The following is a 56,565-nucleotide window of genomic DNA, read 5'->3' as shown; positions in this document are numbered from 1 at the left end:
ACGGCGAGCGGCGGGTCCGCCCGCTGCTCGGGTTCTCCTGGGGGTTCGACATCGACGCGGGCGGCCGCATCGCGCTCCAGCCCGTCCGGGAGTTGTCGGCAGCGGACTGGGACGCGCACCTGCCGTTCCTCGGCGCCTCCCACCCGGGCTGGGCCTTCGACGGATGGAGCTCCTCCCCGAGCGAGGACAGGCCGTAGGTCAGAGGTCGTTCTGAATTTCTGACGAGCCATTGAGGCAGGGCTGGTCCCGCGCCTACACTCGCCCGGCCGTGACCTTGTGTCCCGGAGCCCCCTCGCGTACCCGGTGTCGCACGATCCGGTCCGGGTACCGGCCTTTGTCCCCCAACCCACCCTCGTGGAGGACCACTTGAAGGCTCCAAGCATGCGCCGAATGCTCCTGGCAGGGGTGAGCAGCCTGGCCCTCGCGGCCTCCGGCGCGCTCGCCGTGCCGACGGTCACCAGTGCCGTCGCCGCCGTCGGATACCCGGTGGTGCACCCCGCGGTGGCCGACTACAGCCAGGTGTCGACGGGGACCACTCCCCCCACCCCGGCGCAGTGCGCGTCCGCGGGCCGCCGGTGCTTCAGCCCGCAGGGCATCCGGGCCGCCTACAACCTGGGCCCGCTGTACGCGGACGGCTTCGACGGCAGCGGCCAGACGATCGCGATCTTCGACTCGTACGGCAGCGACACCATGGCGCACGACCTGCACGTCTTCGACCAGGCCTTCGGCGTCAACGCGATGTGCGGCGAGGAGGGCGTGACCTGCCGGCCGGGCATGCCGACCTTCAGCGAACTGCACGTCCAGGGCGACCCGGGCACCACCGCGCCGCCGTCCACCAGCCAGGGCACCGGCCAGGAGAGCAAGGCCGCCTGGGCGCTGGAGGTCGCGCTCGACGTCGAGACCGCGCACGCCATGGCCCCCGGCGCCAACATCCTGCTGGTCAGCACCCCGACCGCCGAGACGCTGGGCGTCCAGGGCATGCCCGCCCTGATGAACGCCGAGCAGTACGTGGTCGACCACCACCTGGCGAACGTGATCTCCCAGTCCTTCGCCTCCGCCGAGGGCGCGTTCGCCAGCAGCCAGTCGATCGAACCGCTGCGGCACGCCTTCAAGTCGGCCGCGCTGAACGGCGTCACGGTGCTCGGCTCCAGCGGTGACAACGGCACGGCCGGCTCCGTGAAGACCCCGGTGAAGTCCGGCGGCTCCACCCTCCCGTACCCGTCCGTGGAGTGGCCCGCCTCCGACCCGCTGGTGACCGCCGTCGGCGGCACCTTCCTGTGCACCGACCCCGGCGCGACCGGCGGCCGGACCACGGACAGCACCGACAACCCGGCCGCCTGCCGGGCCAACGCCGGTGCGGCCGAGGTGGGTTGGAGCGGCTCGGGCGGCGGGTTCAGCCAGGTCTTCGACAAGCCCGCGTACCAGTCGGCGCTGCCCGCCGGCTCCACCGCCATCGGCACCAAGCGTGCCGTCCCGGACGTGGCCCTGCAGGCCTCCCCCGGCACCGGCGCGCTGGTCTACCTGTCCCTGCCGCCGGACGGCGCCTCCGGTCTCAAGTGCGGTAGCACGCCGTGCAGCACGGGCTGGTACGACATCGGCGGAACGTCGCTGTCCTGCCCGCAGTGGGCCGGCCTGGTCTCGATCGCGGACCAGATCAACGGCGGCGGGCTCGGCCAGATCAACCCGGCCCTGTACAAGCTGGCCGCCGACCCGGCCAAGTACGCGGCCGACTTCAACGACGTGACCCTCGGCAACAACACCACGGACCCCACGGTGCCCGGCTACTCGGCCACCACCGGCTGGGACCCGGTCACCGGCCTGGGCACGCCCAACGCGGCGAAGCTGCTGCCCGATCTGGTCGGCGCCGCCCACGCGGGCTGAGCCCGGACCCCTGAGGACGTCGCCCCGCCGAGCCGCTGCCCGGCGGGGCGACGTCGTACCCGGAGGCCGGACCGCGACGGTGGCGGTGCGGCACATGCCGGGGAGACCGAGCGTGGGGGTCCGGTCCATGTCCCCGGCCCGTCCGGGCGCCCCATGCTTCACGGCACGGTCTCCGTCCCCCCACCCATCTTGGAGCCCCGCCATGGACCGACCCGTCCGCAGGCCGCGCAGGCGCAGCCCGATGGCCCGCGCCCTTCTCGCCCTCGTTCTCGGCCTCCCGGTCGCCCTCTTCGCCACCCCGGCCCCGGCCTCAGCCGCCCCCACCGCCACCGCCACGGCCGCCCCCACCGCCACCGCCACCAGCGGCACCTACCAGCAGGTGAGCGACTTCGGCCCGAATCCCGGCAATCTCGCGATGTACACCTACGTCCCGGCCGGCCTGCCGACCGGAGCACCGCTGGTGGTCGCCCTGCACGGCTGCGGCCAGAGCGCGAACGACTACTACGCCGACTCCGGCTGGCCCAAGTACGCGGACGCCTACCGCTTCGCCGTGGTCCTCCCGCAGACCGGTCCGAGCAACAACCCGCTGTCCTGCTTCAGTTGGTTCGACGCGACCAAGGACACCCGCGGCAAGGGCGAGGCCGCGTCCGTCGTGCAGATGGTGAACAGGGCCGAGTCGCTCTACGGCTCCGACCCTCGCCGGGTGTTCGTGACCGGCCTGTCCGCGGGCGGCGGCCTGACCGCCGACCTGCTGGCCGACTACCCCGACGTGTTCGCCGGCGGCGCCGTCGACTCGGGCCTCCCGGCCCAGTGCGCCACCACCCAGGCCGCCGCGTCCGGCTGTCAGAACGGCAGCCAGAACCTCACCCCGGCCCAGTGGGGCGACAAGGTCCGCAGCTCCGATCCGGGCTACGCCGGCCCGTGGCCGCGGGTGGCGATCTGGCAGGGCACCGCCGACTACACCGTCCGGCCGGTCAACGGCACCGAGCTGCGCGACCAGTGGACCGACGTCTGGGGCATCGGCCAGACCCCGTCCGCGACCCGGAGCCTTCCCGGCGGCACCACCCTGACGACGTACGACGACGCCAACGGCAACCCGGCCGTCGAGCTGTACTCCGTCTCCGGCATGGGCCACGGCCTGGCCGTCGCCCCGGGCTCGGGCCCCGACCAGTGCGGCACGGCGGGCGCGTACTTCCTGAACACCATCTGCTCCAGCTACTACACCGCCCAGTTCTGGGGCCTCGCCACTCCGGTGAGCGGCAGCGGGCTCCCGGCGCCGAGCGGGCTCACCGTCACCGGCACCACGGCCGACTCGGTCTCGCTCTCCTGGAACCCCGTCGACGGCGCGGCCTCGTACGAGGTCTACCGGGGCGGCACGAAGGTCAGCTCCGTCACCGGCACCGCCTACACCGACACCGGCCTGACCGCCGGCACCCCGTACGGCTACACCGTCGCCGCCGTCGACTCCTCCGGCACCGTCGGCGCCCGCTCGGCAACGGTCCGGGCCACCACGGCCGGCGGCGGCCCGGCTCCGGCCTGCTACACCACCGACAACTACCACCAGACCCTGGCCGGGCGCGCCCACCAGAACGGCGGCTACACCTACGCCAACGGCTCCGGCCAGAACATGGGCCTGTGGAACCTGCTGACCACCCACACCCTGGAGGAGACCTCCCCCGGCTACTTCGTGATCGCCGACGCGGGCTGCCCGGCGTGAGCGCGTCCCCCGAATGAGACAGCTGCGCGAGAAGTCGGACCGGCCGACTCCTCGCGCAGCCCCGCGCGTCCTCGCGCCGCCCCTCGCGTCCTCCCGGCGTCCCGGCGGCTCGGCGTCAGCGGCCGACTTCGCGCAGGCGGAAGTCCTCCACCGTCTCCCGGCGGATCAGCAGGCGGGCGCGGCCGTCGCGCACCGCCGCCACCGCCGGACGGCCGACCAGGTTGTAGCCCGAGGCCATGGACAGCTGGTAGGCGCCGGCGGCCGGTACGGCCAGCAGGTCGCCGGGGCGCAGGTCGCCGGGCAGCACGGCGTCCCTGACCAGCACGTCCCCGGCCTCGCAGTGGCGGCCGACCACATCGACCCGCGTCGTGCCCGCGTCCGACCGGCGGCCCACCAGCCGCACGCCGTACTCCGACCCGTACAGGGCCGGGCGCGGGTTGTCGCTCATCCCGCCGTCGACGGCGGCGAAGCAGTGGCCGTCGGCGCCGTGCTTGACGGACAGCACCCGGTAGACCGCCACGCCGGCCGGTCCGGCGATCGCGCGGCCGGGCTCGACGATCAGGCGCGGCACTTCCAGGCCCGCCTCGGCGCAGCGCACCGCCAGGCGGTCCGTCACCCGGACGGCGAACTCGGCGAGGTCCAACTCCCGGTCCCCGGGCAGGTAGCGGATCCCGTGCCCGCCGCCGAGGTCCAGCTCGGGCAGGTCGAGGCCGTGCCGCTCGCGCACCTGGGCGAGCAGCCCCACCAGCGCGTCCACCGCCCGCAGGTACGGCTCCAGGTCGGTGATCTGCGAGCCCAAGTGGCAGTGCAGACCGGCCAGTTCGAGCCCGGGCTGGCCGAGCACCCGGGCGATCGCGTCCGCCGCGTCGCCGCCCTCGATCGGGAAGCCGAACTTCTGGCCGCCGACCCCGGTCCGCACCGCCGCGTGGTGCCCGGCGGCGATCCCGGGGACGACCCGGACCAGCACCTTCTGCGGGGTGTCGGCCGCCACCAGCGCCGCCAGCCGGGCGATCTCGGCGGGGCCGTCGATCACGATCCGCCCGACCCGCAGCCGGCGCGCCAGCCGCAGCTCCTCCGGGGACTTGGCGTTGCCGTGCAGCAGGATCCGCTGCGCCGGGAAGCCCGCCGAGACCGCCAGCCAGAGTTCGCCGGAGGAGCAGACGTCCAGGCCGAGCCCCTCCTCCGCGACCCAGTCGGCCATCGCGCTGCACAGGAAGGCCTTGGCCGCGTAGAACACCTCGGCGTGCGGCAGCGCCTGCCGGTAGGCCCGCGCCCGGCTGCGCACCTCGCCCTCGTCCAGCACGTACAGCGGGGTGCCGAACCGCTCGGCCGCCTCGGCCAGCCCCACCCCGCCGACCAGCAGGTCGGCTCCCGGGCCGGGCCGCGCCGAGGACGGCCAGGGACCGCCGAGCGCGTCGGCAGGGGCCGCGACAGGGGCCGCGGCGGGGGCGGCGGCGGGGGCGGCGGCGTCAAAGGGCGCGATGAGCTGGGTCATGGTGGCACTCCTCCGGGTCAGTCTTCGAACTGCATCGCGATGCGGCAGCTCGCCGCACGGCCACGGTCGTGGGCGGGAGCGGAGGCCGGCTCCACGGTCCGTACCGTGGCCTCCGGCCGCTCGGTCGGACGGTGCTCGACGAGCCGGACGACCCGGCGTAGCGGAGGTTCGACGGCGAGGGCGGTGTCGTTCATGACGGGGGTCCCTTCGGACGGTGGGCCGTGCGGCCCGGACTCCTCCAGTGGAAGCCCTCCGCACACCGACCGCACCCGCCATTGACACAGGCCGTACGCCCCGGCTGCCGTCCTTGACGCCCTCCTGACACGCTCCGGAGCGGCCGTTCGTGCCGATCACCCAGGGTGTCAGGGGGCCGTCAAGAAGCGTGTGACCGGCGTCATGGTGGTGTCAGCGCCGGTACGGAGGTGGTGGTTCCGCGGTTCACTGGAGGCATCCGAAGCAAGGAGCACCCGACCGGCAGAACTCGACCGGAGAGAGCTACCGGAGAGACGGAGGCGAACGGCCATGACCGGGACCACCACCGCGAGCATCACCGGGGAGAACAACACAACCGCCCGGGTGATCGTCGGTCTGAGCGGATCACTGAGCAGCCTGGCCGCCCTCTACCACTCCGTCGGCGAGGCGGCCCGGCAGGCGGCCGTGCTGGTGCCCGTCGCCGCCTGGACGCCGAACGACCGGGACGGGCTGCGCCCGCTGTCCGAGCTGGAGCACGCCGCCCGGCGGCGTCTGGACATCGCCTTCGACCAGGCCTACGGCGGCTACCCGACCGGCCTGGTCATCCGCCCGCTGGTGGTGAACTCCGAGCCGGGGCCCGCCCTGGTCGCCGCCGTCACCGGACCGGACGACCTGCTCGTCCTCGGCGCCGCCACCCGGCGCGGCTTCGACCGGCTGCGCGGCACGTCGGTGGCCCGGTACTGCCGGCACCGGGCGGGCTGCCGGGTGGTCGAGGTCTCGCCGTCGGCCCTGCTGACCCGGCTGGAGCTGCCCGCCCGCACGGGGGCACCGCTGCCGCTGCTGGCCCGCTAGGACAGGCCCTGGGCGGAGGTCACGCCGGGTCCGGCAGGTGTGCGCTGAGCCAGCCGAGCGAGGGCGGGATCAGCCGGTCCCAGGTGGTGAAGTTGTGGCCACCGGTGTCCACCGTCGCCTGGGCCACCACCAGCGGCGGCCGGGCCTTCGCCGCGAAGGCGGAGGACGCGGCGTACGTGCCGCCGTCCTGCTTGCTGTCGGCGAGCAGTACGGCGAGCGCGGGCACCGGGAGGTGGGCCAGGCGCCAGTTCAGGTCGGCCTCGTTCCGGCGCTGCTGGCTGCCGCCGAAGAGGTCGCCGGTGGTCACGTCCTCCGCGGCCTTGAAGTAGCCGGAGAGCGAGACCGCGGCCGGGAAGGTGCCCGGGTGCACCATGCCGAGCTTGACGGCGCAGTAGCCGCCGGTGGAGTCGCCCATGACGCCGAGGCTGCCCGCGCCGCCCAGCACCCGGTAGGTGGCGCGCAGGTCGGCGGGCACGTCGGTGGTGAAGTAGCTCTGCGCCTGCGGGCCGTGCGGGACGTCCTCGCACTCGCTGTCCCGGGGCATGCTGGGCGAGGGACGCATCAGGACCAGGACGGTCGGCTTCATCGTGCCCTTGCCCAGCAGGTCGAGTTCGGTGGCCGGGTAGCGCAGCTTGGTGACCAGGTTGGCGGCGTCCCCGGGGAAGCCGGTCATCACCAGGACGGCCGGGAAGTGCCTGCCCTCGTTGCCGGGCTGGAAGTACTGCGGCGGCAGGTAGACGTAACCGTCGGTGCTCAGGCCGGTGGTGGGGCCGGGCAGCCGGACCTTGTCGAGCCGGCCGATCCTGGCCGGGTCCCGGCTGATCGATCCGGCGCCGGTGATCTCGGCGGTGCCGAGCACCTGTACCCCGGGCGGTCCGCCGGTCGGCCCGGGGCTCCCGGGGCTCCCGGGGCTCCCAGAGCTCCCGGGGCTCCCGGGGCTCCCGGGGCTCCCGGGGCTCCCGGGGCTCCCGGGAGCCCGCCCGGCGCCCTGGACGACGCCGACGCCGTGCTCGCGCCCGAGCAGGTCGGACCAGCTGCTGTAGAAGACGAAGTAGTCGTTGACGGCGAGCCCGAGCACCGCGAGCAGCGAGAGCTGGGTGACGGCGATGGTGCCGAGCCGCAGGAACACCGCGGGCCAGCTGCGGACGGCGAGCTTCGGCCAGACCCAGAGCGTGCCGAGCACCGTGAACACCGCGAGCAGCGCCGTCAGCGCCAGCAGCTTGTGACTGGTGAGTCCCATCGGTTCCGGCCTCCCCTACCACTGTGGACCACCGGCCGGGGAAGGGACTCACCTCACTCACGGTAGCCGCCGCCGTTCGGCCAGCGCCTGCCACACCTGGTCGCGCAGGAACGGCGGGTCGGTGAAACGGATGCCGGTGGCGTCGCGCAGCGCGTTGGCGAAGGCGGGGGCGACCGGGTTGAACGGGCTCTCGCTCATCGACTTGGCGCCGAGCGGGCCGATCGCGTCCGACGTGGCGCTGAAGTGCACCTCGGTGCGCGGCACGTCGGCGTACGCCGGGAGCCGGTAGCGGCGGAAGGCGGCGGTGGTGACCTCGCCCCGCTCGTCCAGCAGCACGCGTTCGAACAGTGTCGCGCCGAGCGCCTGGGCGACCCCGCCCTCGACCTGGCCGCGGCACTGCATCGGGTTCATCACCCGCCCGGCGTCGGCGCCGTGGACGCTGCGCAGGATGCGGATCTCCCCCGTGTCGGGGTCGACGGCGATCCGGAACCACTGCGAGTTGAAGGCCACCGAGCGCGGCGAGCCGCCCCAGTGCCCGGCGGCGGAGAGTTCCACCCCGCGCTCGCGCGCGGCCTCGTGGAGTTCCTTCAGCGGGATGCTCCGCCCCTCGCACTCCACCGTCTCCGCGCCGAGCCGCACCAGGGCGCGCGGGCTGCGGGCGTGGTCGGCCGCGAAGGCGGTCAGCCGCTCGGCCAGGGCGTCGGCGGCCCGCAGCACCGCCTTGCCGGCGACCACGGTGCCCGCCGAACCGAAGGCGCCGGTGTCGTGCCGGACCACGTCGGTGTCGGACTGCCGGACGGTGATCCGGTCGACGGTCGTGCCGAGCGCCCCGGCCGCGATCTGCCGGTGCACGGTGGTGGTGCCGTTGCCGAACTCGGCGGTGCCCACGGCCAGGTCGTAGCCGCCGTCGGCGAGCAGGCTGACGGTGGCGTCGGCGAAGTGCCCGCCGGGCGGGCCGGTGGCGATCATCGCCATCGCGAAGCCCTGGCCGACCAGCCAGCCCTCGGGGGCGTCCTCGGAGCTGCGGTCGTCGGCGAGGGCGTCGCGCACCACCTGGAGGCACTGGTCCAGGCCGTAGCTGGCGATGTGCAGGTCCTCCTCCTCGCCGCCGGGGCTGTGCATCGGCTCGCCGGGGCCGATCACGTTCCGCTCCCGGAACTCCAGCGGGTCGACGCCGAGCCGGCGGGCCAGCTCGTCCATCGCGGACTCGACGGCGAAGGTCACCTGCCCGAGCCCGTAGCCCCGGAAGGCGCCGGCCGGGACGGCGTTGGTGTACACCGAGTACGCGTCGACCTTCTTGTGCGGCACCCGGTAGACGCCCATCGACTCTCCGACGCTGTGGAACATCACCGCCGGGCCGTGGTTGCCGTACGCGCCGGTGTTCGCCACCACCCGGAACTGCAGGGCGGTCAGCGTGCCGTCCGCCTTGGCGCCGGCCTTGACGGTGACGGTGAACGGGTGCCGGGTGGTGGCGCCGTGGAACTGCTCGGCCCGGGTGAACTCCAGCTTCACCGGGCGGCGCAGGCGCAGCGCGGCGAGCACCGCGATGTCCTCGGTGAGCATCTCCTGCTTGCCGCCGAAGCCGCCGCCGACCCGGCCGGCCACCACCCGGACCTTCTCCTCCGGCAGGTCGTACAGGGCGCACAGGGCGCGCCGGGTGAGGAAGGGCACCTGGGTGCTGGAGCGGACGACCAGCCGGTCGCCGTCGTCTCCGGACTCCTCGAAGTACACCACGCAGCCGTGGGTCTCCAGGCTGGCGTGCTGGACCCGCTGGGTGCGGAAGGTCTCCTCGTACACCACGTCCGCCTCGGCGAACCCCTGTTCCACGCTGCCGAGTTCGCCGTGCACCTCGCCGCAGACGTTGGACTCCGGGCGGGCGATCCGCGACTGCGGGCCCTTGGGGTGCAGCACGGGCGCGCCGGGGGCCATCGCCTCCTCCGGGTCGAGCACGTACGGGAGTTGCTGGTACTCGACGACGATCCGCCGGCAGCCCTCCTCGGCGGCGGCCTCGCTGTCGGCGACCACGGCGGCGACCCGCTGGCCGACGAAGCGGACCACGTCGTCCAGCACCCGGGTGTCGTCCGGGTCCTCGGTCGGGTGCTCGTGCCGGGCGGAGGAGTAGAGCCGCTCGGGTGCGTCCCGGTGGGTGAGGACGGCGTGCACGCCGGGGACGCGCAGGGCGGCCGTGGTGTCGACGGCGAGTATCCGGGCGTGCGGGTGCGGAGAGCGCAGCAGCTTCATGTGCAGCAGGCCGGGCACGTCCAGGTCGAAGGTGTAGCGGGCGGTGCCGGTGACGACCTGCGGGCCGGCCGGGGCGCCGAGGTTGCGGCCGACGGCGTGGCCGGGGTCGGGCTCCTCGGTGTGGCGCACGCCCCTGATCGCGTCCTCGATCGCCCGGTAGCCGGTGCAGCGGCACAGGTTGCCCTTCAGCGCCCGCGGCAGATCGGCGAGTTGGTCCTCGTCGAGGGCGCCGGCGGTCATCAGGAAGCCGGCCGTGCAGAAGCCGCACTGGAAGCCCTGGGCGTCCAGGAAGCGCTGCTGCACCGGGTGGAGTTCGCCGTCCGGGCCGGCCAGGCCCTCCACCGTGGTGACGGACCGGCCGTCGGCGCGGGCCGCCGGGTAGAGGCAGCTGTGCACCGGGCTGCCGTCGACCTGCACGGTGCAGGCGCCGCAGTCGCCCGCGTCGCAGCCCTTCTTCACGCCGAACCAGCCGCGTTCGCGCAGGTAGGTGCGCAGGCACTGGCCGGGGCGGGGCTCGGCGTCGGTGGGCCTGCCGTTGACGTGCGTCGCGAAGCTCATCGCGCTGCCTCCTGCTCCATGGGGTCCGGGGTGCTCAGTTCGCGGCGGATCTGTTCGGCGAAGCGGAGGGTGAGGTGCCGCCGCCACGCGGGCAGTCCGTGGATGTCGTCGAAGTACTCCTCCGGCCGGATGCCGTCCCGGATCGCTTCCTCGACGGCCGCCGCGTTCGGCTCCGGCGGGAACCAGAACCGGAACGGGCGGACGGTCGAGGCGGTGACGGTGAGGGTGAGCGAGCCGTCCGCCGGGTCCAGGGTGCCGATCAGCAGGGCGGCGGAGCGGCCCAGCCCGTACAGCGAGGCCTGACGGAAGGCGGTACGGCGGGCCAGGGCGCGGGCCGGCAGGGTGATCGAGCGCAGCAGTTCGCCGGGCGCCAGGTCCTTGCGCCCGGCGCCGGTGACGAACTGCGCTACGGGGACGCGGCGTTGCCCGCCGGAGGGCGCGCGCAGCAGGCAGACGCCGTCCAGGGCCGTGGTGAGCGAGATCATCGGACCGGCGGGCAGCGCGTTGCACAGGTTGCCGCCGACGGTGGCCGTGTTCCAGACCTTCCAGGAGGCCAGGAAGGCCCGGCAGCACTGCTCTACCAGCGGCGCGGCCGTCCGGTCGAAGGTCCGGGCGTGGCGGGAGAGCTGGGCGATGGTGCAGGTCGCGGCGATCTCCAGGCCGCCGTCGGGTGTGGGGGCGAGCGGCTCCCAGCCCATCCGGCCGAGGTCGATCAGCCGGCGGATGTGCGGCTGCGGTTCGGAGAAGAGGTACGTCCCTCCGCCGAGCCAGGCGTCGCCGGGCCGCCAGGTGCCGCCGAGGCGGGCGTCCCGTATCTCGGCCACCGTGTTCAGGTCCATGTCGCCCCACCGTCCCCGGCCGGTCTCGTTCGTTCGGTACGGCGATTGAAGCTTCCGGCGGGCGGGCGTCACGAGTGGCTCCGGGCACCATTCGCACCGCCCGGGTGCTGGTTGATCCTCCAGGACGTCCATGGACCCGAACCCTCCGCAGACAAACTTCGACACGGGTGTCGAAGTTGACATGACCGGGTTATGCTGTCGGCGGCCCAAAAGGTGGAATTCGGCCCCCGTTAACAGAACTCCCGCACTCGGTTGAGTTTTTGACGGCTCGTCAACCCTGTGCACGAGCTTTCACCGTCCGGCCCGTCCCAGCGTGCCCCTGTCCGCCCGCCGCCGTTGTACGGAAAGTGAGTCGCCGCGCCCGCCCCCGCCCCCCGGTATCCCCGCCGAGGAAGAGGTTTCCCATGACGACGTCCCGGCTCTTCCCTCGCCCCGGCCGGGCGGCGGTGCTGCTCGCCGCCCTCGGCCTGCTCGTCCTGGAGGAGATCGCCCTCGGCCTCGCCGAGGAGGAGGACCGCCCGGTCATCGGCGGCGCCCTGATCGGCGTCTCCTGTTCCGGACTGCTGGTCGTCGGGGCGGTCCTGCTCAGCAGGTGGCTCGACGCCCGCCGCCCGCTCCCGCTGCCGCCGCCCGGCCCGAACGGGCGGGAGTACAGCGCCCGCGCGCTGGAAGGCTTCCCGATGGAGGCCGTCCGCCCGCTGCTTCTCGCCGAACACGCGCCACAGCTGGGGCAGTTGTACTCGGCCTGGATGCTGGCCAGGGCCGGCCGCCCGGCCGCCTGGATCGCCCGTCGGCTCGACCTCCCGCTCGATGCCGTCCAACTGCTGGTCGACGCCGCCGGTTGAGCGCCGACACCCGGTAGTCGGTGGAACGGCTCCGGCCCCGGAACCGCTACGCGCGGTTCCGGGGCCGGAGTTCGGGTGCCGGGTCAGCTCTCGCGGGCCGAGGCGTCGTCGATCAGGAACGCGGTGCCCGGAGTCGTCCCGGTCTCGTGCGAGACCAGCTTGAGGCCGATGGTGGTCCCCCAGCCGACCTGCCCGATGAACGGGGAGAGGTCCACCGACTGGTACTGGTAGCCACCGGTGGCGTTCTGGCTGGACCAGGTCCGCACCGTGCCGAGCGGCTGACCGGTGTACTGGTCGATCGCCACCAGCGACAGCGTGTCGGGCGCGGCGGCCGAGGTGTTGGTCGACTCGGTGTCGAGCCAGAAGGAGAAGGTCGCCCGCCCGTAGCCCGGGTAGGTGTTCAGGTAGGTGGTGATGGAGTCGTCCGTCCCGGTGTTCTGGCCGAGCCAGGCGTACCAGGAGCCGGAGTGCGGAGCGTGCAGGCTGGACGGGGTGATGATGTTGTACCCCGACGGGCCCCAGGAGTCCGTCATCACCGTGTGGTTGACGTCCGCCGAGCCGTTCTCGAAGCCGGGGTCGATGAGCTGCTCGATCGCACCGCAGCCCGTTCCGCCGCCCGCGCCGACGCTCTCCCAGAAGCCGGTGGACGCCGACCTGCCCGCCGGGTCCGTCGCCGTCACGTTGATCCGCTGGTAGCCGTTGGTCGCGGCCGCCGTGCCGGAGATCACCCCGCTCCTCGCGTCGATCGACAGCCCCTGCGGCAGCCCGGTGGCGCTGTAGCTGAGGGCCGAACCGGTGCTGGAGACGCCCACCGCCGGGATCGACAACGGCTGCCCGGCCTTGTCGGTCCGGTCGCACATCGTGCTCACCGACACCGGCGGGTCGGCCACCACCGGGTCGGAGGCCATGCACAGGTGGTCGGCGTTGGACCACAGGGTCTGCAGCGGGAAGCTGCCCGTCGCCAGGTCCTCGAAGAACAGCCCGCCGTTGGCACCCTTGGGGATCCAGGCGCACTTGTCGCCGATCTCCTGGCCGGTGGCGTCCGTCCAGCCGCCCGGGGTGTTCGGGTCGCTCACCGTCTCCGCGTACTCGTGGCCGCCGATGATGCCGTAGCCGTCCAGCCGGCCCCTCGGGGTGTTCTCACCGAACCAGTTGGTGCCGCAGCCGGCCACGTCCGTCAGGTACGGCATGTTGGTGTAGGCGAGCTGGCCGTACGGCGAGCGCTGGAAGTCGTGCCAGGCGCAGTAGCCCAGTTCCTTCCACTTGTCCGGGTCGGTGCCCTGCGGTGAGTCGATGACGTACTGGACGTTGCGGTTCTGCGCCTCGGTCAGGTTGCCGAAGTGCTTGGCGGCGGCCAGCGCCTCGGCGCCGAGCTGCGGCTCGGTCGCGGCCTGCGGTGCGGGGGCACTGTTGTCCACCCAGACGCCCGCGAGCACACTGCCCTGCCGCGGGTACGGGATGTGCGCGGACCCGGCCGGGCACTGGACGGAACCGGTGGCTATGCCCTCGCAGTACTGGGTCAGGACGGCGCTCCACCCGTCGCCGGAGCTGCCGAGGCCCTTGAAGAAGTCCTGCTGGTAGGGGGCGGCCTGGTCCGGGTCGCCGGTCACCACGGTGTCGCCGGACGCGTTGGTCGACGCGGTGCCCCACTGGGAGCCCCAGAGCACCAGGTAGACCTTGGGTGCGCCGATCACCACGCCGGTCGACTCCTGGCCGCCCTTGTAGGTGACCTGGAGGTCGTACTGGTTCGCGACGTTGCCGTCGCCGTCCTTGCCGCCGGTGCCCGGGTCGGCGCCGTCCACCAGCTGGGGCGTCTTCTTGACACCGCCGTTCGCGGCACCGCCGTTCGCGCCGCCGCCGTTCGCGGTGGCGACCGGGCCGGTCCTGGCCGCCGCGGCCCGGCGCGGGCCGGACTTCTGCGGGGCCGCGGTGGCGCCCTTCGGCGTGCCCGGCTGGACCGCGACGGTCGTCGCCCGCGGCGCGTGGGAGTCGGCCATCGCGGACAGCGGACTGCTGAGCGCGGCGCCGGCCAGGGCCGCGGAGAGCGCCACCAGCGCGGTGCGCGGGGCGCGTCGGCCGGGTGGGGAGGTGCGGGATCGGAATCTGAACACGGGTCGGGTTCCGTCTCTCGTGACATGGGGGAAGGGTGCACGGATTGCGGTACGTGTACGGAGCTGACAGCTCGTCAACCGGATGCGGCGGGGGATGGGAACCGGATCTCGCCCGGACCGCTGTGCAATGCGCCATATGATATTTCACTGACTGGCGCACACAAGCCCCAACCATCCGCGGAGGCACGGATTTTAACTGCGCCTTACCGGAGCCGACCGCACCTTGACCCGACCGGGCCTTGACGCTCCCGCCGCCGTCAGACCCGCCGGCCGGCGTTCGCCTGCGCCACCAGGAACGGCACCAGTCCGCGCTCCGCGAGCGCCGACCGCCAGGCCTCCCGGGCCCGCACCAACTCCCCCGGCCCGTCCGCCTCCCCCTCGGCCGGCCCCTCCCCCCGGGCCGCGGCCCCCAACAGGCCCGCCCCGCCCACCAGCAGCGACACCGCGCCCACCCCGGCCGCCACAAGGCCCGCCTCCACCAGCGCGCGCCCCAGCACCCCCATGTCCTCCGCCAGCCCCAGCAGGTACCCGAGCAACAGGAGCACGACCGCCGCCGCCACCGCGACGATCGGCACGATGACCCCCAGCACGCCCCACCAGCCCGACGCCCGCCCCCGCGCCGGCTCGTCCGCCGGCAGCCGGGCCTCCGCGTCGGCGTCCGCCCGCAGCAGCGCGTACCGCTCGTACTCCGGCGCCGCCGCGGCCAGCACGTACTCCGCGTTCTCCCGCGCCGTCCTCCGCAGCCGCTCCACTCCCCGCAGCTCGTCCCCGACGTCCCGCAGCGCCGCCCGCACCTGCGGGGCCGCCAGCGCCCTGCCCAGCTCCGTCTCGAAGTCGGCCCGGTCCTGCTGCGGCAGTCGAAGCGGCCTGTCCATGCTGTTCCCCCGTCGTGCCGTCCACTTGTTCTACAGAACTGTAGAACACGCGGCAGGACGGAAACAGCCCTGCTCATCCGTGGAGTCGCGGAAGGACGCGGCGGCCCGGCCGGGTGGCCGGGCCGCTCGCTTCAGCGCCGCCGGAGCCAGACCGTCCAGGTCAGGGCCGAGCACAGCAGGTAGGCCGCCAGGAAGGCCAGGTAGGCGGTGTCGCCGTTGTGGCTGGCCTGGAAGGACTGACGGAAGGCCAGGTTCACCAGGACGCCGCCGAAGGCACCGATCGCGCCCGCCAGGCCGATCAGGGCCGACGTCCGGCGGCGGGAGTCGGCCTCGGTGGCCGCCGGGTCGGCCCCGGCGGCGATCGCCCGCTGGGCGACGGCCCGGTAGTGGGCGGGGATCATCTTGTAGGTGGAGCCGTTGCCGAGACCGCTGAGCACGAAGAGCGAGACGAACCCGCCGAGGAACAGCGGCAGCGAACCCGCCCGGGAGGCCGTCAGCACCACCGCGGTACCGGCGCCCATGGCGGCGAAGGTCGCCAGCGTCACCTTGGCACCGCCGTACCGGTCGGCGAGCCGGCCGCCCACCGGTCGCAGCAGGGAGCCGAGCAGCGGGCCGAGGAAGGTGAGGGCCGCGGCCTTGACCGGGGTGTCGAAGCGGTCGTGGAACTGCACCTGCAGCACCTGCCCGAAGGCGAAGCCGAAGCCGATGAAGGAGCCGAAGGTGCCGATGTAGAGGGTGGACACGGCCCAGCCGTACGGGTCGCGGGCGACCTCGCGCAGCGCCCCGCCCTCGCCGCTGGAAGCCACCGGAAGGTTGTCCATCCGCCACCAGGCCCCGGCCGCGGCGAGCAGGATCAGCGGCAGGTAGATCAGCGGCAGCAGCCGGGGGTGGGCGGCGCCCGCGGTGGCCAGCACCAGCAGGCCGAGGAGTTGGACGGCCGGGACGCCGAGGTTGCCGCCGCCCGCGTTGACGCCCAGCGCCCAGCCCTTGAGCCGGTGCGGGTAGAAGGCGTTGATGTTGGCCATCGAGGAGGCGAAGTTGCCGCCGCCGACCCCGGCCGCGCAGGCCACCGCGAGCAGGGTGCCGTACCGGACGCCGGGTTCCAGCACCACCGCGGCGAGCGCGGTCGGCACCAGCAGCAGCAGGGCGCTGATCACCGTCCAGGTGCGGCCGCCGAAGCGGGCGACGGCGAAGGTGTACGGCAGCCGCAGCAGGGCGCCGAGCGCGGTCGGCAGGGCGGTGAGGGTGAACTTGCCCGCGGTGTCGATGTGGTACTCGGGGCCGAGGAAGAGCACCAGCACCGACCACAGGCTCCACACCGAGAAGCCGATGTGTTCGGAGAGGACGGACAGGACCAGGTTGCGCCGGGCGATCCGGGCGCCCTCGCGGGCCCAGAACTCCTCGTCCTCGGGGTCCCAGACGGCCGGCGGAGCGGGTCTCCCCGTCTCCAGGACGGCCGTCACGCCGCCGCCTCCGCGTCGAGGGCCCGGACCGGCCAGCGGCGCAGGACGGCGGGGGCGCCGTCGGGGGCGGTGTCCTCGTCCAGACAGCGCCCGTCGGTGAGGTCGTACACCTGCTTGTACATCGGTGAGATGAGGGTCGGCCGGTCGCCGCGGCTGCCGAGCAGGCCGCGGGAGAGGACGGGGGCGCCGCTGAACGGGTCGAGGTTGTCGACGGCGTACAGCTCTCCGGAGCCGGTGCGGAACAGCGCGACCTGCTCCGCACCGGCGAGCAGCACCGCGACGCCGCGGCCGGGCTGGAGGTCGGTGAGGGCGCAGACGGTCTGCCAGTGGGCGCCGTCGTGGATCTGTACGGTCACGGGGTGAGCACCTCCGGTCGGGCCCCGGCGACCAGCACCGGGGAGTTGAGGGTGTGGCCGGCCTCGCCGGGGCGGGCGGGGCGGATCTGGCCGCGTTCGGGGACGAAGGTCACGGCGGGGTCGGGGGTTCCGGGCGCGTTGACGAAGGAGGCGAAGCGGCGCATCCGGTCGGGGTCGGCCAGGGTCTCGGCCCATTCGTCCCGGTAGCGCTCGATGTGACGTTCCATCAGTTCGTCCAGCTCGGCGGCGATGCCGAGCGAGTCGTCGAGGACGACGGCCCGCAGGTGGTCGAGGCCGCCCTCCAGCCGCTCCAGCCAGACCGAGGTGCGCTCCAGCCGGTCGGCGGTGCGGATGTAGAACATCAGGTAGCGGTCGATGGTGCGGATGAGGGTGTCGCGGTCGAGGTCGGCGGCCAGCAGGCCGGCGTGCCGCGGGGCCATGCCGCCGTTGCCGCCGACGTAGAGGTTCCAGCCGGCCGAGGTGGCGATGACGCCGAAGTCCTTGCTCCGCGCCTCGGCGCACTCGCGGGCGCAGCCGGAGACGGCGGCCTTGAGCTTGTGCGGGGAGCGCAATCCCCGGTAGCGCAGTTCGAGTTCGATGGCGAGGGCGGTGGAGTCCTGGACGCCGAAGCGGCACCAGGTCTCGCCGACGCAGGACTTCACGGTGCGCAGCGACTTGCCGTAGGCGTGCCCGGACTCGAACCCGGCGTCGACCAGCTTGCGCCAGATCACCGGGAGCTGGTCGACGGTGGCGCCGAACATGTCGATCCGCTGGCCACCGGTGATCTTGGTGTAGAGGCCGTGGTCGCGGGCGATCTCGCCGATGGTGATCAGCCCCTCGGGGGTGATCTCGCCGCCGGGCACCCGGGGGACCACGGAGTAGGAGCCGTTGCGCTGGAGGTTGGCGAGGAAATGGTCGTTGGAGTCCTGGAGGGCGCCCTGTTCGCCGTCCAGGATGTGGCCGTTGCCGAGGCTGGCCAGGATGGAGGCGACGGTCGGCTTGCAGATCTCGCAGCCCTCGGCGCCGGTGCCGTGCCCGGCGAGCAGTTCGGAGAAGCTCGCCGGTCCCGTCACCCGGACGATCTCGTACAACTCGGCGCGGCTGTGGGCGAAGTGCTCGCACAGGCCCTGGGCGGTCGGCACCCCGGCGGCCTCCAGCTCCTCGGTGACGACGGTGCCGAGCTGCTTGAGGCAGCTGCCGCAGCCGGTGCCGGCCCGGGTGCACTTCTTGACGGCGGCGACGCTGTCGGCGCCCTGCTCGCGGACGGCGGCCCGGACGGCCCCCTGGGTGACGTTGTGGCAGGAGCAGAGCACCGCCTCGTCGGGCAGCGCGACCGGCCCGCCGGCCCCCGCGAACCCGGCCGGCAGCACCAGCTGTTCGGGCGCGACGGTCAGCGGCTTCCCGGCGACGGCCAGCGGGCGCAGCGCGCCGTAGCCCTCGGTGTCGCCGACCAGGACGCCGCCGAGCAGCGCGCCGTCGGCACCGATCACCAGCTTGCGGTAGACGCCGCTGCGGCTGTCGCTGTAGAGCACGTCGAGCGCTCCCTCGGCACTGCCGTGCGGGTCGCCGAAGCTGGCGACGTCGACGCCGAGCAGCTTGAGTTCGGTGGAGGTGTCGGCGCCCGTGAACCCCTGGCCCTGCTGCTCCGCGATGGTGCGGGCGGCCGTCTCGGCCATCTGGTAGCCGGGGGCGACCAGCCCGTAGACCCGTCCGTCGGCGGCCTGGGCGCACTCGCCGATGGCCAGCACCGCCGGGTCCTCGGTGCGGCAGTGGGCGTCGACCACGATGCCGCCGCGCCCGCCGACCGGCAGTCCGCAGTCCCGGGCGAGCTGGTCGCGGGCGCGCACCCCGGCGGAGAAGACCACCAGGTCGGCGGGCAGCTCGCGGCCGTCGGACAGCGCGAGGCCGCGGACCCGGCCGTCCGGTCCGGTGAGCACGCCGCCGGCGCCGGCGCTGGTGTGGACGGTGACGCCGAGCGCCTCGATCCTGCGGCGCAGCGCGGCGCCGCCGCCGTCGTCCACCTGGACGGCCATCAGCCGGGGCGCGAACTCGACCACGTGGGTGGCCAGGCCCCCGGCCCGCAGGGCGCCGGCCGCCTCCAGGCCGAGCAGTCCGCCGCCGACCACCACGCCGGTGCCGGCGGTGGCGGCCCCGGCGCGGATGGCGTCGACGTCCTCGATGGTCCGGTAGACGTGGCAGCCGGGCGCGTCCGTCCCGGGCACCGGGGGCACGAAGGGCACCGAGCCGGTGGCCAGCACCAGGGCGTCGTAGCGGACTTCGGCACCGGACCGGGTGGTGACGGTCCGCCGGGCCCGGTCGATCGCGCTGACCGGGTCGCCCAGGCGCAGGTCGATGCCGTGCTCGGCGAGGAAGCCGGACGGGCAGAGCGTGAGGTCCTCCGGCGTGCTGCCGGAGAACAGCGAGCTGAGGTGGACCCGGTCGTAGGCGGGCCGGGGTTCCTCGGCGAGCACGGTGACCCGCCAGCCACGGGCGGCCGGCTGCTCGCTCCAGGCCTCCAGGAAGCGCTGGCCGACCATGCCGTGGCCGACCAGGACGAGGTCGCGGACCGTGCGGTCGTCTGCGGTCATCGAGGGACTCCTTGGGTGAGCAGGTGCAGGGGGTGGCCGGCGAGGGCGCCGCCGTCGGCGAAGGCGCCGGCCAGCGCGTCCACGGTGGCCAGGTCGCCGAGCAGGATGGCGCCGACCAGCCGGTCGCCGCGCAGGACGAGCTTCTTGTAGCTGCCGCGGGTGGCGTCGGTGAGCCGCAGCACGTCGAGTCCGGGGTCGAGGGTCTCGTCGACGGTGCCGAAGGCCGCGTACTCCAGGTCGCCGGTGCTGAGCCGGGCGCGCGGGCTGGTGCCGGGGTAGCGGGCGCCCGGTTCGGCGCCGGAGAGGCGGCGGGCCAGGACGTCGGCTTGTTCCCAGGCGGGGCCGGCCAGGCCGTGGACGGTGCCGCGGTGCTCGGCGCAGTCGCCGATGGCGGCGACGTGCGGGGCGGCGGCCAGCCGGTCGTCCACCAGGATCCCGGTGTCGACGGGCAGCCCGGCCGCGTGGGCGAGCGCGGTGCGCGGGCGGGTGCCGCAGGCGAGGACGACCAGGTCGCAGTCCAGCCGGTAGCCACTGGCCAGTTCCACCGATCCGACCCTCCCGCCGCCGTGCACGGCCCGGGCGCGGTTGCCGGTGTAGCAGTCGACGCCCAGCGCCCGGAGGCGTTCGCGCAGCACGGCGGCCGCCTCCGGGTCGAGCTGGCGCTCGATCAGGTGCGGCGCCTGGTGGACGATCTCGGTGCGGACACCGAGCGCCGCCAGCGCCCGGGCGGCGCTCACGCCGAGCACCCCGCCGCCGATCACCACCGCCCGCTTCGCCCCGACGGCCTCCTCGGCGAGCCGGGTGCAGTCCTCCAGGGTGCGCAGCGTGTGCACGCCCTCCGCCAGACCGTACCCGTCGGGCCGGCGCAGCCCGCGCACCGGCGGGAGCACCGGGTTGGCGCCGGTGGCGAGCACCAGCTCGTCCCAGGACTCCACGGTGCCGTCGGCCAGCCGCAGGGTGCGGGCCGCCACGTCGAGGGCGACGACCTCGCAGCCGGGCCGGGCCGAGGCCCCGCCGAGCGGCAGGGCGATCGACTCGGCGTCGTAGCGGCCGGTCAGCACCTCGGCGAGCAGCACCCGGTTGTACGGGGCGCGCGGCTCAGCGCCGTACACGGTCACCGCACCGGCCCCGCCGAGGGCGGCGTACCGCTCGGCGAAGCGCGCGGCCGCCATGCCGCCGCCGACCACGGCGATCCTCATGTCGTCACCTCCAGGTGGGCGCGCTCCACCCGGACGGCGCAGAGCTTGAACTCCGGCATCCGGGAGACCGGGTCGAGCGCCGGGTTGGTGAGGCTGTTGGCGCGGCCCGCGCCCGCCCAGTGGAAGGGCATGAACACGGTGTCCGGCCGGATGGCGTCGCTGATCCGCGCCGGGGCGACGGCCCGCCCGCGCCGGCTGGTGACCGCGAGCGGCTCGCCGTCCGCGATCCCGAGCCGCTCGGCCAGCCGCGGGTGCAGCTCGACGTACGGGCCGGGCGCGGCCGAGTTGAGCTCGGCGACCCGGCGGGTCTGGGCGCCGCTCTGGTACTGGGCGAGGATCCGGCCGGTGGTCAGGTACAGCGGGTACGCCTCGTCCGGCTCCTCGGCGGCCGGGCGGTGGGTGACCTCGGCGAAGCGGGCCCGGCCGTCCGGGGTGGCGAAGCGGTCCAGGAACAGCCGCGGGGTGCCGGGGTGGTCCTCGGACGGGCAGGGCCAGAACACCCCGTCCTCGGCGGCGATCCGCCGGTAGCTGATGCCCGCGTAGTCGGCGTCGCCGCCGGCCGAGGCGCGGCGCAGCTCGGCGAAGGCCTGTTCGGCCTCGACCGGGAAGCCCTCCGGCACGCCCAGCCGGGCGGCCAGCTCGCGCAGCAGCCACAGCTCGCCGCGCACCCCCTCCGGCGGGTCGAGGGCGCGGCGGCGCAGGATCACCCGGCCCTCCAGGTTGGTGGTGGTGCCGTCCTCCTCGGCCCACTGGGTGACCGGCAGCACGACGTCGGCGAGCCGGGCGGTCTCGGAGAGGACCAGGTCGGCGACCACCAGCAGGTCCAGCGCGCGCAGCCGTTCGGTGACGTGCCCGGCGTTGGGCGCGGAGACCGCCGGGTTGGAGCCGGCCAGCAGCAGCGCCCGGACGCCTCCGGGCCGCCCGAGGCCGTCCAGCAGCTCGTACGCGGACCGGCCCGGGCCGGGGAGCGACTCGGGGGCCACCCCCCAGACGGCGGCGACGTGTTCACGCGCCGCCGGGTCCTCGATCGAGCGGTAGCCGGGCAGCTGGTCGGCCTTCTGGCCGTGCTCGCGCCCGCCCTGGCCGTTGCCCTGGCCGGTCAGGCAGCCGTAACCGGCGTACGGGCGGCCCGCGTTGCCGGTGGCCAGGCAGAGGTTGATCCAGGCGCCGACGGTGTCGGTGCCCTTGCTCTGCTGCTCGGGGCCGCGCGCGGTGAGCACCATGCCGGTGGCGGCCTCGCCGAACATCCGTGCCGCCCGGCGGAGTTGGTGGACGGGGACCCCGGTGATCCGCTCCACCCGGTCCGGCCAGTGGGCCATCGCCGACGCGCGGGCCGCCTCGAAGCCGGTGGTGCGGGCCTCGATGAACTCCTCGTCCACCAGGCCGTCCGCGATCACCAGGTGGAGCAGGCCGAGGGCGAGCGCCAGGTCCCCGCCGGGGCGGGTCTGGAGGTGCAGGTCGGCCAGCTCGGCGGTCCGGGTGCGGCGCGGATCGACCACGATCAACCTCCCGCCGTTCTCCCGCAGTTCGCGGAGGTAGCGGACGGCCGGCGGCATCGTCTCGGCCGGGTTGCCGCCGACCAGGACCAGACAGCCGGTGTGCGGGATGTCGGCCAGCGGGAACGGCAGGCCGCGGTCCAGGCCGAAGGCCCGGCGGTGCGCGGCGGCGGCCGAGGACATGCAGAACCGGCCGTTGTAGTCGATGTGGGAGGTGCCCAGCACGACCCGGGCGAACTTGCCCAGCAGGTAGGCCTTCTCGTTGGTCAGCCCGCCGCCGCCGAACACGCCCACCGCGTCCGCGCCGTGCTCGGCCCGGGTCCGGGCCAGTCCTGCGGCCACCCGGTCCAGCGCCTCCGGCCAGCTCGCCGAGCGCAGCGGGCCGCCGGGCCGGTCCCGCAGCAGCGGACCGGTCAGCCGGGCGCCCCGGGCCAGCAGCGCGGGCGCCGTACGGCCCTTGCCGCACAGCGCGCCCCGGTTCACCGGGAAGTCCGGGCGCTCCAGGACCTCGACGGGAAGGCCGGCGCCCTTCGGGCCCGCCTGGTCGGCGCCGGGCGACAGCCGCATCCCGCACTGCAGCGAGCAGTACGGGCAGTGGGTGTCGGTGGCCGCGGTGAGGGCGGCGGGGCTGGTCGGCGTCATGCCGAGAAAGGTCGCCGTCCGCTGTTTCGCGACCGCTTCGCCCGTGTTGCGGGCGGGGTACGCCTCGCTCACACCGCCCGGCCGCCGGGGTGCGTTCCCGGACATCTGCCGTAACCGCGGCGGCACTTTCGCTTACCGGCAGGTGACGGCCGGGCAATGCCCCCGTAACACCCGCGGCGGAGGCTGACCCGCATGGCAGCATCCCCCACCCCGCCAGGGCCGCTCACCGGCTTCACCGTGGGCGTCACCGCCGCGCGCCGCCGCGAGGAGCTCACCGCCCTGCTCGCCCGGCGCGGCGCCCAGGTGGTCGAGGCACCCGTGCTGCGCATCCTGCCGCTGGCCGACGACCTCGCGCTGCGCGAGGCCACCGACCGCTGTCTGGCCGCCCCGCTCGACTACGTGGTCGCCACCACCGGCGTCGGCTGGCGCGGCTGGATGAGCGCCGCCGAGGGCTGGGGCCGGGGCACGGCCCTCGCCGAGGCCTGCCGGGGCGCGGTGGTGCTCAGCCGCGGCCCCAAGGCCACCGGGGCGGTCCGGGCCAGCGGACTGGACGAGCGCTACTCCCCCGCCACCGAGGCCACCGACGAACTGCTCACCTGGCTGCTCGCCCGCCCGCTGGCCGGGTGCCGGATCGCCGTCCAGGAACACGGCGTCCGCCTGGACCACTTCGCGGCGGCGCTGCGCGAACGCGGCGCCGAGGTGATCTCCGTCCCCGTCTACCGCTGGGCCCCGCCGGAGGACCCGGGCGCGGTGCGCAAGCTCCTCGACCAGACCGTCCGCCGCCAGGTGCACGCCCTCACCTTCACCAGCGCGCCCGCCATCGCCGCCCTGCTCGCCACCGCGCGGCACGAGGGACTGTACGAGGAACTGCTCGACGCGCTGCGCGCGGACGTGCTGCCGGTCTGCGTCGGCGCCCTGTGCGCCCGGCCGCTCACCGAGCTCGGCCTGCCCGCCGTCCATCCCGAACGCGGCCGGCTCGGCGCGCTCGTCCGGCTGCTCGTGGACACCCTTCCCGGCCGGGCCCGCCGCGAAGTCGACGTCGCGGGGAAGCTGTTGACCCTCCAGGGCAACGCCGCCCTGGTCGACGGCGAGAGCCACTGGCTCAGCCCGCGCGGCGCGGCGGTGCTGCGGGCGCTCGCCGAACGCCCCGGCCGGGTGCTCAGCCGCGCCGACCTGCTGCGCGCCGCCTGGCCGGACGCGGCGGCCGACGAACACGCGGTCGAGGCGGCGGTCGGCCGGCTCCGAGCGGCCCTCGGGCCGCACGCCGCCCTGATCCGCACCGTCCCCAAGCGCGGCTACCGGCTGGCGGCGGGCTGATGGCGCCGGTGCTGCTCGCCGTCTCCCACGGCAGCCGCGACCCGGCGGCCGTCACCGCAACTCGCGCCCTGCTGCGCCGGGTTCGATCGCTCCGCCCGGAACTGACCGTCCGCTGCGGCTTCCTGGACCTCGCGCGGCCGTCGCTCGCCGAGGCGCTCGCCCGGCTGTCCGGTGCACGACCGATCCTGGTCCCCCTCCTCCTCGGCACCGGCTACCACGTCCGGGTCGACCTGCCCGCCGCGCTCGCCGCCGCCGACCTCCCGCCCGGCCATCTCGCTCCCGCGCTCGGCCCCCACCCCCTGCTCGCCGAGGCCCTCGCCGACCGCCTCACCGAGGCCGGCGCCCCCGCCGACGCACCCGTGGTCCTGGCCGGGGCCGGCTCCTCCGACCCCACCGCCCTCGCCGACACCGACCGGATGGCCGCGCTCCTCGCCGTCCGCCTCGGCCGTCCCGTCACCCCCGCCCACCTCTCGGCCGCCACGCCCACCCCGCACCAGGCGGTGGCCGCCCTCCGGGCCACCGGCCACCCCGCCGTCGCCGTGGCCACCTACCTCCTCTCCCCCGGCTTCTTCGCCCGCCGCGCCGCCACCACCCCGGCCCGCTGGACCGGCGCCCCCCTGGCCGCCCATCCCGCCGTGGCCCGCCTGATCCTCCACCGCTACGACCAGGCCCGCGCGGCCACCGGGTTCCTGACGGCCGCCTGACCCCGGCAGAAGGCACACGCCCCACCTCCGCTACCGTCTGCCTGATCCCGCACGCGGCCACCGGACCGCGGCACGGGGAGACGGCGAGGGGGAACGGTGCGATCCGACGACGGACCGGGCGCGGGGCTCACCCCGCAGGAGACGGCTGCGCTCCTGCTGGGCAAGATCCGCCAGGGCCACGACTACGCCCGAGGGAAGAAGGAGCAGTTCCGTCGGCGCGCCTCGGTGATCAAGCTGCTGACGCTGGCGTTCTCCGCGGCCTCCACCATCCTCCTGGGCCTGCAACGGTGGACGGACCTGGCCTTCGCCCTGGTCGCCCTGGTGACGGCCCTGACAGCCGCCGAGCCGTTCTACAACTGGCGCTCCCGGTGGGTGCTGATGGAGGAGGCCCAGTACCGCTTCCGACGGCTCGCCGACGACCTGGAGTACCTGGTCGCGTCAACCGCCCCCGAAGGGCTCGAACGTCCCCGCCTCGACGCCGTCTTCGACCGGTACCAGGCGGTGTGGGACGACCTGAGCCGCACCTGGCTTGAGCAGCGCCGCGAAGCCGTACCGCCGTCGAGCACCTGACCGGCCCCCGGCCCGGCGGACCGGGGGCCGAGCCGGTCGTCAGCCGGTGACGCTCGCGGACCCCGTCTCGATGTGACCGGCGGCCCGGCGGAGCCACGCCGGGTCGCTGCTGACGGTGACGGTGAAGTCGTACCACCCCTGCGCGATGGTGACGGCGTTGAAGTAGTCCCTGACGGTGGCGCCGGGGGCGACCTGGTAGGTCCAGCTTCCCGTCCGGTAGTTGCCCGCCGTGATGGTGAAGGTGACGGCACCGGTACCGCTGTTGGTCATGGTGAACCAGACCGCCGGGTCGCCGGTGTCCGGCGCCGACGCGTAGGAGGTGGTGGCCTCCGCCGTCCGGCCCGCCGTGGTGGCGTTCCCGGCGAAGCGGCGCAGGGTGCGGTTGGGCCCGAGCACGGTGAAGTCGTACTGCCCGTTGCCGTAGCCGGCGCCGATGTCGAAGGAGTCGCGGGCGCTGCCGTCGGTGCCGGTGGCGGCGTCGTACGGGGCGACGGTGTACTGCCAGGGGCCGCCGTTGCGGTAGGCGTTGGCGTAGACCGAGTAGTGCGCCCAGGCGGTGGCCTGCGGGCCCTGGTTGGCCAGGTCGATCCAGAGCCGGGTCCGGCCGTCGGTGCCGGTCTCGATCCGGTCGACCCAGGCGTTGGGCTGGTAGGGCAGCGCGCGGGCGGGCTTGGTGCCGGGCTCCTGGGTGGGCATGGCGTTGGTGCCGGGGCTCGGGTTGATCTGCACGTTGGCGGCGGCCTGGCCGAGGGTGGCGCTGGTGTCGGGCAGCGCGGGCAGGCCGAAGACCGGGCTGGTGAAGTCGAAGGCGCCGGTGAGGTCCCCGCAGACCCGGCGGCGCCAGTCGCTGATGTTGGGGCAGACGGCGGGGGTGCCCAGGGCGGCCGTCCAGCTCTCCAGGAAGCGGATGACGCTGGTGTGGTCGTAGACCTGGGAGTCGACCCAGCCGCCGCGGGTCCACGGCGAGACCACGATCATCGGGACGCGGAAGCCGAGGCCGATGTTGGTGCCCTTGCAGAACTCCCCGGCGGTGCCGGCCGGGGCGACCGGCGGGGGCACGTGGTCGAAGAAGCCGTCGTTCTCGTCGTAGTTGAGGAACAGCGCGGTGGAGTTGAAGACGTCCGGGTCGGCCGCCAGCGCCTGGAGCACCAGGTTGACGAAGTGGGCGCCGTTCTCCGGCGGGCCGTCCGGGTGCTCGGAGAACAGCTGGCTGGCCACCACCCAGGAGACCTGGGGCAGCGTGCCCGCCAGCGCGTCGGCCTTGATCGCGGCGGCGATGTCGTCCGGGGTGGAGCCGGTGCTGGGCACCGATCCCATGCCGCGCCGGGCGAGCGGGCTCGAACTCGGCGCACCGGTGAACTGGTTGAAGTAGGCGAGGCCGTTGTCGCCGAAGTTGTCGTGGGCGTTCTGGTAGACCTTCCAGCTGACGCCCGCGTTCTGCAGGGTCTCGGCGTACGTCTGCCAGTGCAGGCCCGACTCGGAGCCGCCGTCGTAGGCCGGACCGCCCGCGGTGGCGCCCGGGTCGATCGTGCCGGACCACAGGTAGGTGCGGTTGGGGCCGGTGGCCGAGAGGATCGAGCAGTGGTACGCGTCGCAGATGGTGTAGGCGTCGGCCAGCGCGTAGTGGAACGGTATGTCCTCGCGGGCCATGAAGCCCATGGTGCGGTCCGAGCCCTTGGCGGCGACCCAGGAGTCCATCTTCCCGTTGTTCCACGCCTTGTGCTGGGTGGACCACGAGTGGTCCAGCGAGCCGTCGCACTGCGCCAGTTGCTCGGCGCTGACGCCCCACCACCAGGTCTTGGTCTTGCTGAGCTGCCACGGGTACTGCCGCCCGCTGCCGTTGGGCTGCTCGAACACGCTGGTGCCGCCCGCGATCTGGAGGGCGGTGCGGTCGCCGAAGCCGCGCACGCCCTTCAGCGTGCCGAAGTAGTGGTCGAAGCTCCGGTTCTCCTGCATCAGCACCACGACGTGCTTGACGTCGCGGATCGTCCCCGTCGTCGTGGCGGACGCGCTCGGCAGCGCTGCGGGCAGGGCGGTGTCCAGCCCGATGGCCGCGCCGAGGGCGGCGGCCGAGCCGAGGAAGGTACGACGGGTGACGGGTGACAAGGTGAGGCCTCCGGGAAGCAGGGACAAGTCCGACGACCGGCCGGCAGCCGGGGCCCGCAGAAACTACACCTGACGGCCACTCCCCGGAAATTCCGCCCCCGCGGCCCGGTCACCGGCCGCCGGGCCGTTCCTCCTCCAGCTCACGCCCGACGGCGCCGATGAACTCCAGCAGCCGCTCGTTCACCAGCTCGGGCCGCTCCAGGTTCAGCCCGTGCCCGGCCCGTTCCACGATCTCCGCCCGCACGCCCGGGATCAGCGCCGTCACCCGCTCCACCACCTGGCGCGGGCGCAGCAGCGCGCTGCGCTTGCCGACCAGGACCAGCGCCGGCAGCCGGACGGACGCCAGCTCCTCGTCCGTGAACGGCCGGGCCGGCGGGCGGCCGGCCGGCTTGTAGCTGCGCATGGCGAGCATCAGCGGCGCGATCATCTCTCGCGGCGCGCTGAGCGCGGGGTTGGCCAGCAGCCGGCCGACCGCCGGGCGCAGCGGCGGCGGGGCGAGCATGCCGAACAGGCCGCCGACCATGTGGACGTAGAACCGCGCGGGCACCTTCTCGATCCCGCCCGGGTCCAGCGACGTGACGGAGGCGAGCCGTTCGGGCGCGTGGACGGCCTGGTTGAGGGCCAGCCAGCCACCGTACGAGACGCCGACCAGGTGGACCCCCTCCAGCCCGAGGCCGGTGAGGACCTCCCCGAGCCAGGCCGCGTTCTCCCGCGACCCGGCTGCGACGACCCGCTGCACGCTGCGGCCGGGGTCGTCGAGGGTGTCGACCGCGTACACGGGGTGGTGTTCGCCGAGCGCGGCGATCTGCGGGTACCAGTTGGACGGGTGCCCGGCGTGGCCGTGCAGCAGCACGATCGGCTCGCCGTCGCTCGGCCCGTAGTGGTGGATGTGAACGGTGCCGTAGCCGGTCTCGACGTCGAGTTCGCGGCGCGGGGCCGGCCACAGCTCCATCGCCCGGTCGTAGGCATCGAGGAACTTGGCCCTCGCAGCCTCGCTGGTGAAGTGTCCGACGCTGGTCCTGGTCATGATCCCTCCCGGTTTGATGGTATGGTTGTACCACAAAAACATCCGGAAGGAACCGAAGGAACCCGATGCCGAAGCTGGTGGATCACGAGGAGCGGCGGGCCCACATCATCGACGCCCTGCTCCGCTCGGCGGCGAGCAGCGGCCTGCACTCCGTGACCATGCGCTCCGTGGCGGTCGAGGCGGGCGTCTCGGTGCGGCTGGTCCAGTACTACTTCGACACCAAGGAGCAACTGCTCCTCGCCGCCATGACCCGCCTGACCGCCCGCATGGGGGAGCGGGTCCGGCACCGCGTCCACGCCATGGGCGTCGGCACCGACCCGCGCGGCATCGTCGAGGCCGTCCTGCTCGAAGCCGTCCCCACCGACGAGGAGAGCCGGGCCTTCCACCTCATCCACACCGAGTACGCCGTGCTCTCCGTCACCGACCCCGCGCTCGCCGGACAGGAGTTCCTCGCCGCTCCTGACGAAATGGAGGTCTTCCTGGCCGCCCAGCTGACGGCCGCCCAGCGGGCCGGCACCGCCGACCCCCGACTGGACGCCCGTCAGGAGGCCGTCGTCCTGCTGGCCGTCTCCGCCGGGCTCGGCCTCAGCGTCCTGCTCGGCCAGCGCACGGCGGACGAGGCCATCGCCGTCCTCCGCTACCACCTCGGCCGGGCCTTCCGGGGCTGACGGCGGCGCGGTTCCCGAGGAGAACAGCGGGGGAACCGGCGGAGGCCGTTGCGGCACGGTTCCCGTCGCGACACCTTTCGACCATCGTCAGAAGGGCCCGGCACCCGCCCCCGACCCCGCCGGCGCCCGGCGCCCGGCGCCCGTGGACCTTACCCCCCCGCCCCCGCCAGGAGCGCGTGCACCGCGGCGGCCATGGTGCGGCGCGCCTGCTCGGGGCTCAGCCCGCTGCTGCGCCAGTGGTACCAGGCGCTCCACGTGGTCACCGCGTCCAGCCCGTTCAGCAGGTCCGTACGAGCCTGCTCGGGCAGGGCGTCGAGTTCCGGGGCGAAGATCTGGGCGAGCCGCAGGCGGGCGAAGTCCAGCATCTGCTGGACGGCCTCCTGGATCCGCGGGGACGGGTTCTCCAGCCGCATCACGGCCAGTCTGGCGGGGGTCACGCCCTCCAGGATCCGGGCCCGCTGTTCCGCGAGGGCGGACACCCGCAGCTCGCGCGGCCCTTCGGTGGGAAGCGGCCTGATCTGGGCCGCGAGCTGCTCCAGACGCCGGTTGACGGCGACTTCCGCCAGCTGAGCCATGTCCGCGAAGTGGTGGAACACCAGACGGCGCGACACTCCCGCCCGTTCGGCCACCTTGTCGGCGGGGAACTGCGCCTGGTTCTCGTCGATCAGCGACAGCATCGCGTCGGCGATCTTCTCGCGGGTCTGCCGCCCGCGCTCCGTCCGCCCGTCGGTGACGGGCGCGGCGGCTTCGGTCCGCTTCACGTGGGCTCCTCCGCCCTCTCGTTGACATTCTTGCACCGCGAGTGCAAGTGTACGGCTTGCACGGTGAGTGCAACTAGTTTTGGCGGGGGCCGCACGCTGTCCGCCGCACGAGGAAGGCCGTCCACCGCCGATGTTCACCACTGTGGGGCGCTGGTGCGCCCGCAGACCCAGGCGGGTCATCGCCGCCTGGCTGCTGCTGACGGCCGCCGCACTCTGTGCCGTGGCGACGTTCGGGCGCGTCACCAGCGAGGCCGTCTCCATCCCCGGCAGTGACAGCCAGGCCGCCCGGGACATCGCCGACCGCGCGTTCCCCGCCTCCGCCTCCGGCAAGCAGCCCGTCCTGCTGCACACCCCGGCCGGCGCGGCCCCACTGACCACCCCCGACACCGCCGCCGCGGTCCGCAGCGCGGCGGCGGCCATCGCCGCGGTGCCCCACGTGGTCGCCGTCACCACGCCGTACGACCCGGCCGGCACCGCAGCCATGGGCAGCGACGGCCACACCGCGTACCTCTCGGTCGAACTCGACGTCCCCGGACGGGACGTGACGCCCTCGACGACGGACGCCGTGCTCGCCGCGGCGGCGCCGGCCACGGCCGCCGGCATCGAGGTGACCCCGGGCGGCTCCCTGGCCGCCGCGGTCGACCGCGGCAGCACCGGCCGCAGCGAGGCCATCGGACTCGGCACCGCCCTGGTGATCCTCACCCTCTCCCTCGGCAGCCTCCTCCCCGCCGCACTGCCGCTGCTTGCCGGGGTGATCGGCCTCGGCATCGCCCTGCCCGTCCTCGGCCTCGTCGGCCACCTGATGGACGTGCCCGAGGCCGGCGAGACCATCGCCGCCATGATCGGGCTGGGCGTCGGCATCGACTACACCCTCTTCGGCCTCACCCGGTTCCGGGAACTGCGCGCCGCCGGGTTCGGGATCGAGGACGCGGCCGTACGCACCACCGCCGGCTCCGGCAAGTCCGTCGCCTTCGCCGGCAGCGCCGTGGTCGCGGCCCTCGCCGGACTCGCGCTGGGCGGGCTTCCCCTGCTGTACGCGCTGGCCCTCGCCCCGGCGATCGCCGTGGTGACGGCGCTGGGCGTGAACCTCACGCTCCTGCCCGCGACCCTGGCGCTGCTCGGCGCGCGGCTGACGCCCAAGTCGCCCGCGGCCCCCGCGCCGGCCGGACGCCCGCGCGGCTGGGGACGGATCGCCACCCTGGTCGCGGCCCGGCCCTGGCCCCTGCTGCTGGCCGGCCTGGCACTGCTCGGTGCCCTCGCCGCCCCTGCGGCCCGCCTCCACCTCGGCCAGCTGGACGCCGGCAGCAAGGCTTCCGGCAGCATGAGCCGCACCTCGTACGACCGGATGGCCGCGGCCTTCGGCCCGGGCTCCAACGGCGTGCTCCAGGTCGTCGACGTCCTGCCCTCCCCCGCCCAGCCGACCCCGGGGAACACCGCCCAGCCGGCCGCGGGAAGCACCGCCCAGCCGGGTGCGGGGAACACCGCCGTGCCCGCCGCCGGACCCGCCGACCCGCGCCTGACGGCCGTGACCACCGCACTGCGCGGAGCCGAGGGCGTCGCCTCCGTCAGCCCGCCCGCGCTCACCGCCGACGGCCGCACCGTCCGCTGGCAGGTCACCCCGACCACCGCCCCGTCCGACCCCGCCACCACCGCACTCGTCCACCGCCTGCGCGCGGACGTCCTGCCCGGCGCCACCGCCGGCAGCGGCCAGCAGCTGCACGTCGGCGGCACCCCTGCCGCCCAGGCGGACCTCAACGCGCGGATCGCGCAGCGCATGCCGCTCGTCGTCGGCTTCGTCCTGACCGTCGCCGGACTGCTCCTGCTCCTGGCCTTCCGCTCGCCCGTCGTCGCCGTGAAGGCCGCCGTGATGAACCTGGTGTCGGTCGCCGCCGCCTACGGCGTGCTCACCGCGGTCTTCCAGCACGGCCTGGGCGCCCGGCTGATCGGCCTGGACGGCGCCGTCCCGATCCCCGGGTACGTGCCCCTGCTGATGTTCGCCGTGCTCTTCGGTCTGTCGATGGACTACGAGGTCTTCCTGCTCAGTGCGGTGCGCGAGGGCTACCTGCGGGAGCGGGACAACCGCCGCGCGGTGGTCGCGGGCCTCAGCAGCACCGGACGGATCATCAGCTCGGCAGCTCTGATCATGGTCGCGGTCTTCCTCAGCTACCTGCTCTCCAGCGACCCCGTCGTCAAGATGTTCGGCATCGGCCTGGCGAGCGCCGTCGCCCTGGACGCGACAGTCGTCCGCGGCCTGCTCGTCCCCGCCACCATGGTCCTGCTCGGCGACGGCAACTGGTGGCTTCCCCGCTGGCTCGACCGCCTTCTCCCGCACGTCGACATCGAGGGCGACGGCCACACCCAGCATCCCGGCGCCTTCGAAGCCGCGGCTCCCGCGCTCGGGGCCCCGTGAGCCCCGCGGATCCCGGACCCCACCCGTCCCGGACCCACACCCGAACCCGGACCCACACCCGAACCCGAACCACCCACCAGGAGCAGGCCCCCATGCACACCCCCGTCCGCCGCGGCCTTCCGATGCTCACCGCCCTCGGCCTCACCGTCGGGGTCGCCGCCCTCGCGGCGCCCGCCGCCCACGCCGAGCCCGACTGCGGGCGCGCCCCGGTCCAGTACTCCGTCGACGGCGGCGCCCACTGGACGAACAACGCCACCATGCCCGCCGAGAGCGGCACCGTCCAGGTCCGGCTGGCCGGCGAACCCACCGCGGGCTGCGACTACCACGTCTCGCTGGGCTCGTACGCGACCCAGGGCGCGACCTGGGCCACCTCCGGTCAGCAGACCTTCCTCGGCTGGGCGACCACGACCCTCACCCGCGAGCACTACCGGGACGCCCTCGACGTCACCGGCCACCTGCCGCGGTGCTACGGCGAACTGGCCCTGTACGCAGTCGGCGAGAAGTACGACGGGAGCGACAGCGACCACCCGCTGCCGCACTACCCGGACGAGCCGTTCTCCGGTCTGGCGATCGCCTCCTGGAACGGCGGCACCGCCTGCGTCCCGACGCCCACCGGCAGCCCCACGGGCGCCGCCCCGACGCCCACGCCCACGCCCATACCGACGCCCACGCCCACGCCGACTCCCGCCACCGCACCGGTCACCACCGCGCCGTCCCCCGCGCCGGTCCCGGGCGCACCGACCGCCTCACCGCGGGCCACCCCGCGGACCCCGGCCACGACGGCGCCGGCCACCGCCGCTCCGACGCTGGCCGCCACCGGTGGCAACGACGGCCTCCTGACCGCCGCCGGGGTCGCCGCAGCAGCGCTGATCGCCGCCGGCGGCGTGGCGTTGCGCCTCGGCCGACGACGCTGACGGCACGACACCTGCGGCCCGTCCGCACGGCTTCTCCCACGGCAGAACGCCACACCCTTCCCCCGGCGCCCCGAATCCCTAGGCTGAAGGGGTGAGCACTCAAGCGCCGAACGAAGCCCGCGTCATTCCGCTGCGTCCGCAGACCTCGCCGCCCGGTTCCGTCGGGACGAACGGCACGCCTCAGGCACCCGCGCCGAAGGAACCCCTCTGGCGCGACCTCATCGGTGACGTCCTGCGGCGCGAACGTCTCGCCCAGGAGCGCACGTTGAAGGACGTCGCGGAGCAGGCACGGATCTCGATGCCGTACCTGTCCGAACTGGAGCGGGGTCGCAAGGAGGCCTCCTCCGAGGTGCTCGCGGCCGCCGCCAAGGCGCTCGGCCTCGGCCTCGGCGACCTGCTCTCGCTCGCCCAGGACGAACTGGTCCGGCACACCCGCAGCCGGTCGGCCCACCGCCGCACGGCACCGTCGGCGCGGACCAACGGCCTCTGCCTGGCGGCCTGACCGGAACCGGCGGCCGGTACACCCCCGTGGTACCGGCCGCCGGTCACGTTCCGGCGATCAGGCGAACCCGAGCCGCCGGCTCAGCACCTCGTCCGCCAACCCGTAGGCGACGGCCTCCTCGGCGGTGAGCACCTTCTCCCGGTCCATGTCCGCACGCAGCGTCGCCACGTCGTGCCCGGTGTGCCGGGACAGCACCTCCTCCACCTGCGCCCGGATCCGGACCATCTCCTTCGCCGCGAGGCTCAGGTCGGAGACCATCCCCCGCCGCCCGCCGCTGGCCGGCTGCCCGAGCAGCACCCGCGCGTGCTGGAGCACGAACCGCCGTCCGGGATCGCCGCCCGCCAGCAGCACCGCCGCCGTCGACGCCGCCTGACCGACGCAGAAGGTGGAGATCGGCGCCTGCACGAAGGTCATCGTGTCGTAGATCGCCATCAGCGAAGTGAACGATCCGCCGGGTGAGTTGAGGTAGATCGAGATCTCCCGCTCCGGGTTCTCCGACTCCAGGTGCAGCAGCTGCGCGATGACCACGTTCGCCACCCCGTCGTCGATCTCGGTGCCGAGGAAGATGATCCGCTCGTTCAGCAGCCGGCTGAAGACGTCGTAGGAGCGCTCGCCCTGCGCGGTCCGCTGGACGACGTACGGAACCGTGTACGACCCCATGTCACAGCCCCATCCGTGGACGCGACGAGGCCGGCCGGATGTCGGCCACCGACTCCACCACCCGGTCCACCAGCCCGTACTCCACGGCCTGCTCCGCCGTGAACCAGCGGTCCCGGTCGCCGTCCCGCCGGATCGTCTCCTCGCTCTGCCCGGTGTGCTCGGCGGTGATCCGCTCGATCGCCCGCTTGGTGAACTCCAGGTTCTCCGCCTGGATCTCGATGTCCGCGGCCGTCCCGCCGATGCCCGCCGAGGGCTGGTGCATCATGATCCGCGCGTTGGGCAGCGCGAACCGCTTGCCGCGCGCCCCCACCGTGAGCAGGAACTGCCCCATGCTGGCCGCGAACCCCATCGCCAGCGTCGACACGTCGTTCGGGATCAGCCGCATGGTGTCGTAGATCGCGAGCCCGGCCGTGACCGACCCGCCCGGGCTGTTGATGTAGAGGCCGATGTCACTGCGCGGGTCCTCCGCCGACAGCAGCAACAGCTGCGCACACACCCGGTTCGCCGACACGTCGTCGACCTGGGTGCCGAGCAGCACGATCCGCTGCGCGAGCAGCTGCGCCGCGAGGTGATCGTCGAAGGCGCTGGGCGGGGTGTCCCCCTGCTCCGCGCGGGGAGCGTCGAATGGATCCATCTGGTCCCTCCTCGTAGGGCCGAAGATGCCGTCGACCCCACTCTCACCCCTGACCGCCGACCGACCCCCGTTTCTCTGCCCGCCGCAGATTCGCCGAGGGCAGAGCACCCGGCCCCAATCCATGAACCACGAGCATCCGATGACAAACAATCACAAAGCCGGGCAACTTGCCGGGACCGAACAACAGGGGAAGAAACGGGGCCAACGCTGATGCGACCTCGGAAGTGTTCACCCGGCTCAAGCGGGGTGCGAGCGGACCGACGGTGAACCAACTGCCTGCTTGCGCTCCGGATGCCCCAACCCGGTGGAGGGGATCTGGTCGCTTCGGCGGCGAGGGTTCCCGGCCAATGATCGCGTTCGCCGACCCGAACCGTCTCATACGAGCAGTCAGGCGGCACTCACACCGATATCGTGAGTTCAACCTGAGTGAAGCCCCTATGACGGGGCCGCGCATTTCGGGAACGAGAAGACCGCATCTGAGTTGGGTAAGAGGTCGGTTGACACTCATGGAACAGGCTCCAGGGCTGAGGTGCGAATGAGTGGCTTCGTGGGTACGCCGAGGATGAACGAATTGATGAACGGGAGGGCATGACTGACGGGCACATGGAGTGCGTGATCCCTAGGGAGCTGTTCGACGAGTACGACTTCTTCCCTCAATTTCCTTGGAGCGGCCGGTGATTAACCCTTCTGACCGACTGGAGAAGTGGCAGCTTGTTCATGCCACTGTGGTAGCCAAGATGCCATATGGACTCAGGGTGAGGGTTCCATCGGGAGAGATTGGCGTTGTGGATCGCGTGTTGATCCATGACCTTCCCCTGAAGGACAGCGAGTGGCCCAGCGTGGGAACTGAGCTTCTGGTGGCTGGTGGCGGATATACCACCGGCGGGCAACTTCGGTTGAGTTCTCGCGAGTCAGACATCGACATCGCGAGGACCAAGGCGAAGGATGCCAAGGCGGAGCACGACTGAATATCACGACTGATTGGTTCTTTCTGAACCACAGGGGCCCGCCGGTGACTTGTCCGGCGGGGCCCTCGGGCTCTCTGGCGGCAGTAGTTGACGGCAACGTCAGCGGACGGGTGCTGCACAGAGCGGCGTGTCATCGCCGTTGTCGCCGTGTCCTGTTCCAGCGACCGAGACCGGAGATCCACTGTGAGCATGCCGAGGAGCGACGCGGACCGTCTGCGTCGCAGGGAGCTGCACGAAGCGGCGTCGGGCTTGGCGGGACCCCGCCTGCTGCCAGGGACCACCGAGGACGGACGCCCCTGCTACCTGAGCAGGAGGTGGCTGAGGAGGGTGAACCTTCGAAGCCGACACCCTTGGGGGGCGGCCTGCGTCACCGGCGAAGGACGGAACTGCGCTGCCGCGTCCGGCGGACTGCACAGGCCCGAGGAGCTGACGCGCTGGGTTGCCGGACACTGCGCGCAGACCGGTCACCAGTCGTACGAGCAGACCACCCGCACCGCCCTCCGCGCCGAGCCCGGAGCTTGGCAGTAGGATCACGCACGCAACCGTCAGCAAGGGCGATTGATCTACGCCTCTGACGGCAGTAGAGACGGCAACAACCACGGACCCCGGCGCACACCCATGGGCACCGACGGGCCGTCAAACCACCGTTGAGCTGCGACAAAGCAGGTAGAGAGGGGTCGTGAAGCACACGTACTATGCGCTGGCCGGTGGCACACCGGTTCTGATGCACAACGAACGTGGCCTTCGGCATCACGCCAGCCCCGAGAAGCAGGCATTCGAGCGGAAGCCGGCACAGCAGCGAGGTGTCACGCCCACCGTGATGGGCGACGACAGCGGACTGAGAGTCCTCCGGGATGCATTGGACGGGGAAACGGACTTCAGGTGGGTTGTCGTCAGAGGATCAGCCGGTGACGAGCTGAGGGCCATGCCGGCGTACGCCGGAGGGGGTGCCGGGAATTGGCCGCGTATCGAACTGGCTCACACGGTGTTGGCACAACCTGACGAAGTCGCAGTGTCGGCCGGGTCCAGAAATCCCGGGAATGGACTCTTCCCGACGACCGTCACGAACTGGAGCGGCCACTTCAAGCCGGATGACGAGTTACCTTCGATCGGCGAGTCTGCATTCGAGCGGGCTGGCATCGATGTAATGGCTGTTCCGCGAAGTCTGATGGGTCAGTGACATGCCGCTTCCGACTGCCCGTGAAATCTTCGATCTGGCGACCCCCGCATCCTTCAGGTCCGTGGCGGCGAGCGACGACATCGCGACTGCCACTGCAGGCTGGTGGGAGTCGCTGATCGCCGCATGCCATTCCTGTTTTGCGAACGCCGTGTCCGGTTCGGGCGCATTGCCGGAATGGGGTGGCGCGCTCCTTGCTGTCCTACAAGCCGCTCGACGGTCCGGAGTCGTTGATGTCGCTGAAGTGCTGAAGCGAAGGACTGTCGTCAAAGCTGCCCTTCTGCGCGAGTGCCTGAACGGCTTCGGTACAGCGAACGATCTTTACGTGGAGCTGCTGCAGGATCTGACCGACGTCGAGGGCAGTCCTGCGCACGTGAACGCCGAGGTGGCTCGACTTGAGGCCGGAATGGACATTTCAGGCGTTCGCGTGGCTCGGTTGCAGTCCATCCGTCAAGTTGTCCGAGAGGCCGCCCGGATCCGGGACCTGGTCACTGATGACGGGTTGGCCCATGAGTTGGATGCTTGGGGTCAAGCCCTTAGGATCCAGGGTGCTGTGTGAGGTTGCGATCAGTCGGCCTCTCGCAGGATGTCGCCGACCCAGATCATCGAGGCGCGGTGGTGGAGGCCGGTGAGGTAGCTTTCGGGTTTCTTGTCGCAGCGGGTGGCGATGCCCCCCAGGCCCTCAGCCCGTTGATCAAGCGCTCGACGGTGTCGCGCTCCTCGTAGAGATCCGCGTCGTGGCCGACCGGCCGGCCCCCCCTGCTGCCCTTCTTCTTCATCGGTTACCGAAGGTACTGGCTGGCTCAGCGGCGCCTTGCGGCAGGAGACGTCCATGACTGCTGCGCCCTCGCCAAACCCCCGCACCCCGTTCGACGAGGAGCTATGCGATCCCGCATGGCCCTCCCCTCGCCCGAGCGGGCCCTGCGCCACTTCGCCGGCCGGCCCGGGATCACCTCGCGCCTGGTCTGGCTCGCCCAGCCGGACACCGCCGCCATCGACCGACCCGCAGCCGCCTGACGCCCGCTCGTTGCGCAGGAAGTCGGCCGGCCCGACTTCCTGCGCAACGGCCCCGGCCGGTGCCGCCGGTGCTGTGGCCGGAAAGGTCCACCGCGCTCCGGAGGGTGGCTCGCGAGACGAGTGCACGCAAAACGGGCTGGTATTACTAGGACATGCAGGAAGAGACCGCACGATCCGCGATCGACACGTTCATCTCCGCGTTCAACGCCTCGGACGACAGCTATGTGACTGCCCTGCTCCCGCAGGCCCTGACCTCGGACGTGGTCTTCTGGGGGCCGTTGGGTCGCAGCGAAGGAATCGGGGCGGTCGAGCGGTTCGTGCTGGACATCCGACGCCACCCGGCGGGGACCGGCACGATGGTGCGCTGCTCAGCGGTGGACATGCCTGACGAATGGGCCCGGTACCGGTGGGTCTTCACCACCCCTGATGGAGGCCCTCGCCTGGCGGGAACGGATGTCGTCCATCTGCGACGGAACCTCATCGACCAGATCATCGTCTTCGCGGGAGAGATCGAGCCGTCCGCCTCCTGAGCCGTCGGGCGCCTAGATCAAATACTTCGCCAGCAGAGTCGCCCGGGCGACTTCCCGCGCAGGCTTGAACGCGACCGCTACCCCTGCTCGTCCTCGTCACTGAACGGTTCGACGGTCCTGGGCAGCCCCCGAAGGGGTGCGTGCCGGACGACCGGGGGGGACGCGTGGTTCACGGCAGCGGTATCGCGGCCCGCCGCGCCGGGGCAGCGCGGCGGGCCTGCCCGCCAGGTGCGGCTACCGGGCGGCGGCGCGCTCGGTCCGGGAGTCGGAGTCCTCGTCGTCCCCGTCCCAGCCGTCGCTGCGGTCGCGGTACAGGGTGAAGCGGTCGTACAGCTCCGGCGTCGGGAACGGGTTCGCGGCGGTGGCCGGGACCGAGTGGTAGTAGGACACCGTGATGGTGGTCCGGCCGCCCGGGACCGGTCCGGGGTCGACGTCGAAGACGGCGACGCCGTAGGGGTGGGTGGTGTCGGGGTCGGTGACGGCCGACCAGTGGGCCTTCTCCTTGGCGTCCGGGTCGGCCTTGAAGGTGAGGCGCTGGGTGCGGACGGTGGCCTCGCGCACGCCGTTGCCGTCGGCCGGGAGGTAGACGTCGTCGTGCCCGGCGGTGCCGCCGCCGCCCAGGATGAGGTGGACGGTGCCCTGGGAGGTGTCGATCTGCCGCAGGTCGTCGTCGACGACGGCCGGGGTGAGCAGGCCGCCCGGTTCGGTGCCGCGCACCGGGTGGGTGCGCTCGTAGTCGTGGTCGTGCCCGGCCAGGACGAGGTCGACGGAGTAGCGGTCGAGCAGCGGGAGCAGCTTCTCGCGGATGCCCATGTCGCCGCCGTGGCTGGCGGCGGACGAGGACATCGCGAACTGGTGCAGGTTGACGACGATCCAGTCGACCGACCGTCCGTCCCTGGCCCGCGACAGCACCCTTTCCAGCCAGCGGAGTTGGGCTCCCTCGCTGTAGTCGCTGATGTAGATGGACCGGCCGGTGGCCGGGTCGAGGCTGGCGTCGTCCTCGACGGCGATCTCGTTGCCGTCCAGGCTGACGAACAGCACGGAGCCGACCTGGAAGCTGTACCAGTTGCCGCAGTGGTCGCGGGTGCCGTTGTCGGGCAGTTCGAACCGGGTCAGGTAGGAGGCGTACCCGAGGTCGCCGCCGCCGGCCTCGACCTCGTGGTTGCCGGGCGCGGGCATCCAGGGCCGGTTGGCGGCGGACTTGGCCATGTTGTTCATGAACGCGTTCCAGGCCTGTGGCTGGAGCTGCGGGTTGTTGTTGGCGTACGCGAGGTCGCCGTTGAGCAGGTGGAAGAGCGGGCCGAACTGCTCGACCTGGCGGACGGCGGCGGCGCCGTGGATGGACGACTTGCTGAACACCTTGTCCCCGGTGCCGAGGTCGCCGAAGCTGGTGAACCGGAAGGCGGCCCGGCCGCGGGCGGGGGCGGTACGGAAAGTGCCGCGCACCGGCTGGGCGCCGTCGTGCAGCACCTCGTAGACGTAGGTGGTGTCGGGGCGCAGCCCGTCCAGGCGGGCGTGGTGGGTGTACGTCTCGACCTTGTTGAGCCCGTCGACGTAGCTGCGGCTTGCCGCGTCGACGCTGCGGCCCGCGCCGCCGCGCGGGGTGCCGATCCGCACCCGGGGGCGGCTGACGGAGGCGGCCGTCGCCCACGAGACGGTCATCTGCCGGGACGGCTCGTTGCCCCACTGGAGGTGGATCTGCTCCGGGCCGGGGGTGCCGGCCACGGCCGGCTGGGTCCACAGCAGGGTGGACGCGGGCAGGGCGGTCAGCGCGCCGACCGCCGTACCCGTCCGAAGGATCGTTCTGCGCGAGGGATGTGCCACTGCCGGACCTCCTGGGCTTCGAGAAACGCCGAGGAGGCTCCCAGCCGGACGGTACGTCCGGGCCACGTTCGAACGTTCGCGCGGTGAACGGGAGCTGAACGCTGGTCCGGACGGGGGGTCAGCCCCCGGCCCGGCCCTCCCCCACCCCCGGCAGCCCGGTGACCACCCCGTCCACCGCGTGCGAGCAGACGCGGTCCCGCTCGGCGGGCAGCCGCTCCAGCGCCTTGAACAGCACCGTGCGCAGCCGGTCGACGTTGCCCGCGAAGACCTCCAGCACCTCCGCGTGGGTCACCCCGTCCCCGCTCTCCACCCCGGTGTCGTGCACCAGCAGCGTGCCGGGCCCGTACTCCTCCCGCAGCCCGCCCACCGCGCACGGGCCCAGCACCTGCCGCACGCCGACGGAGTGCAGCGCCCACAGGTTGGCCCGGTGGTCGATCCGGTGCGGGGGGAGCCCGTGGCCGCGCCCGTGCCGGGGCAGGAAGGCGACCCGGCGGCCGGCCACCTCCCCCAGGAACAGCGCGTCGCCGGGCGGCCCGTACGGCGTGTCGACCCGCACCTCGGTCACCTCGTCCAGCAGCGCGTACAGCCCCGAGCCGCCGATCACGCCCAGCTCGCCCCGTGACGCTGTCCGATCGATCGTCATCTCCCGTTCACACCCTTCGTCGAGAGGCGGTCCCGGCCACTCCAGGAGGAGGCCGTCGAGGAGGGGTACGGCCGGATGGCCGCGGGCCGCCGGGGTGGTCCGGGACGGCCGAGCGGGTGACCTCCCGGACGTGTCGGCGGCGACGCGCCCCATCCGGCGTGCCTGGGTGGGAACGCGCCGCCTCCGGGCCGGTGCACGCCCTGTCCCCGGACCTGAGAGCCGCCCATGCCTTCCACCGCCCGTCTCCGCCGCTTCGTCCCGACCGCGCTCTGCGCCCTCGCCGTCGCCCTCGCCGCACCCGCGGCCCACGCCGCTCCCCCGGGCGGCGACAGCGGGACCGACCCCGGCGGGAGGACGGACGGCGGCCGGTACGACTGGGACCGGGTGGCGGCCTGCGAGAGCAGCGGCAACTGGCACATCAACTCCGGCAACGGCTACTACGGCGGGCTCCAGTTCGACCAGCCCACCTGGCGGGAGTACGGCGGCCTCGCCTACGCCCCGCGCGCCGACCTCGCCGGCCGCGAGGAGCAGATGGCGGTCGCCCAGCACCTGGCCGACCGCCGCGGCCTCTCCCCCTGGCCGGTCTGCGGCGCCCGCGCCCTCGGCGGTCACGGCCAGGTCCACGGCCACGGGCCCGCCCGCAGCCGGCAGAACGCCTCCGACCAGGAGACCGCCACCCGCGACCACGAGCGCGACAGCGTCCTGCCCCCGCCCGCCGGCATCCCGAGCGGGGACGGCGGGGCGAGCGGGGACGGCCAGTGGACCGTCCGGGAGGACGACACCCTGGACGGGGTCGCCACCGCCCTGAACGTCCCCGGCGGCTGGCCCGCGCTCTACGCCCTCAACCGTTCCACCGTCGGCGACGACCCGGACGTCATCCAGCCGGGCCTGGTACTGCGCCTGCCCTCCTGATCCCATGGGAACGCCTCGGCCCGCCCCATCCGGATGGACGGGGCGGGCCGAGGCGTTCGAGCCGGGCTCCGGTCAGCCGACGTGCACGCGCGGGCGCTTGGTGCGGTCCGGCTCCGCCTCCCGCAGCACCTCGCGGGTCACCGGGGCGACCTCGCCCTGTCCGAACAGGAAGAACCGCAGGAACTGGGCGAAGGGGTTGCCCTCGGTCCACTCGAAGTACAGGTGCGGCCGCTGCCCGGTGCGGTCCCGGACGGTGAGCGCCAGGGCGGCGATCGCGTTCGGGATGCTGGAGCTCTCCAGGGCGAGCACCCGGTACCGGCCGTGCAGCACCTCGCCGCGCACGGTCAGCTCGGACTCGAAGTCCGAGGCGTCCCGGACCGTCACCTCCACGAAGACCAGGTCGTCCTCGCCGGGGATGTCGTTGTCGGCGCGGATCTGCCGGATCTTGTCGCGGTACTCGGCGACGTCCCGGTTGGTCGGCTCGTTGGCGATCAGGCGCAGCGGCCGGTGGGCGTAGTCGCGGATGAAGCGCTCGGCCGTCTCGTCCAGCACGACGTCCGTGACGCGCAGCTCGAAGGCGCGCTTCAGGCGGGAGAGCAGCGACACCAGGATGATGCCGGCGATGAAGCAGGCACCGATCTTGACGCCGTCCGGGCGCTCCATGGTGTTCAGCACGGTGGTGTACAGGAAGACCGCCGCGATGAGCCCGAAGCCGATGGTCCAGCCGCGCTGGCGCTTCTTGTAGGCGGCGATGGTGACGGCGATGGCCGCCGAGCTGATCAGCACCAGCACACCGGTCGCGTACGCGCCGCCCTGGGCGTCGACGTTGGCGTCGAACAGCCAGGTGATCAGGAAGCCGACGACGGTCAGGACGATCACCATCGGGCGCACGGCGCGGGCCCAGTGCGGGGCCATGCCGTAGCGCGGCAGGTAGCGGGGCAGCAGGTTGAGCATGCCCGCCATGGCGGAGGCGCCGGCGAACCACAGGATGGCGATGGTCGACAGGTCGTAGACGCTGCCGAAGCCGCCGCCCAGGTACTGGTGGGCGAGGTAGGCCAGGGCGCGGCCGTTGGCCTGGCCGCCGCTCTCGAACTCGTTGGCCGGGATGAGCAGGGTGCAGATGAAGCTGGTCGCGATCAGGAAGGTGCTCATGATCACGGCGGCGGTGGTGAGCAGCTTGCGGGTGCCGCGGATCCGGCCGACCGGGTTCGCCTCGGTGTCGCCCGCGTCGCCCTTGATGTGCGGCATCACGGCGACACCGGTCTCGAAGCCGGACATGCCCAGCGCGAGCTTCGGGAAAACGACGAGCGAGACGCCGATCATCACGAAGATGTTGCCGTGCTGGGTGGTCAGCGCGTTGGACCAGTCGGTGACCACGTGCGGCGCCTGGATGATCTTCCAGATGCCGACCACGACGACGACCACGTTGAGCGCCAGGTAGACCCCGACCAGGCCCACGGCCAGGCCGATCGCCTCGCTGAAGCCCTTGAGGAAGACCGCACCGAGCAGGGCGACCAGGATCAGCGTGATCAGCATCTGTTTGCCGCCGAGGACGCCCGTCAGGTGCGGGTTCTCGACCAGGTGCGCGCTGGCGTCGGCGGCCGAGAGCGTGATCGTGATGATGAAGTCCGTCGCCGCGAAGCCGAGCAGGGCGAGGACGAACAGCTTGCCCTTCCAGAACGACAGCAGCCGCTCCAGCATCGCGATCGAGCCCTCACCGCGCGGGCTCTCCTGGGCGACCCGCCGGTAGACCGGCAGCGCGCCCAGCAGGGTGACGAGCACCAGCACGATCGTGGCGATCGGCGACAGCAGGCCGGCCGCGAGGGCGGCGATGCCCGGCTGGTAGCCGAGCGTCGAGAAGTAGTCCAGACCGGTCAGGCACATCACGCGCCACCACTGCTGGCCCGTGTGCGCAGCGTGACCGAGGTCGGCGGAGTCCCCCGGCTCCTCACCGTCCTGCCGCGCCCGCTCCGCCTCGGCCCTCTTCGCGGCGGCCCTCTCCGGGGACATGTCCTCCAGGAGCCAACTGCGGAGCCGTATTCGCGCCGACGACGGATCCTCCGTCGTCGTCGCCGTCGAACCCGACGAAACCACCTTGCACCTCTTGTTCAAGACCCCGTAAAAGCGCCGTCGGGCGACGGCAGTGCGCCAGGCTATGCGACGGGCGTTAAGGTCACGTCATCGGGCCGCGTTAAGAAAACGTCATGGATCCGCAGGTCGGGGCTGGTGGCACGGTGCGGGCGGGCGTCGGGCGGGCTCCGCGCGGGCGTCGGCCGGGCGCTGGTCGGGCGTCGGTCGGGCCTCCGCGCGGAGCCGGTGCCGGGGCGGGGGTGCGCTCCGCCGCCCCGGCGTCCCGGATCCTGGACGGGGTTACGCCCGGTAACCGAGGACGGTCATCATGCCGGTCTCCGAGTGGTACACGTTGTGGCAGTGCACCATCCACAGTCCCGGGTTGTCGGCGTCGAAGTCGACCGCCAGGGTCGTGCCCGGCAGCACGATCGCGGTGTCCTTGCGCGGGCCGTCGGCGCCCAGCGCAAAGCTGTGCCCGTGCAGGTGGACGGGGTGCCACATGCTCGTGCTGTTGCGGAACTCCAGCCGCACCCGCTCGCCCGCCGCGACCGGGTAGCGCTGCGCCGGGTCGTACGTGCGGCCGTTGAACGCCCAGTCGGCCTTCGCCATGCCGCCGGTGAGCTCCAGCCCGACCGTGCGGTCCGGCGCCTTGGCGGGCAGCCGGACGCCCGGGTCGGCCTTCAGCTGCCCGGCGGTCAGCAGCCGGCCGTCCAGCTCGGCCGGGCGCACCGCGGCGTCGGGCGCGGCCCCGCCACCGGTGCGCAGCAGGGCCAGCGCGGTGGCGTTCTTGCCCTCGGCGAGGGCGGTCAGCGGGAAGACGCCGTCCTTGACGGTGACCAGCACGTCGTAACGCTCGCCCATGCCGAGCAACAGCGCCTGGGTGGTGGCCTGTTCGACCGGGAAGCCGTCGGTGTGGGTGACGGTCAGCTCGTGGCCGCCGAGGGCGACCCGGTAGGCGGTGTCACCGCCCGCGTTGATCAGCCGGATCCGGATCCGGTCGCCGGGCTTGGCGGCGAAGGTCTCGGGGGCACTCGGCAGGCGGCCGTTGACCAGGTGGAAGGGGTGGGAGACGTCGCCCGCGTCCCCGCCCAGCAGCGGGCTGGCCGCGCCCATCAGCATCCTGGACGGGCCGGTGGCCGGGGTGGCCGTGCCGCCTCCCATGTCCATCCCGGGCATGCCGTGCGACGAGTGGTCCATCCCGCCCATGCCCTTGGCGAGTTCGGCGAGCACGGCGTCCGGGGTGCTGCCGTCGACCCCGTCCACCCAGTCGTCCAGGACGACGACCCACTCCTTGTCGTAGCGCAGCGGCTCCTTCGGGTCCTCGACGATAAGCGGCGCGTACAGGCCGCGGTCCTGCTGGACGCCGGAGTGCGGGTGGAACCAGTAGGTGCCGGGGTGGGAGAGCGCGAAGCGGTAGTCGAAGGAGGCGCCGGGCCTGACCGGCTCCTGGGTCACCCCCGGCACGCCGTCCATGTCGTTGCGCAGGGCGAGGCCGTGCCAGTGCAGCGAGGTGGGCTGCGGCAGGTGGTTGGCGAGGGTGAGGGCGAGCGTGTCGCCGAGGGTGGCGCGGACCTCCCGGCCGGGCAGGCGGTCGCCGTACGCCCAGCTGCGGACGGTCCGTCCGCCGAGGTCGAGGGTGGTCTCGGTGGCGGTGAGCACGACCTTGCGCTCGGGGCCGGGCCTGCGCTTCGCCTCGGCGGCCGAGACCTCGGGGCCGTTCGGGGCGACGAAGCCGGTGGGCGCGGCGGCCGGGCCGGTCGGCCCGTGGTTCATGGCGCCGTGGTCCATGCCCTTCATCGAGTCCGAGCCGGAGCCCGAGCCGGAGCAGGCGGCGATCAGTCCGGTCCCGGCGGCGGCGAGCGCGGAGGCCAGAACGGTACGACGGGTGGGTGTGCGCATGACGGAGTGCACCTCGTGCAGTGGTGTGGGCGTGCAGGACATCGCGTCGGCCGTTCCGTGCACCCGGGCACGGGACGGCGGACGCGCGCCTACTGACGCAGCACCGAGAGTCTGCTGAGGAGTATCCGCCCGCCCCCGGGCGGCGGCAGCGCCCGAACCGCGCGCAGCAGCCGCGCCCGCACCTCGGCGGCGGCGTCGCCGCTGCGGCGCAGCAGCTGACCGGCGACCAGGAACACCAGCGTGCAGCCGGCCGGCACGGCGAGGCAGACCGCCATCGGGTCCATGCCGTCGGCAGCGACGGGATCCACCACTGCGTGCGCAGCCCCGCCGGCCACCGCATGGTGCCCGGCCATCGCGTGGTGCCCGGCCATCGCGTAGTGCCCGGCCATCGCGTGGTGCCCGGCCATCGCGTGGTACCCGGCCATCGCGTGGTACCCGGCCACCTCCTGCGCGGCCGTCGGCCGCGGACCGTGTCCGCCGTGTCCCCCGCCGGGGTGGCCCAGCGTGTGCATCGTCACGATCCCGAACAGCAGCGCCGCGAGCACCAGCAGCCGCGCCACCGACGAACCACACGGCCGCTGCTGCGCCATGCCCCGCCTCCCGCGACCGCCTCGCTCCGCCACTTACCCCCGCAGGGTATCCCGAGCTGCTCCCGACCACCGACCTGGGGCCCCGACGACACGGCCGGCCCCCAAACGGGCCCCGGACAGGCCTTAAGCCTGCCGCACCGCCGCCGCCAGGTGCGTACGGAACCAACGCTGGCCCGGATCGGCCGAGTTGCGCGGGTGCCAGGCCATTCCCAGCTCCAGTGGTGGGAGTGCGAGCGGGATCGGAAAGGTGCGCAGGCCCAGCGCCTCGAAGGTCCGCGGCAGCCAGTCCGCCGGGCCGAGGGTCACCAGGTCGCTGCCCCCGGCCAGCAGCATGGCACCGGTGTGACTGGGCACCACCACCGCGACCCGGCGGCGCAGCCCGCGCTCGGCCAGAGCGACGTCGATCGGCCCGTGCCGCCGGCCGCGCCGGGACACCCCGATGTGGTCGGCGGCGGCGAAACGCCGGGCGGTGATCCGCCCCTCGAACAGCGGGTGACCACTGCGCGCCACGCCCACCACCGGCGCGGTGACCAGGGGTCGGGTGCGGACCTCCGGGTCCAACTGCCCGAGCACGCCCACCTCGACGTCCACCACGCCCTGGCGCAGCGCCGGTCCGCCCTCCATGGCCTCGGGCAGGAACACCACGTCCACGCCGGGGGCCTCGGCGCGGATCCGTTCGATGAGCGGGCCGGCCACCCGGACCAGTACGGCGTCGCCGGCCTGCACGGTGAAGGTCCGCTCCAGGTGCGCCGGGTCGAAGCCCGCGCCGGGGCGCAGCAGGTTCTCACAGCCGCGCAGCAGGTCCGCGACCTCCTCGCGCAGTTCGAGCGCCCGCGGGGTCGGCACCAGACCCTGGCCGGCCCGCACCAGCAGCGGGTCGCCGACGGTCCGGCGCAGCCGGGCGAGCGTCCGGCTCACCGCCGCCGGTGAGGTGCCGAGCCGTTCGGCGGCCCGGGTGACGCTGTTCTCCTGGAGCAGGGCGTCCAGGGCCCGTAGCAGGTTGAGGTCCATTCATGGCTCCTGAACTGCGGTTTTGCGCTGTGGTCAATGATCCAGTGCCAATCCTTGCATTGTTCGGCCGCTGCGGGGCGCGGAGAGTGGAACCGTCCGAACCGTTTCCGCGACACGTCATCACTTCCAGGAGTCCACGTGCCGAACGACCTCCGTTCCCACCTCACCGGCGACGTCCTCGCCGTCGTCAGCCAGAGCGGCGCCACCGTCTCGTTCTTCGACGCCGCCACCGACGCCCTGCTCGACACCCTCGAAGTCGCCGCGGAGCCGCACGAGTTGTGCTTCGACCCGACCCGGCGCCTGCTCTGGTGCACCACCGCCTACCACTCCGGCTACTACCACGCCCACAGCGGCCGCAGCACCAAGCTGACCGTCATCGACGCCGACACCCGCCGGATCGTCGAGGTGATCGACCTGGCCCCCGAGCACGGCCCGCACGGGCTGGCGCTGGACCTCGACCGCGACCGGCTCTACGTCAGCGTCGAGGCCTCGGCGGACCGCCCGGGCGGGGTGGTGGTCATCGACCTCACGACCCGCCGCCCGCTGGGCCGGATCGACACCGACGCCCCCGGCCCGCACTGGTTCGCCATCTCCCCGGACGGGCGCACCGGTTACGCCACCAACAAGGAGGCGCCGTTCGTCTCCGTGGTGGACCTCGGCCGCGGCGTGCTGACCGCCAAGGTGGAGGTCCCCGGCAGCGAGGGCCTCGCCGTCTCCCCGGACGGCGACCGGGTGTACGTGGCCGCGCCCTACCTCGGCTTCGCCGGGAAGCCCGACGCCGAGCCCGGCATCCACGTCCTCGACGCCCGCACCGGCTCCGTGGTGGAGGTGCTGCCCACCGGGTCCGCCGTCATCCCGGTCCACCTGACGTCCACCGGCCGACTGCTGACGGGCGAGATCAACGCCACCCCCGGCGCCGACTCACCCCTCGGCCGCCAGGCCCCCGGCCGGCTGACCGTCTTCTCCGCCACCACCCACCGGCCGCTCGGCTCCGTCGAGGTGGGCCGGTTCCCGCTGACCATCACCTCCTCCCCCGACGGCCGCTTCGGCTACGTGTCCTCCGTCGTCTCCTCCACCGTGGACGTCGTCGACCTCACCACCCTGACCCCCGTCAGCCGCCTCACCGTCCCCAAGCGCACCGAGGCGGGCGCCCACGGCCTGGCCTACCTCCCGCTCCGGGCCTGACGCCACCGGGTTCCGGGCGCGGACCGCGCCCGGAGCCCTGCCCACGCCCGGAGGCTTGCCCACGCCCGGAGGCTTGTCGCCGCCCGGGGCGGAGAGCATCCTGAGGCACGCCCGTTGTTCCGCGGGTGGGGGGAGGCACGATGAGACGCTGCTTCGGCGTGCTCTGCTCGACGGTGGCGCTGCTGGCAGCACTGACCGCGGCTACCGGGTGCGAGCCGGTCGTCGACTCCGGCGCGTTCCGGCCCCCGGTGCTCAACCCCGAACCCGCCCCGTCCTCCGCCCAGTGGATCGTGGACCTCGTGGCCGGGCTCAACACACCACCCCGGTGCCCGAAGCCCACGCTGCCGACCCTGGCGGTCCTCGACACCGACGGCCGGGACCGGGCAGTCGCCTTCTGGCTGGTGGACCACCTCGACGTCTGCTACGCCGTCATCAACCACCGGGGCGAGACACCCACGACCATCTGGCTCTCCCCCGTCGAGGACCTCATCGCGCGCACCCCCATGCCCGCCGACACCACGCCGGGCGTCGACTCCTACGCCTTCACCGCCTACCGCGGCCGGGTGGACGACATCCGGGTCACCGGCGATCCCGACCACCTCGTCAGCCCCGTCCACCACCTCACCGTCGACCTCGGCCTCGGCGACCTCGTCACCTTCGCCGCCTACCACTACCGCATCCCAGCGACCGGCAAGCCGCTCACCCTCACCCTCTGCACCCCGACCGCCTCCTGCCGCGACGCCCACTGACCCGGCCCTCCACGACCGAGCCGCTTCCGAGACGCCCCGAACGGCTCGGCGCGGCGTCAGATCCGCGGCCGTGACGGGCGTTCGCATCGAGCCGGCTGATCCCTTCCGATTGGTCACGGTCAGACTTCTGGGCAAAGCTGGAGGTGACTATGAACAAGAGCGAAAAAATCATTTCCAACGCCAGGAAGGGCAACTTCCTTGCCGGGCTTCCGGATCTGCTGGAGATCGCGTCCAGGAAGGGCGGGGCTCGGGGGCCGGTGTGGGAGGCCGCGGCCGCAGCGGTGCAGATCCTCTTCTGGACAGGAGAGTTCGCCCGGGCCGCAGATCTGACTCAGAGTTTGATCGAGCGCGATGGCCCGCTCGGAGGAGAGCTGTGTGATCAGTCCACTCCTTTCCGGTCGGCGCTTCTCGCGGGCCAGCTCTACGCGGATGAGCCGGCTGCGCCCCGGCTGGCTGCCTGTGCCGAGCGAATCCCCGACGGTCGCCATCTGCGGAGGGACCTCGAATGGCTCTCCCAGGAACTGCCCCGGCAGGGCGTCGAACCCCTTCTTCCGTGCCACAGCGACTGGGGTGGTGCAGTTCGCCCGCTGGACGGCGTCATCGGGGCGGGGCTCATCGAGCGGAACTACCAGGAACTCGGCAGGTCGCAGCGACGGCTGGTGTGGGAGGCGCTGTCCGAGACCAACGACTTCGGGCGGGCGCACCAACTGCTCACCGACACGGGAGATGAGCCCGAGCAGTACTCCGTCTGCCTCTGGATGGCGGGGTGGTACGCGGCTCGCGGCGAGGTCGAGCACGGCGAGCGGATGCTGCTGGCCGCGCACGGCCGGTGGTGGCCTTTTGCCAAGTGGGACGCCATCCCGGATGCGCCCGTTGTCCAGCCGGTCCTTCGTTCGGTCGTCACCGACAAGGTGCGCGACCATTACCTCACCCGGCCGATCGGCCCAGCAGCTCTACCCCCGCCCGCGACCCGAACCGATCCCTGAGGAGCGTCCCCTAGGGGAGTGGACACGCCCGGCCGCGGGCAAGGCACGGTCGTAGCTGTGAGTCCGTCGAGCATGAGAAGGTACGCCCCATGAAGGTCATCGACTTCGTTCTCAATGTCATCTGGTTGATTTTCTGTGGCATTTGGATGGCCATCGGGTACGCCATCGCCGGCATCGTGTGCTGCGTGCTGATCGTGACCATCCCGTTCGGCATTGCTTCGTTCCGGATCGCCGGCTTCATACTGTGGCCGTTCGGGCGGACCACCGTCGAGCGCCGGGACGCCGGCGCGGCGTCCTGCATCGGGAACGTGATCTGGGTCGTCTTCGCCGGGTGGTGGCTGGCGCTCGGGCACCTGCTCACCAGCATCCCGCTGTTCCTGTCGATCATCGGCATCCCCTTCGGCTGGGCCAACCTCAAGATGATCCCGGTCTCGCTGATGCCGCTCGGCCGCGAGATCGTCTCCACCGACCGGAAGTGGGGCACCTACTAGCTCGACTCCGTCGGGGATCTCCGAGCCTTCCCGGTGTGCCGGCCTGGTCAGTGGGCCTGCTCGGGGCTGACCGAAGACCGTGGAGTTGTCGAGGTGTCAGTTGTCGCGCCGCCCCCGCCCCGGCGAGCAAGTCCTCTCTCTGACAACGCGGATCGCGCGGGCGAGCAACGGGCGGCACGACGGCGATGTGGGGCAGGGACCAGCTGGACGGGCTGGGGCGCGACGAGGACTTCAAGGGCTGGTCCCGGACACGGCAGGCGCCGCTGCCGAGGCCGGCCGAAAGCCCACCTGCAACGCGTACTCACAGCCATCGCCGTGAACATCCAACGGCTCAGCGGCCGGCCCGTCACCGAGGGAGCTCCCGGGACCGCCGACCACCTTCCATGCCTTCCTGGACGAGAACGGCTCCCCCCCGACCGAAGTCCTGGCGAGCCCGTGGCACTTGAGCCCGACCGTCCAAGAGCCCCGACAGAGCCGGGCTAAGGTGCCGTGGGGGAAGCGCCGACCGGCGCGGAAGGGGAGTGGCGGCGATGACGAGGGCTGTGGTGGTCGGCAGTGGGCCCAACGGGCTCGCCGCGGCGATCCGGCTCGCCCAGCGGGGCGTGACGGTGCGGGTGTTGGAGGCGCGGAGCACGATCGGGGGCGGTACCCGGTCCGGTGAGCGGACGCTGCCCGGGCTGCTCCACGACGACTGCTCCGCGATCCACCCCACCTGTGTCGCCTCCCCGTTCCTGCGAACGCTGGGACTGGAGGCGTACGGGCTGCGCTGGCGGTGGCCGAGCGCGGAGCTGGCGCACCCGCTGGACTCGGGGGCCGCAGGGGTGCTGTGGCGCGACGTGGACCGGACGGCCGCGGACCTGCCGCGGGCCGACGGCAGGGCGTGGCGGCGGGTGTTCGGCCCGATGTCCCGGCGTTTCGACCGGCTCGCCGAGGACGTCCTCGGGCCCCCGCTCCACGTCCCGGCCGCACCGCTGGCCTTCGCCGGGTTCGGCGCCCGGGCCGTGCTGCCCGCGTCCTGGACCGCGCGGCGGTGGCGCGGCGAGCAGGCCCGGGCGCTGTTCGGGGGCGTGGCGGCCCACGCGTTCAGCTCGCTCCGCACGCCCTTCAGCAGTGCCGTCGGCCTCCTGCTGACCGCCGCCGGCCACGCCCACGGCTGGCCGGTGGCCGAGGGCGGCTCGCAGGCGGTCACCACCGCGATGGCGCGGCTGCTCGGGCGGCTCGGCGGCACGGTGGAGACGGGCGTGGAGGTCGCCGACCTCGCCCAGCTCGACCGCCCGGACCTGGTGCTGCTCGATGTCGGTCCGCGGGCCGCCGCCGGGATCCTGGGCGACCGCCTGCCGCGGCGGACCGCGCGCGCCTACCGCCGGTACCGGTACGGGCCGGCGGCGTTCAAGGTGGACCTGGCGGTCGAGGGCGGCGTTCCGTGGACCAACGAGCACTGCCGCTCGGCGGGGACGGTCCACCTCGGCGGCACCTTCGAGGAGATCGCGGCCGCCGAGGAGGCGACCGTGCGCGGCAGGATGCCCGGTCGGCCGTTCGTGCTGGTCGGCCAGCAGTACCTGGCCGACCCGTCCCGCTCGGCCGGCGACCTGCACCCGGTCTACGCGTACGCCCACGTGCCGCACGGCTACCGGGGCGACGCCACCGGGGCGGTCCTCGACCAGATCGAGCGGTTCGCCCCCGGGTTCCGGGCGCGGGTGCGCGCCCGGTCCGTCCGGACGGTGGAGCAGCTGGCGACGGACAACGCCAACCAGGTCGGCGGGGACATCGTGGGGGGTGCCAACTCCGTGGGCCAGCTGCTGCTGCGGCCCCGCCCCGCGGTGGACCCGTACGCGACCGGGGTGCCCGGCGTGTACCTGTGCTCCGCCGCGACCCCGCCGGGCGCGGGGGTGCACGGGATGGCCGGCTTCCACGCGGCGGAGTCGGCCCTGCGGCACCTGGCGGCGCGCTGACGGACCGGGGCGGAGGCCCGTCGCCGGGAGCGGCCGTCCGGGACAAAGGCGGTGAACCGGGGCCGGGCTTGCACGTACCATGATCTGGTCCATGCAGCAGGGCCAGTTGACGCGGCATCAGCGCCGCCGGGCCCTCCCCAGGTGTCGAGGAGAGAGCAGCGCACATGACCGACCAGCAGGTTGTCCGACCGGCGGCCATCAGCGGATTTCCCGAGTGGCTCCCTGAGGTGCGGCTCGTCGAGCAGCATTGGCTCGACGTCATCCGGGCGGGCTTCGAGCGGTACGGCTTCTGCTCCGTCGAGACCCCGTCCGTGGAATCCCTCGACGTTCTGATGGCCAAGGGCGAGACCTCGCAGGAGGTCTACACGCTGCGCCGCCTCCAGGAGGATCCGAACGACGCGTCGGACGCCAAGCTGGGCCTGCACTTCGACCTGACGGTGCCGTTCGCGCGCTACGTCGCCCAGCACTTCAACGACCTCGTGTTCCCGTTCAAGCGCTACCAGATCCAGCGGGTCTGGCGGGGCGAGCGCGCCCAGGAGGGCCGCTTCCGCGAGTTCACCCAGTGCGACATCGACGTCATCAACGTCGACCGGGTGCCGCTGCACTTCGACGCCGAGCTGCCCCGGATCATCCACGAGGTGATGACCGAGCTCGACCTCCCGGCGTGGACCATCAACGTCAACAACCGGAAAGTCCTGCAGGGCTTCTACCAGGGCCTGGGCGTGGACGACCCGCTGGAGGTGATCCGGACCGTCGACAAGCTCGACAAGATCGGCGTGTCCGGGGTGAGCGAGCTGCTCTCCCGGAAGGTCGGACTGACGGACCGGCAGGTCGGGGCGTGCATGGAGCTCGCGGGCCTGCGCGGCACCGACGCGTCCGTGGTCGAGGACATCACCGGCATCGGCGTCCGCTCGGAGCTGCTGTCCGAGGGGCTGGACGAACTGGCCTTCGTGCTGGACTCGTTGAGCGACCTGCCGACCGGGAGCCTGGTGGCGGACCTGTCCATCGCCCGCGGCCTGGACTACTACACCGGTACGGTCTACGAGGGCAAGTTCACCGACTGGCCGGGCTACGGCAGCATCTGCTCCGGCGGCCGCTACGAGAACCTGGCCGGCTCCTTCATCCGCCGGAACCTGCCAGGCATCGGCATGTCCATCGGGCTGACCCGGATCTTCGCCAAGCTCCTCGCCGAGGGGCTGCTGCCCACCGGTCCGACCTGCCCGAGCGACCTGCTGATGGTGCTCCCGGAGGACGGCGAGCGCGCTTCCGCGGCTGCGGCGACCGCCGGGCTGCTGCGCCGGCGCGGCCTGAAGGTGGAGCTCTACCACCAGCCCGACAAGGTGGCGAAGCAGGTGCGCTACGCCTCCCGCAAGGGCATCCCGTACGTCTGGTTCCCGCCGCTCGGCGACGGCCGGGAGCACGAGGTCAAGGACCTGGTCACCGGAGACCAGTCCGCGGCCGACCCGGAGACCTGGCGGCGCCCCTGAGGGAAGCGGCCGCGCGCGACCGCGCGGGGCGGGACGAGGACCGGTGAAGGGCCCGGCGGGCACGGCGACGGCCGCCCGCCGGGCCCGTCGCCGTCCGAGGGCCGAGACGGCTGGTCCGGTTGGCTCGTACCGGACATGGCGACCAGCGGACGGCCGGGGATCTTGAGGCCGCCGCGCCGTTGCGCCCACGATGGGAACCGGGCGGGAGACCGTCCGGCACCCGTACGGCACCGGTTCGACGAGACGGAGTCCCCATGGCCACCGCGCCCCACCCGAGCGAGGACGGAGCCCGCGCGGCCGTCGCGTCGGCGCGCCCGCCGCGGATCGAGGCCGCGGGGCTCCACGAGTCCGTCGGGGATCCGGTGCTGACCTCCATGACGTTGCTGAACGAGATCGCCGGTCGCTTCCCGGACGCGGTCTCCTTCGCGGCGGGCCGCCCGTACGAGGGCTTCTACGACACCCGTGCGCTGGCCGGCCACCTGCGCACCTTCGAGGACTACCTGCGGTGGGAAGCCGGGTTGACGGACCAGGAGGTCACCCGGGCGTTCTTCCAGTACGGCAGGACCAAGGGCATCATCCACGAGCTGATAGCCCGGCACCTGGCGAACGACGAGGGCCTGCGGGCCGATCCCGAGGACATCCTGGTGACCACCGGGTGCCAGGAGGGCATGGTGCTCGTGCTGCGGGCCCTGTGCCGGGACCGGCGCGACGTGGTGCTCACCTCCTACCCGTCCTACGTCGGGTTCCTGGGGGCCGCCAGGCTGGTGGGCATGCCCGTGCACGGGGTCCGCGAGGGCGCCACCGGCATCGACGTCGATGACCTCACCGCCCGGATCAGGCGGGCCCGCGCCAAGGGCCTGCGGCCCCGCGCCTGCTACGTCGTCCCGGACTTCGCCAACCCCAGCGGCGCCACGATGACCACGGAGGACCGGCGGCGGTTGCTGGAGGTGGCGGCGCAGGAGGACATCCTGCTCCTGGAGGACAACCCGTACTCGATGTTCCGCCTCGCGGGGTCGCGCCCGCCGACGCTGAAGTCCCTGGACCGCGACGGGCGCGTGGTGTACCTCGGGTCGTTCGCCAAGACGGCGTTCGCCGGTGCCCGGATCGGCTACGTGGTGGCGGAACAGCCGGTGGTGGACGGCTCGGGCGGCAGCACACGGTTCGTGGACGAGCTCGCGAAGCTCAAGAGCATGCTCACCCTCAACACCTCCACCGTCGCCCAGGCCGTCATCGGCGGCTACCTGCTGGAGCACGGGTGCAGCGTGGAGAAGGCCTCCGTCCGGGAGGCCGCCGTGTACCGGGAGAATCTCCGGCACCTGCTGGGCGGCCTCACCGAACGGTTCGGCGAGGGCGGCGCGGACGGGGCGGCCGGGACGGTCAGTTGGAACACCCCGAACGGGGGGATGTTCGCCGTGCTGAGCGTCCCGTTCCGCGCGGACCGGGCCATGTTGGAGTACTCCGCGAGCCGCTTCGGGGTGCTGTGGACGCCGATGGAGCACTTCTACGCGGGCACCGGCGGTCAGCGGCAGCTCCGGCTCTCCTACAGCGTGCTGTCCCCGGAGCGGATCAGCACCGGCCTGGACCGGCTGGCCGCCCTGGTCCGGGACCGCGCCTGATCAACCGGCCAGCTGCCGGTCGCGGATGTCGCCCAGGTCGAGCACGCCCGACTCGGAGAGCTTGACGGCCGCCTGGAACCGCGTCTGGACCCGCAGCCGGTCCAGGAGCTGGGACACCTTGCGGCTCAGCGTCCGTGTGGAGATGCCGAGTTGGCGGGCGATCGCCTCGTCCTTCGAGCCCATCGCCATCATGTGGACGACCATCCGTTCCGAGGGGCTGAGCATCTCGCCGACGCCGTCCGACCCGTCGGCCGAGGTCAGCGGCGCGGCGACGGCCCAGTGGAAGCCGAAGATGGCCCGCAGCGCCGCGACGACCTGACGGCTGCGCACCGCGAAGGCGCCGCGCGCCGTCTGCTGCGGATCCATCGGCAGGATGGCGACGTCGTCGTCGATGACGATCATGCGCAGCGGTACCGCCGGGGCGACCCGGATCTCGGCGCCGTGCCGGGACACCTCGGTGAGGTACTCCCCGAGGTGGGGCACCGCCACCAGGTGGTGGGCGTAGATGGCCTCCAGGCGGACGCCCTGGGAGAGTGCCGCGAGGTCGCGGTGGATCATCTCGTCGAGCAGTTCCACCGGCGGCACGCCGCCCGGG

48 protein-coding genes and 1 pseudogene (2 of these 49 running past the window's edge) are annotated in these 56,565 nt (G+C 73.2%); 24 read left to right on the top strand and 25 right to left on the bottom strand.

The genetic code is table 11. From position 1 onward, the window contains the following. The 3 genes from ACIRVF_RS14340 to ACIRVF_RS14330 all read left to right on the top strand — a co-directional run. Positions 1–197, top strand: the 3' end of a protein-coding gene (locus tag ACIRVF_RS14340; protein WP_402816589.1) for a hypothetical protein. 367 nt of this gene lie to the left of the window's left edge; the window shows 197 of its 564 coding nt (coding positions 368–564); its start codon lies off the left edge, out of view; it ends in the stop codon at positions 195–197. Between the two features lie 184 nt (positions 198–381). Further along, positions 382–1,881: a hypothetical protein gene (locus ACIRVF_RS14335; RefSeq protein WP_402816588.1), complete on the top strand. Its 1,500-nt coding sequence runs from the start codon at positions 382–384 to the stop codon at positions 1,879–1,881. Between the two features lie 202 nt (positions 1,882–2,083). Further along, a complete protein-coding gene (locus tag ACIRVF_RS14330; protein ID WP_402816587.1) occupies positions 2,084–3,598 on the top strand; it encodes a PHB depolymerase family esterase in 1,515 nt (504 codons plus the stop codon). Positions 3,599–3,713: 115 nt separating this feature from the next. Here ACIRVF_RS14330 and lysA read toward each other — a convergent pair whose 3' ends face one another. Together lysA and ACIRVF_RS14320 are read right to left on the bottom strand one after the other, a co-directional pair. Next, positions 3,714–5,093, bottom strand: coding sequence for a diaminopimelate decarboxylase (gene lysA, locus ACIRVF_RS14325; protein WP_402816586.1), 1,380 nt, complete (start codon positions 5,091–5,093; stop codon positions 3,714–3,716). Between the two features lie 17 nt (positions 5,094–5,110). Next, positions 5,111–5,287, bottom strand: coding sequence for a hypothetical protein (locus ACIRVF_RS14320; RefSeq protein ID WP_402816585.1), 177 nt, complete (start codon positions 5,285–5,287; stop codon positions 5,111–5,113). A gap of 328 nt (positions 5,288–5,615) precedes the next feature. Between ACIRVF_RS14320 and ACIRVF_RS14315 the strand changes: the two genes are divergently transcribed. Then, a complete protein-coding gene (locus ACIRVF_RS14315) occupies positions 5,616–6,137 on the top strand; it encodes a universal stress protein (protein ID WP_402816584.1) in 522 nt (173 codons plus the stop codon). A gap of 19 nt (positions 6,138–6,156) precedes the next feature. Here the strand turns inward: ACIRVF_RS14315 and ACIRVF_RS14310 are convergent, their stop codons facing one another. From ACIRVF_RS14310 to ACIRVF_RS14300, 3 genes are read right to left on the bottom strand one after another with little or no spacing between them, the layout of a single operon-like run. After that, entirely contained in the window at positions 6,157–7,377 is a 1,221-nt protein-coding gene (locus ACIRVF_RS14310) for an alpha/beta hydrolase (RefSeq protein ID WP_402816583.1), read from the bottom strand. 57 nt (positions 7,378–7,434) lie between these two features. After that, positions 7,435–10,176, bottom strand: coding sequence for a molybdopterin-dependent oxidoreductase (locus ACIRVF_RS14305; protein ID WP_402816581.1), 2,742 nt, complete (start codon positions 10,174–10,176; stop codon positions 7,435–7,437). After that, positions 10,173–11,015: an FAD binding domain-containing protein gene (locus tag ACIRVF_RS14300; protein ID WP_402816579.1), complete on the bottom strand. Its 843-nt coding sequence runs from the start codon at positions 11,013–11,015 to the stop codon at positions 10,173–10,175. Before ACIRVF_RS14300 ends, ACIRVF_RS14305 begins: the two co-directional genes overlap by 4 nt. 404 nt (positions 11,016–11,419) lie before the next feature. Between ACIRVF_RS14300 and ACIRVF_RS14295 the strand changes: the two genes are divergently transcribed. Next, positions 11,420–11,860 carry a hypothetical protein gene (locus ACIRVF_RS14295; RefSeq protein WP_402816578.1) on the top strand — a complete coding sequence of 147 codons (441 nt, stop codon included), beginning with the start codon at positions 11,420–11,422 and terminating at the stop codon, positions 11,858–11,860. 83 nt (positions 11,861–11,943) lie between these two features. Here the strand turns inward: ACIRVF_RS14295 and ACIRVF_RS14290 are convergent, their stop codons facing one another. The 7 genes from ACIRVF_RS14290 to ACIRVF_RS14260 all read right to left on the bottom strand — a co-directional run bounded on the left by ACIRVF_RS14290 (position 11,944) and on the right by ACIRVF_RS14260 (position 22,590). Continuing rightward, on the bottom strand, positions 11,944–13,971 hold the full coding sequence (locus ACIRVF_RS14290; RefSeq protein WP_402816577.1) for an Ig domain-containing protein: 2,028 nt from the start codon (positions 13,969–13,971) through the stop codon (positions 11,944–11,946). A gap of 257 nt (positions 13,972–14,228) precedes the next feature. Beyond that, the gene (locus ACIRVF_RS14285; protein WP_402816576.1) at positions 14,229–14,846 is read right to left on the bottom strand and encodes a hypothetical protein; all 618 of its coding nucleotides are present in this window, start codon (positions 14,844–14,846) and stop codon (positions 14,229–14,231) included. A 131-nt stretch (positions 14,847–14,977) separates the two neighbouring features. Continuing rightward, on the bottom strand, positions 14,978–16,309 hold the full coding sequence (locus tag ACIRVF_RS14280; RefSeq protein WP_402816575.1) for a nitrate/nitrite transporter: 1,332 nt from the start codon (positions 16,307–16,309) through the stop codon (positions 14,978–14,980). Beyond that, a complete protein-coding gene (gene nirD, locus ACIRVF_RS14275) occupies positions 16,306–16,665 on the bottom strand; it encodes a nitrite reductase small subunit NirD (RefSeq protein WP_402816574.1) in 360 nt (119 codons plus the stop codon). The genes ACIRVF_RS14280 and nirD overlap by 4 nt, the downstream gene beginning before the upstream one ends. Beyond that, positions 16,662–19,253 carry a nitrite reductase large subunit NirB gene (gene nirB / locus ACIRVF_RS14270; protein ID WP_402816573.1) on the bottom strand — a complete coding sequence of 864 codons (2,592 nt, stop codon included), beginning with the start codon at positions 19,251–19,253 and terminating at the stop codon, positions 16,662–16,664. The genes nirD and nirB overlap by 4 nt, the downstream gene beginning before the upstream one ends. Beyond that, the gene (locus ACIRVF_RS14265; RefSeq protein ID WP_402816572.1) at positions 19,250–20,452 is read right to left on the bottom strand and encodes an NAD(P)/FAD-dependent oxidoreductase; all 1,203 of its coding nucleotides are present in this window, start codon (positions 20,450–20,452) and stop codon (positions 19,250–19,252) included. Before ACIRVF_RS14265 ends, nirB begins: the two co-directional genes overlap by 4 nt. Next, the gene (locus ACIRVF_RS14260) at positions 20,449–22,590 is read right to left on the bottom strand and encodes a molybdopterin oxidoreductase family protein (RefSeq protein ID WP_402816571.1); all 2,142 of its coding nucleotides are present in this window, start codon (positions 22,588–22,590) and stop codon (positions 20,449–20,451) included. The genes ACIRVF_RS14265 and ACIRVF_RS14260 overlap by 4 nt, the downstream gene beginning before the upstream one ends. A gap of 192 nt (positions 22,591–22,782) precedes the next feature. Here ACIRVF_RS14260 and ACIRVF_RS14255 point away from each other — a divergent pair, with 192 nt between their 5' ends. The 3 genes from ACIRVF_RS14255 to ACIRVF_RS14245 all read left to right on the top strand — a co-directional run bounded on the left by ACIRVF_RS14255 (position 22,783) and on the right by ACIRVF_RS14245 (position 25,181). Next, the gene (locus ACIRVF_RS14255) at positions 22,783–23,907 is read left to right on the top strand and encodes a uroporphyrinogen-III synthase (protein WP_402816570.1); all 1,125 of its coding nucleotides are present in this window, start codon (positions 22,783–22,785) and stop codon (positions 23,905–23,907) included. Continuing rightward, the gene (locus tag ACIRVF_RS14250; RefSeq protein WP_402816569.1) at positions 23,907–24,611 is read left to right on the top strand and encodes a sirohydrochlorin chelatase; all 705 of its coding nucleotides are present in this window, start codon (positions 23,907–23,909) and stop codon (positions 24,609–24,611) included. Before ACIRVF_RS14255 ends, ACIRVF_RS14250 begins: the two co-directional genes overlap by 1 nt. Positions 24,612–24,707: 96 nt before the next feature. Beyond that, complete coding sequence (locus ACIRVF_RS14245) at positions 24,708–25,181, top strand: SLATT domain-containing protein (RefSeq protein ID WP_402816568.1); 474 nt, start codon at positions 24,708–24,710, stop codon at positions 25,179–25,181. A gap of 39 nt (positions 25,182–25,220) precedes the next feature. Here the strand turns inward: ACIRVF_RS14245 and ACIRVF_RS14240 are convergent, their stop codons facing one another. Then, the gene (locus ACIRVF_RS14240; RefSeq protein ID WP_402816567.1) at positions 25,221–27,287 is read right to left on the bottom strand and encodes a phosphocholine-specific phospholipase C; all 2,067 of its coding nucleotides are present in this window, start codon (positions 27,285–27,287) and stop codon (positions 25,221–25,223) included. A 109-nt stretch (positions 27,288–27,396) separates the two neighbouring features. After that, the gene (locus ACIRVF_RS14235) at positions 27,397–28,314 is read right to left on the bottom strand and encodes an alpha/beta fold hydrolase (protein WP_402816566.1); all 918 of its coding nucleotides are present in this window, start codon (positions 28,312–28,314) and stop codon (positions 27,397–27,399) included. A gap of 65 nt (positions 28,315–28,379) precedes the next feature. Here ACIRVF_RS14235 and ACIRVF_RS14230 point away from each other — a divergent pair, with 65 nt between their 5' ends. Beyond that, positions 28,380–28,982: a TetR/AcrR family transcriptional regulator gene (locus ACIRVF_RS14230; RefSeq protein ID WP_402816565.1), complete on the top strand. Its 603-nt coding sequence runs from the start codon at positions 28,380–28,382 to the stop codon at positions 28,980–28,982. 149 nt (positions 28,983–29,131) lie between these two features. On the opposite strand, the gene ACIRVF_RS14225 is transcribed toward ACIRVF_RS14230, so the two are convergent. Then, positions 29,132–29,743: a TetR/AcrR family transcriptional regulator gene (locus tag ACIRVF_RS14225; RefSeq protein WP_402816564.1), complete on the bottom strand. Its 612-nt coding sequence runs from the start codon at positions 29,741–29,743 to the stop codon at positions 29,132–29,134. A 130-nt stretch (positions 29,744–29,873) separates the two neighbouring features. Between ACIRVF_RS14225 and ACIRVF_RS14220 the strand changes: the two genes are divergently transcribed. The 3 genes from ACIRVF_RS14220 to ACIRVF_RS14210 all read left to right on the top strand — a co-directional run bounded on the left by ACIRVF_RS14220 (position 29,874) and on the right by ACIRVF_RS14210 (position 33,569). Continuing rightward, complete coding sequence (locus ACIRVF_RS14220; RefSeq protein ID WP_402816562.1) at positions 29,874–32,153, top strand: MMPL family transporter; 2,280 nt, start codon at positions 29,874–29,876, stop codon at positions 32,151–32,153. Between the two features lie 92 nt (positions 32,154–32,245). Further along, positions 32,246–33,067 carry a hypothetical protein gene (locus tag ACIRVF_RS14215; protein ID WP_402816561.1) on the top strand — a complete coding sequence of 274 codons (822 nt, stop codon included), beginning with the start codon at positions 32,246–32,248 and terminating at the stop codon, positions 33,065–33,067. Positions 33,068–33,158: 91 nt separating this feature from the next. Next, the gene (locus tag ACIRVF_RS14210) at positions 33,159–33,569 is read left to right on the top strand and encodes a helix-turn-helix domain-containing protein (RefSeq protein ID WP_402816560.1); all 411 of its coding nucleotides are present in this window, start codon (positions 33,159–33,161) and stop codon (positions 33,567–33,569) included. A 57-nt stretch (positions 33,570–33,626) separates the two neighbouring features. On the opposite strand, the gene ACIRVF_RS14205 is transcribed toward ACIRVF_RS14210, so the two are convergent. After that, complete coding sequence (locus ACIRVF_RS14205; RefSeq protein ID WP_402816559.1) at positions 33,627–34,229, bottom strand: ClpP family protease; 603 nt, start codon at positions 34,227–34,229, stop codon at positions 33,627–33,629. 1 nt (position 34,230) lies between these two features. Further along, the gene (locus ACIRVF_RS14200; protein WP_402816558.1) at positions 34,231–34,863 is read right to left on the bottom strand and encodes a ClpP family protease; all 633 of its coding nucleotides are present in this window, start codon (positions 34,861–34,863) and stop codon (positions 34,231–34,233) included. Positions 34,864–36,510: 1,647 nt separating this feature from the next. Here ACIRVF_RS14200 and ACIRVF_RS14195 point away from each other — a divergent pair. Both ACIRVF_RS14195 and ACIRVF_RS14190 read left to right on the top strand, forming a co-directional pair. Next, positions 36,511–37,011, top strand: a complete 501-nt coding sequence (locus tag ACIRVF_RS14195) for a hypothetical protein (RefSeq protein ID WP_402816557.1) — start codon at positions 36,511–36,513, stop codon at positions 37,009–37,011. Positions 37,012–37,072: 61 nt separating this feature from the next. Further along, on the top strand, positions 37,073–37,567 hold the full coding sequence (locus ACIRVF_RS14190; RefSeq protein WP_402816556.1) for a hypothetical protein: 495 nt from the start codon (positions 37,073–37,075) through the stop codon (positions 37,565–37,567). An 8-nt stretch (positions 37,568–37,575) separates the two neighbouring features. On the opposite strand, the pseudogene ACIRVF_RS14185 reads toward ACIRVF_RS14190, so the two are convergent. Beyond that, positions 37,576–37,784, bottom strand: a pseudogene (locus tag ACIRVF_RS14185) (hypothetical protein); the annotation flags it as partial. Positions 37,785–37,890: 106 nt separating this feature from the next. Between ACIRVF_RS14185 and ACIRVF_RS14180 the strand changes: the two are divergent. Together ACIRVF_RS14180 and ACIRVF_RS14175 are read left to right on the top strand one after the other, a co-directional pair. Continuing rightward, positions 37,891–38,025, top strand: a complete 135-nt coding sequence (locus ACIRVF_RS14180) for a hypothetical protein (RefSeq protein ID WP_402816555.1) — start codon at positions 37,891–37,893, stop codon at positions 38,023–38,025. 152 nt (positions 38,026–38,177) lie between these two features. Continuing rightward, on the top strand, positions 38,178–38,555 hold the full coding sequence (locus ACIRVF_RS14175; RefSeq protein ID WP_402816554.1) for a nuclear transport factor 2 family protein: 378 nt from the start codon (positions 38,178–38,180) through the stop codon (positions 38,553–38,555). 234 nt (positions 38,556–38,789) lie between these two features. Here ACIRVF_RS14175 and ACIRVF_RS14170 read toward each other — a convergent pair whose 3' ends face one another. Beyond that, positions 38,790–40,379 (bottom strand): purple acid phosphatase family protein, encoded by a 1,590-nt coding sequence (locus tag ACIRVF_RS14170; RefSeq protein WP_402816553.1) that lies wholly within the window; start codon positions 40,377–40,379, stop codon positions 38,790–38,792. 118 nt (positions 40,380–40,497) lie between these two features. After that, positions 40,498–41,022 carry a hypothetical protein gene (locus tag ACIRVF_RS14165; RefSeq protein ID WP_402816552.1) on the bottom strand — a complete coding sequence of 175 codons (525 nt, stop codon included), beginning with the start codon at positions 41,020–41,022 and terminating at the stop codon, positions 40,498–40,500. A 225-nt stretch (positions 41,023–41,247) separates the two neighbouring features. Between ACIRVF_RS14165 and ACIRVF_RS14160 the strand changes: the two genes are divergently transcribed. Then, positions 41,248–41,934 (top strand): transglycosylase family protein, encoded by a 687-nt coding sequence (locus ACIRVF_RS14160; RefSeq protein ID WP_402816551.1) that lies wholly within the window; start codon positions 41,248–41,250, stop codon positions 41,932–41,934. Positions 41,935–42,006: 72 nt separating this feature from the next. Here ACIRVF_RS14160 and ACIRVF_RS14155 read toward each other — a convergent pair whose 3' ends face one another. The 4 genes from ACIRVF_RS14155 to ACIRVF_RS14140 all read right to left on the bottom strand — a co-directional run bounded on the left by ACIRVF_RS14155 (position 42,007) and on the right by ACIRVF_RS14140 (position 47,504). After that, positions 42,007–43,818 (bottom strand): amino acid transporter, encoded by a 1,812-nt coding sequence (locus ACIRVF_RS14155; protein WP_402816847.1) that lies wholly within the window; start codon positions 43,816–43,818, stop codon positions 42,007–42,009. A 486-nt stretch (positions 43,819–44,304) separates the two neighbouring features. Beyond that, positions 44,305–45,903 (bottom strand): multicopper oxidase family protein, encoded by a 1,599-nt coding sequence (locus ACIRVF_RS14150; RefSeq protein ID WP_402816550.1) that lies wholly within the window; start codon positions 45,901–45,903, stop codon positions 44,305–44,307. Positions 45,904–45,992: 89 nt separating this feature from the next. Further along, positions 45,993–46,493: a hypothetical protein gene (locus tag ACIRVF_RS14145; RefSeq protein WP_402816549.1), complete on the bottom strand. Its 501-nt coding sequence runs from the start codon at positions 46,491–46,493 to the stop codon at positions 45,993–45,995. Positions 46,494–46,616: 123 nt separating this feature from the next. Next, entirely contained in the window at positions 46,617–47,504 is an 888-nt protein-coding gene (locus tag ACIRVF_RS14140; protein ID WP_402816548.1) for a LysR family transcriptional regulator, read from the bottom strand. Positions 47,505–47,642: 138 nt separating this feature from the next. Between ACIRVF_RS14140 and ACIRVF_RS14135 the strand changes: the two genes are divergently transcribed. The 7 genes from ACIRVF_RS14135 to ACIRVF_RS14105 all read left to right on the top strand — a co-directional run bounded on the left by ACIRVF_RS14135 (position 47,643) and on the right by ACIRVF_RS14105 (position 55,970). Then, a complete protein-coding gene (locus ACIRVF_RS14135) occupies positions 47,643–48,689 on the top strand; it encodes a YncE family protein (RefSeq protein ID WP_402816547.1) in 1,047 nt (348 codons plus the stop codon). A gap of 140 nt (positions 48,690–48,829) precedes the next feature. Beyond that, positions 48,830–49,438 carry a hypothetical protein gene (locus ACIRVF_RS14130; RefSeq protein WP_402816546.1) on the top strand — a complete coding sequence of 203 codons (609 nt, stop codon included), beginning with the start codon at positions 48,830–48,832 and terminating at the stop codon, positions 49,436–49,438. Positions 49,439–49,587: 149 nt separating this feature from the next. Next, entirely contained in the window at positions 49,588–50,424 is an 837-nt protein-coding gene (locus ACIRVF_RS14125) for a hypothetical protein (protein WP_402816545.1), read from the top strand. An 89-nt stretch (positions 50,425–50,513) separates the two neighbouring features. Next, positions 50,514–50,915 (top strand): YccF domain-containing protein, encoded by a 402-nt coding sequence (locus tag ACIRVF_RS14120; protein WP_402816544.1) that lies wholly within the window; start codon positions 50,514–50,516, stop codon positions 50,913–50,915. 530 nt (positions 50,916–51,445) lie between these two features. Then, positions 51,446–52,867, top strand: a complete 1,422-nt coding sequence (locus ACIRVF_RS14115; RefSeq protein ID WP_402816543.1) for a phytoene desaturase family protein — start codon at positions 51,446–51,448, stop codon at positions 52,865–52,867. Between the two features lie 164 nt (positions 52,868–53,031). Continuing rightward, a complete protein-coding gene (gene hisS / locus ACIRVF_RS14110) occupies positions 53,032–54,354 on the top strand; it encodes a histidine--tRNA ligase (protein WP_402816542.1) in 1,323 nt (440 codons plus the stop codon). Positions 54,355–54,608: 254 nt separating this feature from the next. Then, positions 54,609–55,970: a PLP-dependent aminotransferase family protein gene (locus tag ACIRVF_RS14105; protein WP_402816541.1), complete on the top strand. Its 1,362-nt coding sequence runs from the start codon at positions 54,609–54,611 to the stop codon at positions 55,968–55,970. Here the strand turns inward: ACIRVF_RS14105 and ACIRVF_RS14100 are convergent, their stop codons facing one another. Then, positions 55,971–56,565, bottom strand: partial view of a LuxR C-terminal-related transcriptional regulator gene (locus ACIRVF_RS14100; protein ID WP_402816540.1) — the 3' portion only. It continues 284 nt past the right edge of the window; the window shows 595 of its 879 coding nt (coding positions 285–879); its start codon lies beyond the right edge, outside the window; the stop codon is at positions 55,971–55,973.

The organism is Kitasatospora sp. NPDC101157 (genome assembly GCF_044768255.1).
GTDB lineage: Bacteria > Actinomycetota > Actinomycetes > Streptomycetales > Streptomycetaceae > Kitasatospora.
The sequence above is the reverse complement of the archived record's forward strand: the minus strand, read 5'-3'. Positions and strand labels throughout refer to the sequence as shown.

Coding starts and splice junctions, on each gene's coding strand:
- ACIRVF_RS14335 (WP_402816588.1), top strand. CDS start 382: ATGCGCCGAATGCTCCTGGCAGGGGTGAGCAGCCTGGCCCTCGCGGCC.
- ACIRVF_RS14330 (WP_402816587.1), top strand. CDS start 2,084: ATGGACCGACCCGTCCGCAGGCCGCGCAGGCGCAGCCCGATGGCCCGC.
- lysA (WP_402816586.1), bottom strand. CDS start 5,093: ATGACCCAGCTCATCGCGCCCTTTGACGCCGCCGCCCCCGCCGCCGCC.
- ACIRVF_RS14320 (WP_402816585.1), bottom strand. CDS start 5,287: ATGAACGACACCGCCCTCGCCGTCGAACCTCCGCTACGCCGGGTCGTC.
- ACIRVF_RS14315 (WP_402816584.1), top strand. CDS start 5,616: ATGACCGGGACCACCACCGCGAGCATCACCGGGGAGAACAACACAACC.
- ACIRVF_RS14310 (WP_402816583.1), bottom strand. CDS start 7,377: ATGGGACTCACCAGTCACAAGCTGCTGGCGCTGACGGCGCTGCTCGCG.
- ACIRVF_RS14305 (WP_402816581.1), bottom strand. CDS start 10,176: ATGAGCTTCGCGACGCACGTCAACGGCAGGCCCACCGACGCCGAGCCC.
- ACIRVF_RS14300 (WP_402816579.1), bottom strand. CDS start 11,015: ATGGACCTGAACACGGTGGCCGAGATACGGGACGCCCGCCTCGGCGGC.
- ACIRVF_RS14295 (WP_402816578.1), top strand. CDS start 11,420: ATGACGACGTCCCGGCTCTTCCCTCGCCCCGGCCGGGCGGCGGTGCTG.
- ACIRVF_RS14285 (WP_402816576.1), bottom strand. CDS start 14,846: ATGGACAGGCCGCTTCGACTGCCGCAGCAGGACCGGGCCGACTTCGAG.
- nirB (WP_402816573.1), bottom strand. CDS start 19,253: ATGACCGCAGACGACCGCACGGTCCGCGACCTCGTCCTGGTCGGCCAC.
- ACIRVF_RS14265 (WP_402816572.1), bottom strand. CDS start 20,452: ATGAGGATCGCCGTGGTCGGCGGCGGCATGGCGGCCGCGCGCTTCGCC.
- ACIRVF_RS14260 (WP_402816571.1), bottom strand. CDS start 22,590: ATGACGCCGACCAGCCCCGCCGCCCTCACCGCGGCCACCGACACCCAC.
- ACIRVF_RS14255 (WP_402816570.1), top strand. CDS start 22,783: ATGGCAGCATCCCCCACCCCGCCAGGGCCGCTCACCGGCTTCACCGTG.
- ACIRVF_RS14250 (WP_402816569.1), top strand. CDS start 23,907: ATGGCGCCGGTGCTGCTCGCCGTCTCCCACGGCAGCCGCGACCCGGCG.
- ACIRVF_RS14235 (WP_402816566.1), bottom strand. CDS start 28,314: ATGACCAGGACCAGCGTCGGACACTTCACCAGCGAGGCTGCGAGGGCC.
- ACIRVF_RS14230 (WP_402816565.1), top strand. CDS start 28,380: ATGCCGAAGCTGGTGGATCACGAGGAGCGGCGGGCCCACATCATCGAC.
- ACIRVF_RS14220 (WP_402816562.1), top strand. CDS start 29,874: ATGTTCACCACTGTGGGGCGCTGGTGCGCCCGCAGACCCAGGCGGGTC.
- ACIRVF_RS14215 (WP_402816561.1), top strand. CDS start 32,246: ATGCACACCCCCGTCCGCCGCGGCCTTCCGATGCTCACCGCCCTCGGC.
- ACIRVF_RS14205 (WP_402816559.1), bottom strand. CDS start 34,229: ATGGGGTCGTACACGGTTCCGTACGTCGTCCAGCGGACCGCGCAGGGC.
- ACIRVF_RS14200 (WP_402816558.1), bottom strand. CDS start 34,863: ATGGATCCATTCGACGCTCCCCGCGCGGAGCAGGGGGACACCCCGCCC.
- ACIRVF_RS14180 (WP_402816555.1), top strand. CDS start 37,891: ATGCGATCCCGCATGGCCCTCCCCTCGCCCGAGCGGGCCCTGCGCCAC.
- ACIRVF_RS14175 (WP_402816554.1), top strand. CDS start 38,178: ATGCAGGAAGAGACCGCACGATCCGCGATCGACACGTTCATCTCCGCG.
- ACIRVF_RS14165 (WP_402816552.1), bottom strand. CDS start 41,022: ATGACGATCGATCGGACAGCGTCACGGGGCGAGCTGGGCGTGATCGGC.
- ACIRVF_RS14160 (WP_402816551.1), top strand. CDS start 41,248: ATGCCTTCCACCGCCCGTCTCCGCCGCTTCGTCCCGACCGCGCTCTGC.
- ACIRVF_RS14155 (WP_402816847.1), bottom strand. CDS start 43,818: ATGTGCCTGACCGGTCTGGACTACTTCTCGACGCTCGGCTACCAGCCG.
- ACIRVF_RS14150 (WP_402816550.1), bottom strand. CDS start 45,903: ATGCGCACACCCACCCGTCGTACCGTTCTGGCCTCCGCGCTCGCCGCC.
- ACIRVF_RS14145 (WP_402816549.1), bottom strand. CDS start 46,493: ATGGCGCAGCAGCGGCCGTGTGGTTCGTCGGTGGCGCGGCTGCTGGTG.
- ACIRVF_RS14140 (WP_402816548.1), bottom strand. CDS start 47,504: ATGGACCTCAACCTGCTACGGGCCCTGGACGCCCTGCTCCAGGAGAAC.
- ACIRVF_RS14130 (WP_402816546.1), top strand. CDS start 48,830: ATGAGACGCTGCTTCGGCGTGCTCTGCTCGACGGTGGCGCTGCTGGCA.
- ACIRVF_RS14125 (WP_402816545.1), top strand. CDS start 49,588: ATGAACAAGAGCGAAAAAATCATTTCCAACGCCAGGAAGGGCAACTTC.
- ACIRVF_RS14120 (WP_402816544.1), top strand. CDS start 50,514: ATGAAGGTCATCGACTTCGTTCTCAATGTCATCTGGTTGATTTTCTGT.
- ACIRVF_RS14115 (WP_402816543.1), top strand. CDS start 51,446: ATGACGAGGGCTGTGGTGGTCGGCAGTGGGCCCAACGGGCTCGCCGCG.
- hisS (WP_402816542.1), top strand. CDS start 53,032: ATGACCGACCAGCAGGTTGTCCGACCGGCGGCCATCAGCGGATTTCCC.
- ACIRVF_RS14105 (WP_402816541.1), top strand. CDS start 54,609: ATGGCCACCGCGCCCCACCCGAGCGAGGACGGAGCCCGCGCGGCCGTC.